This is a genomic window from Delftia sp. DS1230 (assembly GCF_040112715.1).
GTDB lineage: Bacteria > Pseudomonadota > Gammaproteobacteria > Burkholderiales > Burkholderiaceae_C > Comamonas > Comamonas tsuruhatensis.
Window position 1 is genome coordinate 911,368 of record NZ_CP157763.1, and the last position, 54,898, is coordinate 966,265.

The window sequence follows — 54,898 nt, forward strand, 5'->3', positions numbered from 1 at the left end:
GCTGCTGTCCACTGCACTGGTCATGCTGCTGAACGTTGCCGCCGCCGCCGCGCTCAATGAAAAAGGCATCAACACGCTGGCCGCGCCCGTGGTCATCGTGCTGTCGGGCAACCTGCTGCCGCTGGCGCTGATGCCCGACGCCTGGCAGACCGCGCTGCTGCTGCAGCCGCTGGCGGGCGTGATGGACATCCCTGCGCGCATCTATTTCGGCCAGATGGCCGGTGCGCAGATGCTGGCCTGCCTTGCGCTGCAGGTGTTGTGGATTGCCGTGATCGTGGCCCTGGGCCGCGCGGCCATGGCGCGCACCATGCGCCGGCTCGAAGTGCAGGGAGGGTGAAGGCCATGGCCAAGCACAAAGGATCGCTGTCCATGTTCCTGCGCCTGGCGCTGGCCTCGCTGGGCGGGCAGGCGCGCTACCCGGCCTCGGCGCTGATGCTGACCCTGGGCCAGTTCCTGGTCACGGGCATCGAGGTCATCGCCGTCTGGGCGCTGTTCCACCGGTTTGGCGAGGTGCAGGGCTGGCGCATCGGCGAAGTGGCCGTGTTCTATGGCCTGGTGAACTGCATGTTCGCCCTGGCCGATGCGCTGGGCCGGGGCTTCGACGTGCTGGGCACGCAGTTCCTGCGCACCGGCGCCTTCGACCGCCTGCTGCTGCGCCCGCGCCCCGTGTGGCTGCAGCTCATGGGCCATGACGTGCGCATCAGCCGCCTGGGCCGCCTGCTGCAGGGCCTGCTGGTGCTGGGCTTTGCCACGGCCCAGGGCGCCGTGGTGTGGACGCCCCAGGCCGTCGCCGTGGCGCTGTTCGCCGTGGCGGGCGGCGTGGCGCTGTTCCTGGGCATCCTGGTGCTGCAGGGTGCGCTCTCGTTCTGGACCGTGGAAAGCCTGGAAGCCGCCAATGTGCTGAGCTACGGCAGCGTCGAGGCCGCCCAGTACCCGCTGGCCCTGTACGCGCAGTGGTTCCGCCGCCTGCTGACCTTCGCCGTGCCGCTGGCCTGCGTGGCCTACTACCCGGCGCTGGCTGTGCTGGGCAAGCCCGACCCGCTGGGTGCACCAGCCTGGCTGGGCTGGGTCTCGCCGCTGGCCGGCTTTGCCTTCCTCTGGCTGGCCTCGGGCGCCTGGCGCATGGGGGTGAGGCATTACGCGTCCACGGGCAGTTGAAGCCGCCGCAGGCGCCGGTGCATAACACGCTCTAGACTGCGCGCTTGCCTTACTCCGGACACCAGACCATGACAGCAGATGAACGCTTCGCCCAGGCCGCCCTTGAGCTCGGCCACCGCTTCGATGGCGAGATCAAGATAGGCGGCAACTACAGCCCCGTCGTGCGCGACGGCCAGCAGCTGTTCGTCAGCGGGCAGATTCCCCGCGTGGGCGATGAAGTGCTCTACGTGGGGACGGTCGGCGCCGGGATCGACCTGGCATCGGCCAGAACGGCCGCCGCCATCTGTGCCATGCGGGCCCTGGCCTTCGTGCAGCGCGCGGCCGGCTCGCTCGATGCCGTGCGCGCCGTTGCACGCATCACCGTCTATGTGCGCTCGGCGCCCGATTTCACCCAGCAAAGCGAGGTGGCCGATGGCGCCTCCGACCTCATCGCCCGGGTGCTGGGCCCCGTGGGTGCCCACACGCGCACTTCGGTGGGCGTGCTGCAGCTGCCCAAGGGTGCGGCCGTGGAGCTGGACCTGATCGCCCGCGTGGACTGATCGCGCTACCCCTATCCCTATTCCTATCCCTGGCCCGCCGGCGTTTCGTTGCGCGCCTTCCAGGCCCGCAGCGCCTGGCGGTACTCGTCCATGGCCAGGTCATAGCTGTCGAAGATGCAGGGGTCGCAGCCATTGCCGCAGCAGGCGTCCAGGTCGGGCTGCTCGGGCGGCTGGGGCATGGGGTCGGCGGAGGCGGCGGGATCTGCGGAATCTGCGGAATCTGCGGAATCTGGGAGAGGCGCGGTGGTCATGGGGGTGATTGTCCAGCAGCTCCTGCCGTGACTGCTGCGCGCGGGCTAAAGGGCATGGGGCCGCCAGGGTGCAAGTTCAACTCAAACAGCGCGGCGCCGGGAAATCGATCACGCTGCGGATGATCTCGCGCATTTCCGTGATCAGCGGCCGGGCATCGTCGCGGCGCCATTGCACGGTGTAGGTCAGCGGGGCCAGCGCGCTGTGCTTTGCGGCCTCGGCGCTGCCGTCCAGCACGCGAAGGCGGCCGCGTTGCTGCAGGGCCAGGGCCCATTGCTCGGGCATGTAGGTGAAGCCCAGGCCGTCCACCACCATGCCCACCACGGCGCCCCAGCTGTTGCAGGAAAGGCGCCGCTCCACGGCCAGGCCGTGGCGGCCCAGCCAGTCGTCCAGCGTGCGCGTGGCGCCCGAGCCGGTGGGCAGGGCGATCAGCAGTTGCTCGCGCACCAGGCGCCGGGGCAGGCCGGTGCCGGCGCGGGCGATGAAGTCGTCGCTGGCGGCCCAGACGAAGCGCACCTGGGCGACCTGCTCGAAGGCCAGGCTGCTGCGCGACGATGGCCCGGCAATGACCACGCAGTCCAGCTCGCCATCGACGATGCGCTGCTCCAGCACCTGGCCGATGTCGGTGTGGGGCTCCAGCTGCAGGTCGGGGTGCAGCTCGGCCACCTTCTGCACCAGCCGGGGCAGCCAGGTCAGGCCGCTGAGTTCGCCAAAGCCGATGCGGCAGCGGCCCTGCAGGCCCACGCTGCGGCCCGCCGCCTCGCGCAGCTGGGCGGCGCCGTGCAGCAGCTCGCGGATGCGCGGCAGCAGCTGTTCGCCCTGGGGCGTGAGTTCGGCGGCGCGGCCGCTGCGGTCGAACAGCTGCACGCCCAGCGAAGCCTCCAGCTCCGCAATGCGCTTGGACAGCGATGAGACCGACAGGTGCACGCGGTCGGCCGCCACGCTGAAGTTCAGGCAGGTGGCGGCCCAGTAGAAGGCTTCGAGCTGTTTGAGGGTCATGGTGACATTCTTCCAAAATCGAAATATCGATTCCTATTTATTTCGCTTTTCTTTGCAGGTTGGCCCTTCTACATTGGCCGGCAATGCCTGCCAACACCGTCCCCTCCACCACCGCCACCGCTCCTGCAGCCGCTGCACCAGCCCCTGCCCGGCCGCCGCGCCGCCTGCGCCAGGTGCTGTCGCTCGATGATTTCGAGCGGCTGGCGCGGCGGCACCTGCCGCGCCCCATCCATGCCTACATCAGCGGGGCGGTGGAGGACAACGCCTCGCTGGCGGACAACCGCCGCGCCTTTGCCGAGCTGGCCTTCGTGCCGCGCGCGCTGGTGGGCGTGGCGCAGCGCGACCCCTCCTTCGAGCTGTTCGGGCGCCGCTACGGAGCGCCGTTCGGCGTGGCGCCCATGGGCATTGCCGCGCTGTCGGCCTACCGGGGCGACCTGGTGCTGGCCCAGGCCGCACAGCAGGCGGGCGTGCCGGCCATCATGAGCGGCTCCTCGCTGATCCGGCTGGAGGAGGTGATGGCGGCCGCGCCCCACACCTGGTTCCAGGCCTACCTGCCGGGCGACCAGGGCCAGATCGATGCGCTGCTGGACCGCGTGGCCGCCGCCGGCGTGCAGACCCTGGTGATCACCGTGGACACGCCCGTGGCCGCCAACCGAGAGAACAATGTGCGCGCCGGTTTCTCCACGCCGCTGCGGCCCGGGCCGGGCCTGGCCTGGCAGGGCATCAGCCATCCGCGCTGGCTGTTCGGCAGCTTTCTCAAGACCCTGTGGCGCCACGGCATGCCGCATTTCGAGAACAACTATGCGCACCGGGGCGCGCCCATCCTGTCGGCCAGCGTGATGCGCGATTTCTCGGACCGCTCCCATCTGGCCTGGCCGCATCTGGCCGCCATCCGCCAGCGCTGGCAGGGGCAACTGGTGGTCAAGGGCATTCTTTCGGCCGCAGACGCCGTGCTGGCGCGCGACCACGGCGCCGACGGCCTCATCGTCTCCAACCACGGCGGGCGCCAGCTCGACGGCGCCGTGGCACCGCTGCGCGTGCTGCCCGGCATCGTGCGCGCCGTGCCCGGCCTGCCGGTGATGCTGGACAGCGGCGTGCGCCGGGGCACCGATGTGCTCAAGGCCCTGGCCCTGGGCGCGCGCTGCGTGTTCGTGGGCCGGCCCTTCAACTACGCGGCCTCGGTGGCCGGGCCGGCGGGCGTGGCCCATGCCATGGCCCTGCTGCGCGAGGAGGTGCTGCGCGACATGGCCATGCTGGGCGCCACGCGCCTGGACCAGGTCACGCCGGCCTGCGTGCGCCACGCGCAGGCCTGGGATGCGTTCTGAGCGGCAAGACAGCGGTATCGACACGGACAACAGACACAGACACGGACACAGACGGAGACACAGCAGTGAGCAAGATTCCCGGATTCCATATCCACGCCCGGCCCGAGGCCGCCCTTGGCGATGCGCTGCTGCAGCGCTATCGCGGCTTTCCGGTCGCCAATGTCAGCGACGCCATGAGCCGCACCACGGGCACCTCGGCGCTGCGGCCCTTCCATCGCCGCCAGGGGCCGCTGGTGGGCCGTGCGCTGACCGTGCGCACGCGGCCCGGCGACAACCTCATGGTGCACCAGGCCATCGACATCTGCGGCCCCGGCGACGTGATCGTGGTGGACGCGGGCGGCGCCGGGCCCAACGCCATCATTGGCGAGATCATGCTGGCGCTGATGATGGCGCGCGGCGCGGCCGGCATCGTCATCGACGGGCTGATCCGCGACAGCGACACCATCGGCCAGCATGAGCTGCCCGTGTATGCGCGCGGCGTCTCGCACCGCGGCCCCTACAAGGACGGCCCCGGCGAGCTGCATGTGCCCGTCAGCATCGACGGCATGGTCGTCCACCCGGGCGACCTGGTGCTGGGCGACGGCGACGGCCTGCTGGCCGTGCCCGCCGCCGAGGCCGCCGCCATTGCCGACCGCGTGGAAGCCATACAGCGGGACGAGGCCGATGTGCTCGCCGCCATTGCCGCAGGCCGCGCCGACCGCTCCTGGGTGGCGCGCACGCTGGCCGCCAAGGGGGTGCTGTGATGGACCGCCGCGTTGTCCGTTTCGACTACTGGCTGGACGCGGCCTTTGACCGCATCGTCTCGGCCGCGCCTGGCGTGCAGCTGGTCACCTGCCGGCGCGAGGGCGACGATGCCGCCGCCTGGCAGGCCCTGGCGGGCGCCCAGGTCTACCAGATCACGGCCGCCAAGGACGAGCTGCCGCGCCACTGGTTCGCCACGGCGGACCTGCTGGCGCGCTGCCCCGATCTGCTGGCCGTGTCCTCCAGCGGCTCGGGCTGCGACACCATCGACATCGAGGCCTGCACGCGCGCCGGCGTGGCCGTGATGAACCAGTCGGGCGGCAATGCGGACTCGGTGGCCGAGATGGCCATCGGGCTGATGCTGTCCGTGCTGCGCCGCATCAACGAATCCGACCGCCTGCTGCGCGCCCCCGCCAGGGGCTTCAGCCGGGAGGACGTGATGGGCCACGAGCTGCGCGGCCGCACCCTGGGCCTGGTGGGCGTGGGCGAGGCCGGCAGCCGCGTCGCGGCCCTGGGCCGGGCCTTCGGCATGCAGGTGATCGGCTGCGACCCGGCCTACGACGCAGCCGGCCTGGCGGCGCGCGGGGCCGAGGCCGTCGGCTTCGACGAACTGCTGCAGCGCGCGGACATCGTCTCCCTGCACTGCCCGCGCGATGCCTCCACGCTGGGGCTCATGAACGCCGCTGCCTTTGCGGCCATGAAGCCGGGCGCCGTTTTCGTGAGCACGGCGCGCGGCGGTATCCATGACGAGGCTGCCCTGCACGCCGCCCTGGCCAGCGGCCACCTGGCCGGCGCCGGGCTCGATGTCTGGGACCAGGAGCCGCCGCCCGCCTCCCATCCGCTGCTGGCCCTGCCCCAGGTGGTGGCCACCTTCCACACCGCCGGTGTCACGCACGAGGCCCGGCGCAACAACGCCGAGCTGGCTGCCACCCAGATCGTGCAGTTGCTGGCCGACGGCCAGCGGCCCGCGCGCCTGGTCAATCCCGAGGTCTGGCCGCATGCGCGCGAGCGCATCGCCCGGGCCTTGGACCCTTCCCGTTCCCCGTCCTTTTCCCCGTCTTTTTCCCCGTCCCGTTAGCCGCTTCCTTCACCATGACTACAAAGCCTCTCAGACCACTGCAAGAGGCGACCCAGGAGACAAAGATGACACAGCAAGCAAGGCGCGCATTGTGCGCAGGCCTGGCCGCCGCCTGCATGGCGCTGCCGGCCCTGGCCCAGGCCCAGGCGCAGAGCGAGGCTCCCTATCCCTCGCGCAACATCGAGATGATCGTGGCCTACGGGCCCGGCGGCGGCACCGACCTGGTGGCGCGGCTGCTGGCCCGCCATCTGGAAAAGAAGCTGGGCGGCAGCGTGGTCGTGCTCAACCGCCCCGGCGCGGGCGGCGGCATCGGCTTTGGCGAACTGGCGCGGGCCAAGCCGGACGGCTACACCATCGGTTTCATCAACACGCCCAACGTGCTGACCATCCCCATCGAGCGCAAGAGCAGCTTCCACTGGAGCCAGTACGACCTGCTGGGCAACCTGGTGGACGACCCGGGCGGCTTTGCCATCCACAACAGCAACGCCATCACCACGCTGGCCGGCCTGGCCGCCTACGCCCGGGCCAACCCCGGCGCCGTGACCGTGGGCACCACGGGCACGGGCTCGGACGACCACCTGGCCATGCTGCTGTTCGCCAAGGCCACGGGCACGCAGCTCACCCATGTGCCCTACAAGGGCGCGGGCGAGGTGCGCGCCGCCGCCACGGGCCAGCAGATCACCATCGGCGCCATCAACGTGGGCGAGGTGCTGGCCTACCAGAAGGGCGGCACTCCCATCCGCCTGCTGGGCCAGATGTCGGCCGCGCGCAGCTCGCTGGCGCCCCAGGTGCCTACGTTCAAGGAGCAGGGCATCGATATCGAGCTGGCCTCCCTGCGCGGCCTGGCCGCGCCCAAGGGCTTGCCCGAAGGCGTGCGCAAAAAACTGGTCGATGCCGTGGCCACCATCGCGGCCGACCCGCAGTTCAGGCAGCAGGCCGAGGCCATGTACGCGCCGCTGCGCTATCTGGCGCCACCGGCCTACGCGGCCGAGCTGGAGCGCACCGAGGCCGGCTTTCGCAAGCTCTGGACCGAAATGCCCTGGCAGGACGGCAAGCCCTGAAGGCCATGCCCATGCCAACCTTTGAATGGACAAGGACAACTGCCATGACCCCTCTGTCGCGCCGCAGCCTGGCTGCGCTGGCCCTGTGCGCCCTGGCCCTGCCGGCCCTGGCGCAAGGCCCCATCACCCTCATCGTGGGCTGGCCCGCAGGCGGCCCTTCCGACAACGTGGCGCGGCTGGCGGCCACACGCATGAGCGAGGCCCTGGGCCAGCCCATCACCATCGACAACCGGGCCGGTGCAGGCGGCAACCTGGGCAGCGACGCGGCGGCCCGCGCAAGGCCCGATGGCAACACCATCATGCTGGCCACCGTGGCCTCGCACGGCCTGAACTCCGCGCTCTACACCAAGCTCAACCACGACCCGCTCAAGGACTTCGCACCCATCGGCATGATCACCACCTCGCCCAGCGTGCTGCTGGTGCCCGTGGCCTCGCCGCTGCGCTCGGTCAACGATCTGCTGGAGGCGGCGCGCGCCAGGCCGGGCCAGCTCAACTACGGCTCGGGCGGCGTGGGCTCCAGCCAGCACCTGGCGGGCGCCAGCTTCAAGCAGCTCACGGGCGTGGATGTCACCCACATCCCCTACAAGGGCACGGCCCCGGCCATGACCGACCTGATGGCGGGCCGCGTGGACTTCGTGCTCACCACGGGCGCCATCCCCTTCATCCGCTCGGGCAAGCTGCGCGCCCTGGCCGTGGCCTCACGCCAGCGCCTGCCGGCCCTGCCCGATGTGCCAACGTTCGAGGAAGCAGGCGTCAAGGGCTTCTACACCGACTCCTGGTACGGCCTGGTTGCCCCGGCCGGCACGCCGCGCGCGGCGCTGGAGCGCCTGAACGGCGCACTGGCCACGGCGCTGCGCAATCCCGAGGTGCAAAAGCAGTTCATCGACCAAGGCTCGCTGCCCGTCAAGCCCATGGGCGTGGACGCGTTCTGGCGCTTCGTGCGCGAGCAGATGCCCGTGGCGGCCGAGCAGGTGCGTGTGTCGGGGGCCAGGGCCGAGTGAGCGCAGCCGGGTGCGGCAGCGCAGGATCGGCACGAGCGCCTGCACAGCCGCAATGCAGCCAGCGTGTCACTGGCAGGTCACTGGTAGTTGAGCGTGAAGGTAGCCCGTCCGTTGGCCAGGCCCGTGGTGACGGAGGACTGGGTCTGGACATAGCGCGCCGTCAATGGAATCACGTGGTTGCTGGTGTCTGGGGTGATGGTGCCCGCCTGCCACTGGTTGGGATTGCCGAAGTTGGCGGAGTCCTCGCCGTAGCTGATGACCTTGTCGCTGCTGCGGATCTGGATGCCGATGCCGGCAGCCCCTCCGGTCACCGTCAGCACATCGGAGCGGTTGGCGGCATCGTTGGCATCCGTGAGCGTGACGAACGGGCGCAGGGTGGAATTGGCTTCGCCCCCGGTGCAGATCAGTTCCAGATCGAATGGCTGGGGCGCGGAGGTAGCGCCTATCCCGTTGAACAGTGACCTGTTGATTCGCTGCAGGTTCACGGCGATGTTGCTCGTCTTCACCCGGCAACTGGCGCCTGTGCGCACCACGGTGCTGCCGGTCGCCTTCACGAGCCAGTTATTGCAAAGGCTATTGCAGTCAAACTGGGCGGATGAATAGCTGCTGACGCTGAAAGTGCCCGATTGAACGGCGCCTGTCTTGATGAGTTGCATCCATATGGTTTGCTCATGTACATCATCCTTTTGCCATCCCGTGGCTCCTGCATTGTTGGACGTAGTGGTGATGGACATGGTTTTGCCATTGGGGAAATTCCTGGCTTTCCATGTGGCACGCCAACGGACTCCTATTCCGCGCAAAGATGTGGAGTAGATATCGCCGTCCAGCGTAGTGGGGTTCATGATTTTGGGCCATATTTCTGAAGATGGCCCTGAAAGCACACTGTAGGAAATTGTGTCGAGGGTGGATTTGACCATGGGCGATTCCCATAGCACTGATCCATTCATGATATTTCCTGCGGGAACGTTGATGATTTCCGGTAATTGGATGGTGGACGACACCGGGGTAAATATGCCTCCATAAATGGAGCTTACAGAAAAGCAAAGCGTTGCCGTAATGAGAAAATATCTGATTTTTTTCATATGAATGAAACCGGAAACGATGCAGGAGAGTTTGATGGGCGCGCTCCAAAGTCTATTCCTATGATTGATGGAAATCCATAGGATCATTCTGATATTGGCAATGCTTTTTCATGACTCCAATGCCGTGTTCCGTCCGCTGCCGTGGTGCGGCATGGCCACCGGGTCCGGCCTGCGGCACACCTGGCGCAAGCGGCGCCAACGACGTGGGCGGCCGCCTGGGCACGGCCGCCTGGGCATGGCCGCCTGGGCACGGCCACCACGGGCGACGCCTTTGCAAGACGCCTGGGCTGAGCCCGTGGCTCAACCCCGCCTGCGCGCCGCCAGCCCCTGCACCACGGCCGCCAGCCGGTCGATTTCCTCGGTGGTGTTGTAGAAGGCCAGCGAGGGCCGCACGGTGGTCTCCACGCCGAAGCGCCGCAGGATGGGCTGGGCGCAGTGGTGGCCGGTGCGCACGGCGATGCCTTCGGCGTTGAGCGCCTCGCCCACCTCGGCCGTGGTCCAGCCCTTGAGCACGAAGGACAGTACGCTGGCCTTGTCGGCCGCCGTGCCGATCAGGCGCAGGCCGGGGATGGGCGCCAGCGCCTGCGTGCCGTACTGCAGCAGATCGTGCTCGTAGCGCGCGATGCGCTCCATGCCCAGGGCCTGCACGTAGTCGATGGCGGCGCCCAGGCCCACGGCGTCGGCAATGTTGCCGGTGCCGGCCTCGAAGGTGTTGGGCAGGGGCTGGTAGACGGTTTTCTCGAAGGTCACGTCGGCGATCATGTTGCCGCCGCCCTGCCAGGGCGGCATGTCCTCCAGCACCTCGCGCCGTCCCCAGACCACGCCGATGCCCGTGGGCCCGAAGACCTTGTGGCCCGAGAACACGAAGAAGTCCGCACCGATGGCCTGCACGTCCACGGCCATGTGCGAGACCGACTGCGCGCCATCGACCAGGGCCCGGGCGCCCGCCTGGTGGGCCAGCTCCACGATCTGCTGCACGGGCACGACCGTGCCCAGCGCGTTGGAGACCTGGGTGACGGAGACGATCTTGGTGCGCGGGTTCAGCAGCCTGCGGTATTCATCGATGAGCACCTGGCCCGAGTCGTCCACCGGGATCACGCGGATCTTCGCGCCCTTGGCGGCCGCCAGCTGCTGCCAGGGCACGATGTTGGCGTGGTGCTCCAGGTGGGAGACGATGATCTCGTCGCCCTCGCCCACATGCTGCCAGCCCCAGCTCTTGGCCACCAGGTTGATGGCCTCGGTGGTGCCGCGCACGAAGATGACCTCGTTCACGTCGGGCGCGTTGATGAAGCGGCGCACGCTCTCGCGCGCGCCCTCGTAGGCGTCGGTGGCGCGCGCGGCCAATTCATGGGCTGCGCGGTGGATGTTGGAGTTCTCGTGCTCGTAGAAATGGCGGATGCGCTCTATCACCGCGCGCGGCTTGTGCGTGGTGGCCGCGTTGTCCAGCCAGGCCAGGGGCCGGCCGTTGACGTGCTCGGACAGGATGGGAAAGTCCCGGCGCACGGCATGCACGTCGAAGGGCGCCTGCACGCTGGCCGCTCCATGCCTTGCCCCGTGCGAAGCCTGCTGGCGCTGCAGCGGATGGGCCGGCGTGGTGTAGCCGGAGGGCAGCACCACGGGATCGACAAAGTAAAAGCGCGGCTCGGCCGAAGGCACGGTGGACGCAATGCCGGGCCCTTCTGTGGGCACGCCGATGCGCGGCACGGCGGGTGCCGCAGGTGCAGCAGGTGCCGCAGGTGCAGCAGGTGCCGTGAACGGGAGCGCGGCCAGCGCATCCAGCGGATCGCCCTGGCGCTGGGGCACGCCCAGCACCTGCGATCCCAGGCGCGGCTCGTAGGCGGGCAGGGCGCTCACGACATGGTCGGGCACGCCGTTGCCGGCCTGGGCATGGGGCAGCAGCGCGGGCGCGCGGTGGGCCAGCGAGGCCAGCGGCGCGGGCGAGGCCGGCAGCAGGTTGCTGCCCGGCGCCAGGCCCTGTGGGATGGGCGTGCCCGGCACGCCGGGGCCCAGGCCCGCGGGGCTGGCCAGCGGCGAGCCGGGCGGCGCCACGTTCACGGGGGCCTGCACGCCAGCAGGCAGGCCGGGAAGACCCGGAAGACCAGGCAGGGCAGGAGCCGATCCCGGTGCGGCGGAGAACAGGGCGTTGGCCATGCGCGCCAGCGCCTCGGGGTCGAAGGGCGCCTGGGGCGCCACGGAGGTGATTGCAGACACGGTCAACGCCCGGCCTCTTTACTTGTAGGTGTCGGGATAGTCGTGGTACTTGCCGATCTCGACATCGTCGAGCACGGCCAGCGCATCGGGCGTGAGCACGGCCAGCGAGCAGTACAGCGAGATCAGGTAGGACGCGATGGCATGGTTGTTGATGCCCATGAAGCGCACCGACAGGCCCGGGCTCTGCTCGCCCGGCAGGCCGGGCTGGTACAGGCCGACCACGCCCTGGCGCTTGTCGCCCACGCGCAGCAGCAGGATCTTGCTCTTGCCATCGGCCACGGGCACCTTGTCCGAGGGGATCAGCGGAATGCCGCGCCAGGTGATGAACTGCGAGCCGAACAGGCTGACCGTGGGCGGCGGCGTGCCGCGGCGCGTGGCCTCGCGGCCGAAGGCGGCAATGGCCAGCGGATGGGTCAGGAAGAAGGCGGGCTCCTTCCAGACCTTGGTCAGCAGCTCGTCCAGGTCGTCGGGCGTGGGCGCGCCGGTCAGCGGGAAGATGCGCTGCTCGTCCGTGACCTGGGCCAGCAGGCCGTAGTCGGGGTTGTTGATGAGCTCGCTTTCCTGGTTCTCCTTGATGGTCTCGATGGTCAGGCGCAGCTGTTCCTTGATCTGGTCATGCGGGCTGCTGTAGAGGTCGGAGATGCGCGTGTGCACATCCAGGATGGTGGAGACGGCGTTGAGGAAGTACTCGCGCGGCTGCTCCTCGTAGTCCACATAGGTGCGCGGCAGCTGGTTGTCTTCCTGCTTGGCCGTGCAGGTGACCTTGATGGCCTCCGGGTTCTTGACGCGGTTGAGGCGGTAGATGCCCGCCTCCACCGGCGACCATTGCAGCAGGTGCGTCAGCCAGCGCGGGCTGATGGTCGAAAGCTGGGGAACGGTTTTGGTTGCGTTGGCCAGTTGCCGCGCGGCGTTGTCGCCTAGCGCGGTCGTGCCGCCCACTGTTGCCGACATGTGCAGACTCCGTGATCAGTTCAGGAAAAAGGGAAGGGGAAGGAGGGGAAACAGGCCCAGTGTCCCGGCCCGCGCACATGTCTTCAACATGCTATAGCCGCCAAGCGCAGGCCGCGCACCAGCTGGTCGTGGGCCACGGTCTCGCCGCGCATGACCAGGGCCGAGGGCTGCACGCCCAGCGAGACGGCCAGCTTCTCCACGGTCAGCAGCGAGGCGATGACGCGGCCGCGCTCTATCTCGCCCACGTAGGAGCGGTTCAGGTCCGAGTGCTCGGCCAGCCGCTCCTGCGACCAGCCATGGGCCTCGCGCGCCTGGCGCACGGCAATGCCGAAGCTGGTGACAAGACGGGTGCTCATAGGGCCACCTCCCGGGGCTGCTGCGCGTGCTCGCGCGCATGGGCCTGGGTGACATGGGCGCCGGGCGGCACGTCCTCGGTCACCCAGACATTGCCGCCGATGACGGCGCCGCGCCCCAGCGTGACGCGGCCCAGGATGGTGGCGCCCGCGTAGATGACCACGTCGTCCTCCACCACCGGATGGCGCGCCAGGCCCTTGCGCAGGTGGCCGTGCTCATCGGTGGGAAAGCGCTTGGCGCCCAGGGTGACGGCCTGGTACAGCCGCACGCGTTCGCCGATCACGGCGGTCTCGCCGATCACCACGCCCGTGCCGTGGTCCATGAAAAAGCCCCGGCCGATCTTCGCGCCCGGGTGGATGTCGATGCCCGTCTGCGCATGCGACAGCTCGGCCACGATGCGCGCCAGCAGAGGCTGCTCCAGCAGGTACAGCTGATGGGCCAGGCGGTGGTGGATCATGGCCAGCACGCCCGGATAGCACAGCAGCACCTCGTCCACGCTGCGCGCGGCGGGATCGCCCTGGAAGGCGGCCAGCACATCGCTGTCGAGCAGGCGGCGGATCTGGGGCAGGGACTCGGCAAAGGCGCGGGCGATGTCCAGCGCCATGGCATCGGCGCCCGCTGCCGTGTGGGGCGCGGACAGCCGCAGCTCCAGCCGTATCTGGCCCAGCAGCGCATGCAGGGCCGAGTCCAGCTGGTGCGCCACGAAGATGTCCTCGCTTTCCTGGCGCAGGTCGTGCGGGCCCAGGCGCATGGGAAACAGGGCTGCCTTGAGCTGGTCGATGAGGGTGGAAAGCGCGTCGCGCGAGGGAAACTCGCGCGCCCCGGGCTCCTGGGTGCGGCCGTGCGCCTCGCGCCATTCGCGGCGCGCCGCATGCAGGTTCTGGGTGAGTCCGGCAATGTCGAAACTGGCCATCTGCGTGCTCCTTCAGTCTTGAATCCAGGGCAGGCCGTGGAAGCGCCAGCCGTCGTTTTTGCCGCGCTGCTGACGCGCGTCGATCTCGCCCTCGAAGCCTTCGAGCACGTTGAACACATGGGCGAATCCGGCCTGGGCGGCCACCTGGGCCGCCAGCACCGAGCGCTTGCCGCTGCGGCACAGCAGCAGGGCCACGGCCTCCTTGCCGCCGTGCGGTGCCAGGCGCGCTTCCAGCTCGCGGGCAAAGCGCGGGTTGCGCGTCAGCGCCGTGCCCGTGGCCCAGGGCACGTGCAGGGTGCCCTGCACCTGGCCGACGAACTTGCGTTCCTCGGCCGTGCGCACATCGACCAGCACGGCCTGGCCGGCCTGCACCAGCGCCCAGGCCACGGGCGGGTGCACGCCGCCTGCGTGGCCCAGCCCCTGTGCGCGGGCGTGTTCCTGCGCCTCTTCCAGAGCCTGGGGCAAGGCGGTTTCCAAAGTGAGGGCTGTCATGTCGTCGTCCTTGCGGAGAATTCGCGGGTTGGTGGCTATGGGCACCAATCTAAGAACTTCGCGGCAAGCCACCAACGAACAAGAGCGGCGTTTGATAGAAGCAAAACGTCTATGAAGGCGCCGCGCGGCGCCATGCCCGGTTCGGGCGATCAGGCCGTCAGCACCCGCTGCAGCATCCACAGGTTCAGCGACACCACCAGGGCCGCGCAGCCCCACAGCACTGCCGACATCCTTGGGCCAAAGGCCAGCTCCCCCAGCGTCTTGCGCCGCGTGGTGAACAGCAGCAGCGGCACGATGGCAAACGGCAATTGCAGGCTCAGCACCACCTGGCTGAATACCAGCAGGGCGCTGGCGCCGGTGCTGCCGAACCAGGCGGTGGCCACCACGGCGGGCACGATGGCGATGCAGCGCGTCAGCAGGGCGCGCAGCGCGGGCGACAGGCGGATCTGCAAGAAGCCTTCCATCACGATCTGCCCGGCCAGCGTGCCCGTGACCGAGGAACTCAGCCCCGAGGCCAGCAGCGCCACGCCGAACACCGCGCTGGCGATGCCCACGCCCAGCAGCGGCGACAGCAGGTGGTAGGCGTCCGACAGCTCGGTCACCGGCGCCTGGCCGGGCCGGTTGAACGCGCCGGCCGCCACCACCAGGATGGCGGCGTTCACGAACAGCGCCAGCCCCAGCGCCACCGTGGAGTCCAGCGTGGCCAGGCGGATGGCCTGGCGCGTACCCTGGAGCGTGGTGTCATGCCGGCGTGTCTGCACGATGGACGAATGCAGGTAGAGGTTGTGCGGCATCACCGTGGCCCCCACGATGCCCACGGCCAGGTACAGCATCTGCGGATTGGCCACGATCTCCATGCCCGGCAGCAGGCCGCGCAGCACGGCCGCCACGGGCGGCTGCAGCCACACCAGCTGGGCGGCAAAGCACAGGCCGATCAATGCCACCAGGGCGATCACCACCGACTCCAGGCAGCGAAAGCCCCGGCTTTGCAGCGCCAGGATCAGCATCACATCCACCACCGTGATGCACACGCCGGCCAGCAGCGGCAGGCCGAACAGCAGGTTCAGGCCGATGGCCATGCCCAGCACCTCGGCCAGGTTGCAGGCCACGATGGCGATCTCGCAGAAGAACCACAGCACCAGGTTGATGCGCGGGGAAAACTGCGCGCGGCAGGCCTGGGCCAGGTCCCGCCCGCTGGCCAGGCCCAGGCGCACGGCCGCCGCCTGGAACAGCATGGCCATCAGGTTGGAGGCAAAGATCACCGCCAGCAGCGAGTAGCCGAACTGCGAGCCGCCCGCGATGGAGGTGGCCCAGTTGCCCGGGTCCATGTAGCCCACGGCCACCATGTAGCCGGGCCCGGCAAACGCCAGCACGCGGCGCGCGTTGTCCGAGCGGCTGTCGCCGCGCGGCACGGCAATGCTGCGATGCACCTGCGGCAGGCTGGGCGTGCCCGCGTGGCCGTGGTCCGGTTCGATGGCGCCGAAGCGGCCCTGTTCAGCCGCAAGCACGGTGTCGTTCATGGGGGCCTTTCCGCCGGCGGGGGCACGCGGTTGCAGGGGGGATGCCTATCGGGCCGTCGGCACCAGGCTGCTGGCGGGTGCAATGGCTGCGGCGGCGGGTGCGGCATCGGTGCCTGCGCCGCGCCACAGCGCCACGAGATCTGCGGTCACGATGACCGCGCCGGCCAGCAGAATCAGGCTGCCCACGCAGCGGCGCGCCACGGTGGCAGGTTTCAGGCGCCGTGGCGTGCTGGCCGGCGTGCGGGGGGCGGATGAGGAAGGCAGAAGGGACATCATGGCAACTCCTTGGCAGGGGAACGCTTGTCTCGGGCCAGCCCCGGGGAAGCCCGCCTGCCCCGGCCGGTGCGGGGCAGGCGGGCGGTCCGCGTCAGGCGTAGGCGCTGCTCATCACCAGCGAGCCGTTCACGCCGGACGGGAAGAACCCGCCCTTGGTCGCCGTGTCCTTGGTCAGGTACACGATGTTCAGCACGTCGCCCGGCGAGCGGCTGTATGCGATGCCGTTGGCATCCAGCGGCACGATGTTGGACGTGGTGGCATCCCCCGTGATGCCCTGGTCCACGTCGGTGGAGCCGTCCAGGCTGTCGCGCGCATCCGAGATGGCGCCGGCCGCCGTGCGCAGCGCGGGCGTGGCCAGGCCCTTGGCGTACAGCACCGTGCGCACCAGACCTGCGTGGTAGGCCTCGGCGGCCAGGATGCCGGCGGCTGCCTCCAGATAGGTCTTGTTGGTGATCAGCGGCGATGCGCCCTTGTAGGCGGTGACGCCCACGTCCTCGAAGATGAAGGCCCCCAGCAGGAAGTTCTCGTCACTCGCATAGGGATCGAAGGCCGTGCCCGCGCCCACCAGCCCGGCCGCTCGCGCGGCCACCGAGAAGGCGCCGTTCGGGTCGGTTCCGCCGATGTCGATCTGCGGCTGCGCCACTGCGGCCGAACCCAGCGCCGCGCGCAGGAAGGCCACGTGGGCGATCTCGTCCTGGGCGATCTCCTTGGCGTACTGCGCCACCACGGGGTCCTTGAAGGCCACGGCACGGCCACCCGTGATGGCGCCCTGCGTGCCCACGCCCGACTGCAGGTTGGCGGGCAGGCCGGTGCCGAACACCGCGTAGTGATAGAACTGCGACTCCAGATACTCCAGGTTGAGGGCGAAGTTCAGGATCTCCGCATCCGTGGGTCCGTTGGCCTGCGCATTCGCATCGCCCCCGCCACCGCCGCAGGCGGACAGGATCACCCCGCCCGCCATGCCCACGGCCACGCCGCTGGTCTTGCGGAAGAACTGGCGCCTGTCCTCCAGCTTCTTGGCACGTTTTTGCAAAACCCCGATCAACACTGATTCGTCAGACATGATGGTTCCTCTCGGTTCGCGGCAGGCGCGAACGGTCAACGTGAAGAATGCGCCTCCGGCCGAAAGCACACGGGTGTGGCGAAAGCGCGTTCCACTGAAGAGGTGGCCACCTGCTCCAGGGGAATGGGATGCGTCCCCGCTATCCGGCAGTACGCAGGCCGCGCAGGTCTGGATGTGCCGCAATTGAAAGTGGTTGTAACTTTTTGTGTTTGACGTCGATCGCCGTTTTTTTGAATCCAGACCCCGCTGCGCTGCGTATCCAGATCAGCCGGAATCGTTCGGCTTGTCATCAACCCGCTAGGAGCATTCCATGGTCTCGATTCAAAACACCCGCAAGCTGGCCTCGTTCGGCCTGGCCATCGTGATGTCGGCTGCCTCCGTGGCCGCCATGGCCGATGTGATGGTGGGCGGCGCACCCATGCTGCCGTCCAAGGACATCATCGACAACGCCGTCAACTCCAAGGACCACACCACCCTGGTCGCAGCCGTCAAGGCGGCGGGCCTGGTCGATACGCTCAAGGGCCCGGGTCCGTTCACCGTGTTCGCGCCCACCAATGCCGCCTTCGAGGCCCTGCCCGCAGGCACGGTGGACACCCTGCTCAAGCCCGAGAACAAGGGCACGCTGACCACCGTGCTGACCTACCACGTGGTGGCCGGCAAGTGGGATGCGGCGGCGCTGTCCAAGATGATCAAGGACGGCAAGGGCATGGCCAGCATCAAGACCGTCAGCGGCGGCACGCTGGTGGCCAAGTCCAGCGGCTCCAAGATCATGCTGACCGATGAAAAGGGCGGCACGGCCACGGTGACCATCCCCGACGTCTACCAGTCCAACGGCGTGATCCACGTGATCGACAAGGTGCTGCTGCCCAAGTGAGCGGCACAGGCAGCGAGCGGGCCGGCCACTGACCGCCGTGGTCAGTGGCCGGAGCCTTGTGCCTTCGCCATGCGCCTTGCGGGCGCAACGCCGCAAGCCGCTGCCGGCGTCCCGGCCTGCGCGGCTAGCTTGGACAGCCGCCAGCGCGTCAGGTCGTCCGCGCCGGGGCCGGCCTCCACGCGCAGCTCGGAAAAAGGCACGCTGCGGCCCGATTCCTCCTCCACCAGCGCCAGCCGCAGGGGCGTGCCCGACTGCGCACGCACAAAGCGCATGGGCGGCTGCGCTTCTTGCTGCAGGCGCCACCGGTCGCCGACCTGGGCCAGCGCCTGGATCACCAGGGACAGGTCGCGGCCCTTGGGCGTGAGCAGGTACTCGTAGCGGTCCGGGCCGCTTTGGTAGAGGCGGCGCTCGACCAGGCCGGACTGCTCCAGCTGGCGCAGGCGGTCGGTCAGCGTGGCGTTGGTGATGTCCGTGGACTTTCTCAGGTCGTCATAGCGGCTCAGGCCCAGCATCAGGTCGCGCAGCACCAGCATGGCCCAGCGGTCGCCTACGGCCTCCAGCGTGGTGGCGATCGAGCAGGCCATGCCCTCGAAGCTCTTGGATCGCATGGAATTCCTCGTTGTCTGTTCGCGTTGTCGCAGGCCTGGAGTGTCTCAGCAAAACGCAAGCCCGGCCCGCAAAGGTGGATTGCGTGCTTGTAGCTCTAATGATTGAAGTTTATAGTTGAAGCCACTTTCAACCACCGCTTGATCCAAGCAAGGACTTCTCCCATGAGCACGCATCAAGGCACCGCCGTCGTCACTGGCGCCTCCTCCGGCATCGGCGCCGTCTATGCCGATCGCCTGGCCGCACGCGGCCATGACCTGATCCTGGTCGCGCGCCGCCTGGACCGGCTGCAGGCGCTGGCACAGCGCCTGCGCGACGACCATGGCCGCCAGGTCGAGGTGGTGGCGGCCGACCTGGCCGACGCCGCCGGCCTGCAGCGCGTGGAGGCCCTGTTCGATGGGCAGCGCGACATAGCCATGCTGGTCAACTGCGCCGGCCTGGGCGCCCTGGGTCCGGCGGCCCAGGTGGATGCGCGCGAAGTCGACCGCCTGGTCATGGTCAACATCCATGCGCTGACGCGGCTGTCGCTGGCGGCAGCGCGGCTGTTCGCCACGCGCGGCCGGGGCACGCTGATCAACATCGGCTCCATCCTGGCCCTGATGCCCTTGCCGGGCGCCTCCAGCTACAGCGCCTCCAAGGCCTATGTGCTGAGCTTCACGCGCTCGCTGCAGGCCGAGCTGGCACCCAGCGGCGTCACCGTGCAGGCCGTGATGCCCAGCCTGGTGCGCTCGGAGTTCTTCGGGGGCAAGCCTTCTCCTTTTCCCGAGCACCTGTTCATGTCGCCCGAGACCCTGGTGGACACGGCCCTGGCGGCGCTGGACCAGGGCGAGGCCATCTGCTTTCCCACGCTGGGCAGCACGACCGCCTGGCTGGACTTTGACCAATCGCGCGCCAATCTCGTCAAGGCGCTGACGCTCAGCGGCGTGCCGGCGGCGCGCTACCAGGCTGCGGATGCAGGCCAGCCGGCCTGACGGCCGCGCTGCGTCGCCACCCCGGATTCCCGTACTCCTCTTTTTGCCCCCGGAGAAAGCCATGCCCCTGTGGAAGATCTACCACCCCGAAAACGCCTTCAGCGATGAAGACAAACAGGCCATCGCCCAGCGCATCACGGCCGTCTACGGCGACCTGCCGCGCTTTTACGTGGGCGTGGTGTTCGAGGCCGTCGCGCGCACTTCGTTCTTCATCGGCGGCGAGCCTGCGGATGATTTCGTGCGCATCTCCGTGGACCATATCGCGCGGCAGATCCGCGACGAGGAGACCAAGACACGGTTCCTCGAAGGCGTGCGGCGGCAGCTGTCCCCCTTCATTGCCGACCGGGGCCTGCGCTGGGAGATGCATGTGGACGAGACGCCCTTCAGCCTGTGGAGCATCCAGGGACTGCGCCCGCCCGTGCCGGGCACGCCCGAGGGAGAGAAGTGGCGCCTGGACAATCGGCCCTCTCCCCTCTGAGGTCCTGCCTGCACCTCAGCGCAGCGACAGCCCCGCCGACTGGATCGCGCGGGCGTAGCGCGGGCGCTCGCTTTGCAGGCTCTGGCCCAGGTCGGCCGGGGAGCCGCCCGCCACCTTGAAGCCCATGTGCTCCAGCTGCGCGCGCACATCGGGCGCCTGCAGCACGGTCTGCAGGTCGCGGTTGATCTTGGCGACGATGGGCGCAGGCGTGCCCGCCGGCGCGAAGTAGCCCTGCCAGCTCTCCACCGAGAAGCCGGGCACGCCGGCCTCGGCCATGGTGGGGACCTGGGGCAGGGCGTCGGAGCGGTAGGGCGTGGTCACGGCCAGGGCGCGCAGCTTGCCGGCGCGCACGTACTCGGTCACGGCGGCCAGCGTGATCAGCGTGGCGTCGGTGTGGCCGCCCAGCACGTCCAGCGCGGCCGGGCCACCGCCCGGGTAGGGGATGTAGTTGACCTTGGCGCCCGTCTCCTGCGTGAGGATTTCATGCGCCACATGGGCAATGCCGCCATTGCCGGGCAGGCCCAGGCTGATGCTTTGTGGCTTGGCCTTGGCGCGGGCCAGGTAGTCGCCCAGCGTGTTCAGGCCCGTGGCGGGGTTGACCACCAGCACCTGCGGATTGACCACGGCCTTGATGATGGGCGTGAAGGCCTTTTGCGTGTCGTAGGGCAACTGGGCAAACAGCAGGCCGTTGAGCGTGAGGCCTTCGCCCTGCTGCAGCAGGGTGTAGCCGTCGGGCGCGGCCTTGGCCACCTTGGCCGCGCCGATGGTGCCGCTGGCCCCGGCCACGTTCTCCACCACCACCGACTGGCCCCACAGCGCGGCCAGCTTGTCGGCCAGCGTGCGCGTGAGCTTGTCGGCGCTGCCCCCGGGCGCCACGGGCACGATGATGCGCACCGGCTTGTTCGGAAAGCTGTCGGCCGAGGCCAGGGCCGCCGGCGCGTGCAGGGCCAGGGCGGAGAACAGGGGGAGCAGCAGCGCGCGCAGCGCAGACGGGGTGCGGATCATGGGAGTGCCGGAGTGCAGAGAGTCGATGCCCGCAGTCTGGGAGGCTCCTGGCGCGGCGTGAACTAAGCATTGCGGCTATGCATATGCGGCTGCCGCACAACGTGCGTCACGCTTGCGCCACGCATGCGCGCGCAGTGCCCAAAGCTCATATCCATATCCGCAATGCGTCGTTGGCGCCAGGGCGGGAGAGGCCTAACTTCGTGTCCTCCCGCGAACGTCCCCCAGGCACTCCCATGACACAGACCCATCTCTCCATCGACTTCAGCGGCAGCGACGTGGCCAGCCGCCGCGCAGCCGCCATCACCGGCTTCATCGCCACGGCCCGGCGCCTGCTCCCCGATCCCGAGCGGGCCACGCCCGAGCAACTGCAGGCCGTGGCCCGCGAGCTGGAGGCGCTGGGCCTGCAGCGCGAACTGTTCCCGCACGCGCACTTCCCCGTCTCGGCCAGCAACCCGGCCCAGGTCTACCGCCTCAGCGAAGACCTGGGCGGGCGCTATGCGCTGTACCTGTCCACCGGCCTGCCGGGCAAGTCCCAGCCGCCGCATGACCACACCACCTGGGCCATCATCGCGGGCGTCGAAGGCGTGGAGCGCAACGTGTTCTTCACGCGCGGCAAGACCGACGACCCGCTGCGCGACACCCTGGCGCTGGGCCGCAGCGTCGATGTGGGCAGCGGAACCTCGGTGGTGCTCACGCCCACCGACGTGCACACCATCGAGCTGATCGGCGAGGAACCCGGCCTGCACCTGCATTTCTACGGGCGCGGCCTGGAGCGCATGCCCGATCGCGTGGTCTTCGAGAGCCTGGAAGGCGGCAGCTTCCGCACCTTCGGCCCGCCCAAGTCGATTCGCCATGCGCTAGTCACGCCCGCCGCGCTCCGGCAGGCCCTGGCCGATGGCGAGGAAATCGCCGTGCTCGACGTGCGCGAGGCCGGTGTCTTCGCGCACCGCCACATCCTGTTCGCGGCGCCCGCCCCGGCCTGGCGGCTGGAGCAGCTCATCGACCGCCTGGTGCCGCGTCGGGGCACGCGCATCGTGCTGGTGGACGCAGACGGCTCCCTGGCCCATGAGGCTGCGGCCAAGCTCGTGCGCCTGGGCTGGCCCAACGTCTCCGTGCTCGAAGGCGGCACCGAAGGCTGGGCGGCCGAGGGGCTGGAAATCTTCAGCGGCACGAACGTGCCCAGCAAGGCCTTCGGCGAAGTCATCGAGCATGAAAAGCACACGCCCTGGATCACCTCGGACGAGCTGGGCGCGCGCGTGCAGCGCGGCGACAACATCGTCGTCGTCGACAGCCGCACGCCCGAGGAATTCGCGGCCTTCAGCCTGCCCTTTGCGCTCAGCGTGCCGGGGGCCGAACTGGTCTACCGCATCGGCGAAATCGCCCCGGACCCGCAAACCCTGGTCGTCGTCAACTGCGCGGGCCGCACGCGCTCCATCGTGGGCGCACAGACCCTGATCGACGCCGGCATCCCCAACCCGGTCGTCTCGCTGCGCAACGGCACCATGGACTGGCTGCTCACCGGCCGCAGGCTGGCCCATGGCCGCCGCACCCCGCTGCCCGAGCCCGGCGCCGTCGCCCTGGCCACCGCACGCGAACGCGCAGCCAGCGTGGCACAGCGCGCTGGCGTGCAATCCATTGATGCGGCCGAACTGGCCCGCTTCGAGTCCGAAGCCACCGAACGCACGCTCTACCGCTTCGACGTGCGCACCCGCGAGGAATACCAGGCCGGGCACCTGCCTGGCTGGCGCTGGGCGCCGGGCGGCCAGCTCGTGCAGGCCACCGACGAATACGCGGCCACGCGCGGCGCACGCATCGTGCTGGCCGACTGGGACGGCGTGCGCGCCCTCACCACCGGCGCCTGGCTGGCCCAGCTGGGCTGGGAAGTCTTCACCTGCGTTCCGCCCACGCTGGCCACCCTGGAGGTCGGCGCCGAACCCGTGCGCGTGCTCGCCTCCCACGCGCCTGCGCCCCAGCTGTCCGTGCAGCAGGCGCAGGAACTGCTGGGCGAAGGCCGGGCCATCGTCTTCGACGTGGACAGCCGGCCCGCCTTCGAGAAGCAGCACATCGCCGGTGCGCGCTTTGCCGTGCCTGATCGTCTGCCCTCCTTCGTGCAGGCCCTGCCGCCGGCCCAAGTGGTGGTGCTCACCTCGCCGGACGGCGTGCTGGCGCGCAGCGTGGCGGCCGAACTGGCGGCGCGCACGGGGCGCGATGTGCGCTCCGTCGTTGGCGGCACTTCTGCCTGGGCTGCTGCCGGGCTGCCGCTGGGGCAGGGGGATGCGGATGTGCTGACGGGGGATGATGACCAGTGGTACAGCCCTTATGCGCATCGGGATCTGGGGTTGAGGGATGCGGGGTTTCGGGCTTATCTGGATTGGGAGTTGGGGTTGGTTGAGCAGTTGGAGCGGGATGGTTCTGCTGGGATTCGGCTGCTGGCTGCTGTTTGAGTCTGGCTGTTGGTCTGCTTTTGGCCCCTGCCGGGTGGTTGTTTTTCGAGGCCGGGTTTCGGCCCGGCGGCCGACCTACTTTCTTATCGCGCGATAAGAAAGTAGGCAAAGAAGCGCGCCCCAAACTGCCCACGACCCCTGCGCTGCGCTCCGGGGCGACCTGCGTTGGGCGGGATGCGGGGTGCGCCGTGAAACTCGTTACGCGCTGCGCGCTTCACTCAAACATCACGGCGAGCTAGACAACGAAGCAGCCCTGTCCTTCGGCAGGGCTGCCACCCCGCATCCCGCCCAACGCAGGCGTGGGCAGAAGGGGGGAGATTGGGGAACAGCCAACAGCCAACAGCCGGAAATGCAAAACAGCCGACGCGCCATTGTGGCGCTCGGCTGTTTTCGTGGGCTGAGGCTACTGCTTCAGACCTCGGGTTTGGCGGTGTTGCGCAGAAGATAGATCTCGTCTTCCACGTAGGTGGCCAGCCGCTCTGCACTGTGCTGAATGGTGCGCAAGGCGTTGGTCACCACGTCGGTATCGCGCAGGCCTTCGGGCGATAGCAGCCACGCCTGGGCAAGCTGGGAGATGGAAGAGACCTCGTTGCAGCCCATCTGGACCATTCGGTTCACCTCGGTGATGGAGAAGTTCAGCTGCGTGGTTCTTGCGCTGGTGGATCGTGTTTCCTGCTTCATGGCCTGACCCTCCGTGTGATGGTGAGGGTTGCGAGGCTTATGGACGCTGTATGCATGGTTGCGTGCTCCGTTGCGAGTCTTCAGTCACCAACGCATGTTCTTACGCATGAGCAGGTGGACGGGATGTTAAGAACACGTGCAACGCCGTGCGGACATCCTTGCGGGTAGCCCCATCCCGTCCAAAACTGATGGACGTGGGAATGCCCCACGATCCGAAGTATTCAGACGCGACAAGGCCTCTCTGATGGGGAGGCCAGCACCAGCTGCGATCGGTGTTCTTACGCACCAGCCCCTGAACAGGGGGCCGGTCGAAATGATAGAGGCTTTGGACGACAAGCGCGCTCAAAAAAAGGCCGAGCGAAGCGATGGCCCGAGCCAACTCCCCGTATGTCAGCGCCTGCGGCGTGGCGGTTGCGGGGTTGCAGTCCTGCCGAAGGACAGGACTGCTTCGTGATCTGACTCGCCGTGATGTTTGAACGTAGCGCGCAGCGCGAAGAGAGTTTCACGGCGAACCCCGCAACCGCCACGACGCAGGTTGCCCGCAGCGAAGCGGAGGGTCGCGGACATCCGGGTCGCCTTTGCTTTGCCTACTTTCCTTTGGCGAAACAAAGGAAAGTAGGTCGGCCGCCGGGCCGAGACCCGGCCTCGAAAAGAAACCCCCCGGCAGGGCCAGAACCAGCAAGCGCAGCAACACGCAGCAAACGCAGCAGAGCCCAAAAAATCTCAGGCAGCCAGCCTGAACCGCTCCACCACCCCCCCAAACCCCCTCTCCAGATCCGCAATCAGATCCAAAGGATCCTCCAGCCCCACATGCAACCGCACCACAGGCGCAGTCCCCGTCCACACACTGTGCTCCCGCAACCGCTCAGGCTGCGCCACCAGCGCCAGGCTCTCGTACCCGCCCCAGGAAGCCCCCTGCGCAAACTGCCGCAACGAGTCAACGAACACGGCGCCGGCACCGGCGTCCACCCCTTCGGCAAACGCAAACGAGACCAGCCCGCTGGCCCCGCTGAAGTCCCGCTTCCACAGCGCATGGCCGGGATCGGAGGGCAGGGCCGGGTAGAAGACGCGGCCGACCTGGGGCTGATGCTCCAGCCATTGCGCGATTTCGGTGGCGTGGCGCTGGTGCTGGGCCAGGCGCACAGGCAGGGTGCGAAGGCCGCGCAGGGCGAGGTAGGCGTCGTCGGCGCCTATGGTCAGGCCCAGGGCCTCGTAGGCGGTGGATATCTTTTTGGACAGCGCGGGGCCGTCGGTGATGACGATGCCCTGCATCACGTCGGAGTGGCCGGCGATGTACTTGGTCGCGGCCTGGATGGAGAGGTTGGCGCCGTGCTCCAGGGGCTGGTAGAACCAGCCGCCGCTCCAGGTGTTGTCGGTGGCCACGGCAATGCCTTGCTGGCGTGCCACGGCTGCCAGGGCGGGCAGGTCCAGCACTTCGTAGAGCAGGGAGCTGGGCGATTCCAGGTAGACCAGGCGGGTGTTGGGGCGGATCTTGCCGGCCAGATCGTCGCGCGAGGGCGAGAAGTACTCCAGCGTGATGCCCAGGCGCTGCAGCAAGGTGGCATCCACGCGGCGCACGGGCGAGTAGACGCTGTCGGCCACCAGGGCATGGTCGCCGGGCGATAGCAGGGCGATGAGCACCAGGGTGATGGCGGACAGGCCCGAGGGCGTGAGAAAGGCGCGGTGCCCGCCCTCCAGCGCGACCACGGCGTCTTCCAGCGCGCGGTGCGTGTCCAGGCCGTGGCGGCCGTAGGAGGCCACGCGCTCGCCGGCCTCGCGGCGGTGGTGCAGGTCGGCGTAGGCGGCGCTGTCGGCAAAGCGCACGGTGCTGGTGCGCACCACGGGCACGTTGACGGGGCCGGAGCCGCCCTGCAGCGGCGGCGTGCCTGCGTGCAGCAGGCGGGTCGACGGGCGCAGGGCCGCAGTCTGAGGGTGTCGGCGCGGGGCGGCGGGATGCGTGTCGGGGCGGATGTCTGCGGTCATGGAGGGGTGCTCCGGGTGGTGGGGATCAAAGGGCAAAGCGCAGGCTGTTGAAGGGCAGCGGCGTTGTGGCCGGGGCGGCTGGCGCAGGCCTGGACCGTGCACCATCGCCCAGGGCGCGCTGCAGGAATTCGCGCGTGCGCTCGCTGCGCGGGCTGCCGAAGATCTGGGCGGCCGGGCCGTGCTCGACGATGCGGCCGGCCTCGGTGAAATACACCTGGTCGCTGACCTCTTCGGCAAAGCGCATTTCGTGCGTGACCAGCACGCAGGTCATGCCGTCCCTGACCAGGTCGCGGATCACGGTCAGCACCTCGCCCACGGTCTCGGGGTCCAGGGCCGAGGTCACTTCGTCGAACAGGATCAGCTCGGGCCGCATGGCCAGGGCGCGCGCAATGGCCACGCGCTGCTGCTGGCCGCCGGACAGCTCGCCGGGGTAGGCGGATTCCTTGTGGTCCAGGCGCACCTTCTGCAGCAGGGCGCGGGCCTCGCGCTCGGCCGTGGCGCGGTCGCGGCCGACCACGCGCGTGGGGGCGATGACCAGGTTCTCCAGCACCGACAGATGGGGGAACAGGTTGTACTGCTGGAAGACGAAGCCCACGCGCTTGCGCAGGGCGATCAGCTCGGCCTCGGTGCGCAGCTGGTCCACGCGCGTGCCCGCCACCGAGATGGCGCCGCGCTGGGGCCGCAGCAGGCCGGTGATGCAGCGCAGGATGGTGGACTTGCCCGAGCCCGAGGGCCCGATGATGGTCACCGCCTCGCCGCGCCGCACCTGCACGTCGATGCCCTTGAGCACCTGGTTGTCGCCAAAGGACAGGTGCACATCCTGCAGGTGGACCAGTGCGGGCGCCGTGCCTGCGGGGGCATCGGCCGTGGCGAGTTGGGAGAGAAAGGAGTCAGTGGCGTTCATGGCGTCGCTCCAGGGCGCGGGTGGCGCGGGCAATCGGATAGCAATAGGCGAAAAACAGCGCGAGCAGCGTGAAATACACAAGGATGGTGAAGTCCGTGCGTGCCACGGTGTTGCTGGCGATCTGGGCGGTGTCCACCACATCGTGCACGCCCACCAGCGAGGCCAGCGAGGTGCTCATGGTGATGCTGGCGTAGAGGTTCATCCACGGCGGCAGCATGCGGCGCACGCACTGCGGCAGCACGATGAGGCGGAAGATCTCGCTGCGGCGAAAGGCCAGCGACTGGGCCGCCTCCCACTGCGCGCTGGGAATGGACTGGATGGCGCCCCGGAAGATCTCGGCCACGTTGGCGCTGGTGGGCAGGGCCAGGCCCAGCACCACCTTGACCCAGTCGGGGAACGGAAAGGTCCAGCCCACCAGCTTCAGCTCGAACGGGAACACATAGGTGGTGAAGTAGATGAGCACCAGGATGGGCGCATTGCGAAACAGCTGCACATACCAGCGCACGCCCGTGCGCACGGCCGGCGTGGGCGACAGCGACAGGGCGCCCAGCACCAGGCCGGCCACGGTGCCGATGGCCACGGCCAGTACGCTGATCTCGATGTTGACCAGGAGGCCTCGCAGCAGCGCAGGCAGCCATTTCCACAGGTGCACGAAGGCGGGCGGGGCGCTGTCCGTGGCGGCCCAGCAGGCGCACAGGGCCAGCAGTGCGGCGCCTGCGATCAGCCAGGGGCTGCGCGCCGCGCGCAGCAGGGCGGCAGGCAGCGGGCGGGGCGCGGCGCCGGTGTTCAGGGTGGCTTCATTGGCCATAGCCGGGCATCCTCAGGTGTTGTTCCAGCCAGCGGCCCGCCAGGCTGACCAGCCAGGTCAGCAGGCCGAACCACAGCAGGATGAGCAGCAGCAGCTCCAGCACGTTGTCGCGCTGCGACCAGATCATGATGGACTCGTAGGTCACGTCGCCCACAGCAATGGCCGAGGCCACGGCCGTCATCTTCACCAGGTCCACCAGGTTGTTGGTCAGCGAGGGCAGGGCAAAGCGCACGGCCAGCGGCAGCTGCACGCGCACCAGCAGCTGGCGCTGCGAAAAGCCCAGCGAGCGCGCCGCCTCCAGCGTTGTGGCGGGCACGGCCTCGATGCCGGCGCGCAGCGCCTCGGCATGGAACACGCCCTTGTGCAGCGAGACCACGATCACCACCCAGACAAAGGGCGTGAGCGGGTTGTTGCCCGCGCCCCAGTCGCGCAACTGCTGGGTGATCAGCATGTTGAGCACCAGGAAGGCGCAGTACAGCTGCACCAGCGTGGGCGTGTTGCGCGTGACCTCCACAAAGGCGCGCGCAGGCCGTGCCAGCCAGGCGCGGCCCGAGGTCAGGGCCGCCGCCAGCGCCACTCCGGCCGCCAGGCTGCCGGCAATGGTCAGCAGGGCCAGCTGCACGGTCACGAACATGCCGCGCACAAAGGCCTGGCGCTCGGACACGTCCAGCACGAAGGCGTAGTTCAGGCCCAGGCCCTTGAGCGCTTGCACGCCCTGGGCAAGCAGGCTGTCGTTCATGGCACGGCCTCCAGGGCGGCCGGCTGTGCATGCGCTTGCGCTTGTGCAGCGGGGTCTTTCAGCGCGGCCACGGCGCGTGCGATGCGGGCCGTGGCCTCGGCCAGCACCTCGTCGCTGGCGGCCGTGGAGATGCGGAAATACGGCGACAGGCCGTAGGCCCCGCCATCCACGGCAGCCACGCCTTCGGACTCCAGCAGCCATTCGGTCAGGTCGGTGTCGCTGGCGATGGGCTGGCCGTCCGGGCGCAGGTGGCCTATCAGCGCGCCGCAGTTCACAAAGGCAAAGAACGATCCGCCCGGTGGCAGCAGGGCCAGGCCCGGCACCTGGTCCAGCGCCTGGGTGACCCGTTGCGCGCGCCGCGCATAGGCGTTGCGGGCCTGCTGCACAAAGCTCTGGTCGGGCGACTGCAGCGCCGCCGCGGCTGCGGCCTGGGCCACGGAATTGGGGCCCGACGAGGCCTGCGACTGGATCACCACCATGGCCTGCACCAGCGCGGCCGGGCCTGCGCCCCAGCCGATGCGCCAGCCGGTCATGGCATAGGTCTTGGAGACGCCGTTGACCAGCAGCGTGCGCTCGCGCAGGTCGGGGGCCACGGCCAGCCAGTGCGCGGGGGCCTGGGGCGTGAACCAGATGTGCTCGTACAGCTCGTCGAGCAGCACCAGCACCTGCGGATGAAGGCGCAGCACCTGGGCCAGGGCGGCCAGTTCCTCGCGGCTGTAGACGGCGCCCGAGGGGTTGCCCGGCGTGTTCAGCACCAGCCAGCGCGTGCGCGGCGTGATGGCGGCCTGCAGCGCGGCCGGCGTGAGCTTGAAGCCCTGCTCAATGCCGCAATCCACGATGACCGGCGTGCCGTCGTTCACGCGCACGATGTCGGGAAACGAAGGCCAGTACGGCGCCGGCACGATGACCTCGTCACCCGCGTCCAGCGTGGCCGCCAGCGCGTTGTAGATCACCTGCTTGCCGCCGTTGCTGACGATGATCTGCCCGGCGTCGAAGTCCAGACCGTTCTCGCGCCGGTACTTGGCGCTGATGGCCTGGCGCAGCGCGGCCGTGCCGGGCGTGGGCGCGTACTTGGTTTCGCCACGGGCCAGGGCCGCGATGGCAGCCTGCTTGATGGGCTCGGGCGTGTCGAAATCGGGCTCGCCCGTGGTCAGCGCAATGATGTCGCGGCCCTGGCGGGCCAGGGCCGTGGCCCGCGCGCTGGCCGCGGCATTGGGCGAGAGCCTGACGCGCTGCACGCGCTGCGAAAGGGGAAAGGGCGTGGTCATGGCGTGGGGCCTTCCTGGAATGCGGCGGCTGGCGGTGGAGAAACCTGCGGCAAGTCGTGCGGCAAGTCATGCGGCAAATCGTCCGGCAGGGCTTGCAGCACCTTGCCGGGATTGAGCAGGCCCAGCGGGTCGAAGGCCTGCTTGAGACGCCGCATGAGCTGCAGCTCCACGGCGCTCTTGTAGCGGGGCAGCAGGTCGCGCTTGGTCTGGCCCACGCCGTGCTCGGCGCTGATGGAGCCGCCGTGGGCGTGCACGCTGTCGTGCACCACCTCGTGGATGGCGTCTTCCTGGGCAAACAGCTGCGCGGGCGTGCTGTCCGGCGCGTGCGACACGTTGTAGTGCAGGTTGCCGTCGCCCAGGTGCCCGAAGGCCACGGGCCGCACGGCGCCAAAGCGCGCCTGCAGCAGCGCGGCCGTGGCCGCAAGAAATTCGGGGATGCGCGAGATGGGCACCGACACGTCGTGCTTGATGTTGCGGCCGTCGCGCCGCTGGGCCTCGCCCAGGGCCTGGTCGCGCAGCCGCCACAGGGCCTGGCTTTGCTGCAGGCTCTCGGCAATGGCGGCATCGGTGACCAGGCCGTCCTCGAAGGCCTGGCCCACCACGCACTCGAAGCGCTGGCGCGCATGGTCCTCGCCCTCGCTGTCGGACAGCTCGATCAGCGCAAACCAGGGCGCGTTGAGCGCCAGCGGTATCGGCTGCTCGGGCACATGGCGGGCTATCAGGCCCAGGGCCGTGTCCGACATCAGCTCGAACGCCGTCAGGCTGGCGCCGAAGCCCGCCCGCGCCTGGCTGAGGAAGGCCACCGCATCGCGTATGCAGCCAAAGGCCAGCAGGGCCGTGTGCTGGGCGCGGGGCAGCGGATGCAGGCGCAGCGTGGCCGCCGTGATGATGCCCAGCGTGCCTTCGCTGCCCACGTACAGGTCGCGCAGCGCATAGCCGGTGTTGTCCTTGCGCAGCCCGCGCAGGCCGTCCCAGATGTCGCCCTCGGCCGTCACCACTTCCAGGCCCAGCACCAGTTCGCGCGCGTTGCCGTAGCGCAGCACCTGGGTGCCGCCCGCGTTGGTGGACAGGTTGCCGCCAATGGTGCAGCTGCCCTCGGAGCCCAGGCTGAGGGGGAACAGCCGGTCCGCATCGCGCGCTGCCTGCTGCACATGGGCCAGCACGGCGCCGGCTTCCACGGTCAGGGTGTCGTTGTCGGTGTCGATGGCGCGCACGCGGTTCAGGCGCGCCAGCGACAGCAGCACGGCGTGGCCCGAGGCGTCGGGCGTGGCGCCGCCCATCAGCCCGGTGTTGCCGCCCTGGGCCACGATGGGCGTTCGGTGGGCGCGGCACAGGCGCACCAACTGCGCCACCTGGGCCGTGTCGGCGGGCCGTGCCACGGCCAGGGCCTGGCCCGTGAGGCGGCCATGCTGGTCGGTCAGGTAGCCGGCCGCATCGGCACCCGTGAGCACATGGGCATCGCCCAGGGCGTGGCGCAGCGCGGTGACCAGGTCGGCGGGGCCGGTGATGTGGCCGCTGGTGCTGGTGCTGGTGTGGGTGCTCATGCGGGCGCCTTCCTGAACTTGTCGTGCAGCTGGTGCAGCAGCGGCGTGGGCGTCATGCCGTTGCGCTGCTCCACCTCGATCAGCCAGCCCGTGCGGTGCCAGTCCTGCACGATGCGGTCGATGGCCGCCTGCGTGTCGGACTCGCCCTTGCGCAGCCAGATCACCGAGGGCGAGGGAATGATGTCGGCGGGCGAGACGATCTCGTAGTCCTTCCAGTCCGCATTGCTGGCCACGAGTTCGCGCAGCGTGGGGCTGACATGCACGGCGGCCGCGCAGTTGCCGCCCTTGAGGGCCAGCAGCGACTCGGGCTGGCCCCGGAAGGCCTTGATCTGGGCGCCGTATTGATCGGCCAGCGGCTTGGTGAAATTGCTGCCCTGCGAAACGCACACGGGCTTGCCGCGCAGGTCGTCCCACTGGCGCACGCCGCTGCCCTTCTTGGCGATGGCGGCGCCGCCGACTTCCTCGAACGGCGTGGGCACGAAGGACAGGATCTCGCTGCGCTCCTGCGTCCACTGCATGTTGGCGATCAGGATGTCCACCTTGCCCTGCTGCAGGAACTGCACGCGGTTGGACGGCTGGACCTGCACGGTCTCCACCCCCACGCCCAGGCCCTTGGCCACGCCTTCGGACAGCTGCACGTTGTAGCCCACGTGCCTTTGCGTGACGGGGTCGATGGTGCCGAACGGCGGCCCCGAAAGCATCACCCCCACCACGATCTTGCCGCGCTGCTTGATGCGGTCCAGCGTGGCGTCGGCATGGGCTGCCAGGGCCGTGAGGGCGAGCAGGGCCGCCAGTGCGGTGCGAGTCGGCTTCATGGCTTGGCTCCCTTGGCGGCGGCCTGGGTTGCCTGCGTCGCCTGCACTTGTGCCTGCGCTGCCGCATACACCGCGAAGTCGTAGGGCGCGCGGTCGAACTGGCCCTTCAGCGCGCGTTCGTGGCGCTCGGCGATCCAGGTGTCGGGCACGCCGCTGGCGCGGGCCACCTTGAGCAGAAAGCCCGTGCGGTGCCAGTCCTGGATGGCCTTGTCCACGAAGGCCTGGGTGTCGGCCTCGCCGCGGCGCGTCCACACCACGGTGGGCGAGGGAATCAACTGGTCCTGCGTGCCCAGCTCGAAGTCCTTCCACTCGGCCGCATTCGGGCCGGTGAGCTTTTCATAAAGGGCGGGCTGGATATGGACCGAAGCCGCGCAGGTGCCGCCCTTGAGCGCCAGCAGCGACTCGGGAATGCCGCGCAGGCCCTTGACCACGGCGCCATAGCTCTCGGCCAGGGGCTTGGCGAAGTTGCTGCCCTGCGACACGCAGGCCACCTTGCCGCGCAGGTCTTCCCAGCGCTTGATGCCGCTGGCCTTGGCCACCAGGGCGCCGCCGCCGATCAGGTCATAGGGCGTGGGCGCGAACGAGAGGATCTCGCTGCGCTCCTGCGTCCACTGGATGTTGGCGATCAACAGGTCCACCTTGCCGCTTTGCAGGAACTGCACGCGCGTGGAGGCCGTCACGGGAACCGTCTCCAGCGGCACGCCCAGGCGGCGCGCGATGTCGGCGGCCAGCTCGGTCTGGTAGCCGCCGGTCTTGCCGGTGGCGGGGTCCAGCACGCCGAACGGCGGGCTGGCGCCATCAATGCCCACGGACAGCTTGCCGCGTTGCTTGATCTTGTCCAGCGTGGCATCGGCGTGGGCGGCACCGGCGCCCAGCAGCAGGGCCAGGGCGGCGGCAAGGGGGGGAAGAAGGCGGGGCATGCGTGAATCCATCAGGGAACGGAAGGCCCGGCCCCGTCCTGCGGGGCCTGGGCCTGGGTGGTCGGAAAAAAAGCAGGGGTGGACCGCCGTGGCGGTCGGCGGTCAGCTGGCGGACTTGAACTTGGCCTGCAGCTCGGGCAGCAGCGGGTTGGCCGGCTCGATGCCCACGCGCTTTTCGGCGGCGATCAGCCAGCCCGTGCGGTGCCAGTCCTGCACCACCTTGTCCACTGCGGCGATGGTGTCGGCCTCGCCCTTGCGGGTCCAGACCACGGAAGGCGCGGGCAGCACCTCGCTGGCGATGGGGGCCGAGTACTGCGCCCATTCGGGGTTGCTGCGCAGCAGCGGGTAGATCAGCGTGCTGTCATGCACGGCGGCCACACAGTTGCCGCCCTTGAGCGCCAGCAGCGAGTCCGACGAGCTCTTGTAGCCATGCACCTGGGCGCCGTACTCGCTGGCCAGCGGCTTGGCAAAGCTGCTGCCCTGGGACACGCACACGGGCTTGCCGCGCAGGTCTTCCCACTTGGCGATGCCGCTGCCCTTGCGCACGGCGGCAATGCCGCCCACGCGGTAGAAGGGCGTGGGCGCGTAGCCCAGGGTCTCGGCACGGTCGGGGTTCAGCTCCATGGAGGCGATCAGCAGATCCACCTTGCCGGCCTGCAGAAACTGCACGCGCGTGGCGGTCTGCACCTGGACCAGCTCGGCCTCCACGCCCAGGCCCTTGGCCAGGGCGCGTGCCAGCTCGGGGTTCCAGCCCACCAGCTGCTGGGTGGACGGGTCGATGGAGCCGAAGGGCCCGCCATTGACCAGCACGCCAATGGTGACCTTGCCGCGCTGCTTGATCTTGTCCAGCGTGGCATCGGCCCGGGCCTGGGTGCAGGCCAGGGCCAGCGCGGCGGCGATGAAGGTCAGGGATGCGGAAAGGGTGGCGCGGGGCTGGCGGCGCAGGGTGGGGCTTGTGTGCATGGCGGGAGCGGGGCGGTCGGGACGAACGAAAGATGCGTACGCCCGCATCTTCTGGCCGCCCTTGACCCACGGCAACAAAGCTTTGGGAGCATGTTTATGCACTTTGCGTCGCTGCATCAGGGTGATCACCAGGGAAATGTGGGCCCGAAGCAGGGCGGGTCGATGGTGTAATCGCGACGGCCGGGGTGCTGCGCCCACCGGCACCTCCCAGCGAGCCCTCTTCCATGCACCAAGCCCTAGCGTCCCTACTCGCCCCTCTCGCCTGCGCCGCCCTGCTGTGTGCCAGCCCCGTGGCCCGGGCCGCCAATCCCACCAGCTCGGGCAATTGCGAGGAAAGCTCCACCAACATGTCCGAGGTGCGCGCCTGCCTGCACGAGCAGAACGTGGCCATGGTCAAGGCCGCCTACGTCTCGCTGTCGCTCAAGCTCAAGGCCCGCATGCCCCAGGCGTCGGAAGAGCTGGAAGTGGCGCAGAGGAACTGGGTGCAGTACGCGCGCAGTGCCTGCGAGTTCCTCTCTGAATTCAATTCCGCCAGCTTTGCCAAGGACGATGCGCGCGCCAACTGCTGGAGCGACTTCGCCCGCGCCCGCGCCAAGCAGCTCAAGTCCTGGGAAATGCAGCTGGACAAGAAGCCCTGAGGGCGGGGACGCTGCTCACTGGTAGTTCAGCGTGAAGGTGGCCCTGCCGTTGGCCTGCCCCGTCGTGACTGCCGCAGCGGTCTGCACGTATTTGGCAGTCAGCGGGATCTTGAACTGGGCAACGCCCTGGACGATGGTTCCCGCACTCCATTGGTTGGTGTTGCCAGGCACGTTGGAATCCGGGCCGTAGCCGAGAGCGGTGCCATCCTTCAGTATCTGTATGCCTATTCCGGTGGCAACCGGCTTGCCGTCTGGCGCGGTCTGGCTCAAGGTCAGGACGGTGCTCTGATTGCTGGTGTCGTTGGCATCGGTGAGCGTGATGTGGGGGCGCAGAACGCTTTCGGGCGCGCCGCCCTTGCATTCCAGCGTGATGTCGAAGTGCTGGGGGATGGAGGTGGATTGGAGGCCCGTGAATCGCAGGATGGGCACAGCGCCCATGGGTACGGAGATGGTCGAGGCGGCCACCGAGCAGGAGGGACCGACCACCACCCTGGTGCGGCCGGACAGGTTGACGTTTCCTGCGGTGCAGCTGGGGCACTGGAATCGCATCTCGACGTTCATCCCGGAGCCCGTTAGCACGCCAGCGGAAACGCTCCCGGTTTTCACCAGCTCGATCCAGACATCCTGGGGGTGTGAACTGACATTCCAAAAATAACCCAGTGCGCCCGAATTATTTTCTGATTCGGTGGTAATGGGCATGGTTCTGCCACTGGGAGCGCTGGGGCCGCGCCATGTTGCCCACCAGCGGATTCCAATGCCGGGAATATTGGTGCTGTAGACATTATTGTATCCGGGCGTCTTGTTTCCGGATTGAACATTGGCGGCTACAACAGCTTTGGAAACATCGTACTCGAATGCCGTGTTCAGCACTGCTCGAAGATTAAATACGGTTGCCGTAGACTTCCATAGCGTCGATCCGTTGGCGTAATTTCCGGGTACTGTTATTTCCTCGGGCAGTGAAATGCTGGAACTGGTGGGGGAGAATACGCCCCCGGCAAAGGCATTGGTGTTCATCGTTGCCGCTGAAAAGGCGATGAGAAATGGAAGGGCGATCAATGCAAGGCGGCGTACTTGCGAGAAAAATGAGGGAATGAAAGAAAAATGCATGATACTGATTCGGTCCATTGCTGAAGTATGTTTCTCGAAAATATCACGCAATAGTTTTATCGAACTTTTGAGTGAATAATGAGGGGCTGGAAATGAAAGCATCGAATCATTCGATGTGTGGCCTCTTAGGTATTTCACACTCTACGCCGAAGATATGAGTTGATGCAATCAGATTGTTCTGAAAATGGAGCGTGGCTCAGTCAAAAGCCGCCCATGCACGCCATTCGTAAAGAGCAAGGCCCGCGTGTCACGGAGCCCGGGTGCGTGGGAGGTCGTGCAGACAAGCCAGGTTCAGTCCGCTCGCGGCCCCGGCGACTGTCGTGAGCGCGCCAGGCCGCTCAGGTACTGAGAGGTGCGGTCGAAGAAGCGTCCCTGGCACCTCTGGCGGCTTGCCAGAGCGCATCGGCCAGGGCTGTGATCTCAGGGGCCAGGTGCAGGCGTTCCAGCCAGCGGTCCGCAATGCCGCTGGCGCCGTGGAGGGCTCCTGCCAACTGGCCCGTGATGGCTGCCGTGGTGTCGGCGTCATCGCCCAGGTTGGCGGCCTGCAGTACCGCGCCTTCAAAGCTGTCATGCCTCGCAAAGCACCACAGGGCCGCCTCCAGGCTGTCCACCACGTAGCCGCTGCCGCGTATCTGTGCGGCCGGCTTGTCGCGATAGTCGCCACGGGCAATCTCCCGCAGGCGCGGGCTGGCGCCGTCTTGCAGAACGCCGCCCAGGTCCAGAACCTGCGACCGGGGCAGTCCCTGCAGTGCCCGGCTCAGCGACACGGCGAACAGGCGGCAGGCCTGCAGGCATTCAGGTGCCGCGTGGGTGGTGCGTGAGCTGAGTTCAGCCATGCGCTGCACCAGGTCCTCGTCGGGGCCGAAGAACATGGGCACGGGCGCCAGCCGCATCAGGGAGCCGTTGCCGGCCTGGTCCGGGTCGGGCGACCCGGCCAGCGGATCGCCGGTGGCCAGGAAGCGCTGGATGGCCGCCCTGGTGGCCATGCCGATGTCAAAGCAGTTGCCGGTGGAACTCCAGTACCCCCATTCGTACCAGTTGGCATAGCGCGTCATCTGGTCCTGCGGGTCGCAGCCGCCGTGCTGGAGCAGGCTTTCGGCCAGGCACAGGGCCATGGAGGTGTCGTCGGTCCACTTGCCTGCGGGCAGCGAGAACGGGCCGCCGCCGACCATGTCGGTCAGCGGCGCAAAGCTGCCGCGCGGCTGGAATTCCAGCGTCGTTCCCACGGCGTCGCCGCAGGCCAGGCCCAGCAGGGCACCACGGTATCGGTCCAGCGTGTCCATGGCCACGCCTGTGCTCTTGATCATGGTCGGTCAGGGAGCGGTGCTGCGCAGCCGCGCCCGCACCTGCATGAGGGCAAAGCCCAGCAGGTTCAGGCCCTGCCAGCGCGCGGGGTCGGTGACGCGCACATCGTCGGCAGCCAGGCCGATGCCCCAGATGGCGTCCACGGGGCTGGCCTCCACCAGAACCCGGTCGCCCGTGTTCAGCAGATAGCGGGCCAGGGCGGGGTTCTGGGAGAACTTGGCCTGGTTGGCGTGCACCACGATGCCCATGCGCGCGGCCACCCAGGCCGCTTCATCAAAGCCCTGGATGCCACGCCCCAGCTTCTTGGCCTCGCCCGGCGTGCGGCAGCGCACGATGGCCGCGTGCGCCGCCTCGTCGCCAAACAGCCGCGCCTTGCCCGCCATCATGAAATGCTCGGCCGTGGGGTAGTGCTGGCCATCGACCTCGAAGCCCGCCTCGAACCACTGGCTCATGCAGGTCCTGCCGATGGAGCCATCGGCCGCAGGCTGGTGGCCCCAGAACGGCAGGAAGCGCGGGGTGAGACCCTGGGCCATGGCGTGCTGGAGGTCTTGCAGGGAGGCGATGTGGGCTGTGGTGGTCATACGGAGTTCTCAGGTGCGCAATTCTTCCTGTCGAGCCGCACGTAGACGCGCTCCACGGGAGTCAAGAGCATCGGATTTCCATCCTGGGCATGGGCCCGCTGCTCGATGACGAAGGATGTCATGTCGATGACCTCCAGCAGTTCCTCCGTGGCGAAACGGCGTAGCAGCTTGCCACGCAAGCCCAGCTGGATGGCACGCAACGGCAGCTTGGCGCCGCTGGGGGCATGGTCCGGATCCCATTGCTGGCGCACCTCGGAGGTGGCCACCGCTTGCTGCCACTCGGGCAGGCCAGCGTAGAGCCGGGGGTTGAAGGTGGAAGGTACGGCGGCATCCAGCAGGCTCTCGAAGAAAGTCCGGCGTATGCGCAGGCCGAGGATGACTTCCTGGCCGGCCTTGGTCGCCCAGCCGCAGCGATACATCATCCAGAGGAAATTGGGCTTGATCCAGCTCATGCGCGTGAAGCTGAAGTCCGGGCCGCCGAACTGGCCATGCTCCAGTGCATGAAGGCCGATGGCCGGGCGATAGGCCTGGTAGACCACCACGGTGGAGTCGTCGTAGTGGGCGAGGATGTGCTCTCCCTCGGAAGGCCAGGTGGCAGATTGCTGCAGGTAGGGTGCTGTTGCGAGATTCATGGTCTGTTCGTTGTCGTTGTCGTTGTCGTTGTCGTTGTTGTTGTAGGTGTTCTGAGGGCGCTGCACCACGCTGCAGGGCCGGTCCTTCACACCACCAGGCAGCCCTGCCGCTCCGACAGGCCGATGGTGGCCTGCATGCCCGCCGTGAACTGCAGGTAGTCGGCCTCCATGCCGTCCGAGAAGATGACGCCATGGTCGGGCATGCGCGAGCGCAGGGTCAGCGGCTGGCCGGCGGTGACCTGGCCGTAGACCAGCTCGGCCGTGGAGGAGCGGCTGGGAAAGGGCTCGCGCACGGCGAAGTCCAGGCGTGGCGCATCCCAGGCGAAGGGCTGGTAGTCGAAGTCGGTGGACGCGCCGCGCACGGCGTGGGCAATGCCCATCGATCCCGTGACGATGCTCTTGATCCAGGCCGACGAGCCCAGCCCCGTGGCGACGATGAGGCCGGAGGACGACTGGGACTCCTGCCGCTCGCCCAGCGCGATGTCGTACAGGGCGGAGGTGTGGCTGCGCGGGCCGATGAACAGGTCGTTGGCGGCGCGCAGCACCTGGCCGTCGCTCAGGCGCGCTTCGGCCAGGGTGACGGCGCGCGTGGGGCGGCGGTTGGCGGCCACGTCGCCCAGCAGGGCGGCCAGGTCGGCGGGGGCGAAGGGCAGCAGCAGGCCGTCCCAGCGCGCGGGCTCGGGGTTGACGCCGATGAGCGGCTGGCCGTCCAGGTATTTCATGGTGTTGGCCACCATGCCGTCCTGGCCCAGCGCCACCACGATGTCGTCGGCGCCGAAGACGAAGTTGGGCACCAGGGCGCGGTCCACGATCTGGTAGCGGCCGCGCGCCTCCAGCGCCTGCACCACGGCCTGCAGGGCGGCGGCGTAGGCGGCGCTTTCGCGCAGGTAGTCGCCGAAGTCGGCGCCCAGGTGCTCGATGTAGAAGCGCGCCTGGGACAGCGTGTGGTACCTGGCCACCAGCTCATCGAGCCGCGTGCGCCGCACCACCAGCACGGTCTTGCGTTCATTGGCGTTCACGGCGGCTCCTTGCGGGTTCGGGATCGGCCACGGCAGCTGCATGGCCTGCACCGGCGCCCATGAGCGACTGCAGCAGCTCGGGCGAGACGTTGAGCTGGCCGATGCGCTCGGCCTTCTCGGCAATGCCGCCAAAGGCCTGGGCGATGAGCTGGCCCGGCTGCATGCCCACGGCGGCCAGCGATTGCACGATGCGCGGATCGGCCTTTTCCAGGGCCTGCATGACGGCGCCCACGCGGTAGGCCTCGGCCTCGGCCAGGGTGCGGCTGTTGGCGGCCTGGCCTTCGACGAAGTCGCGGCGGCTGGCCTCCAGCGCCACGTCGGCAGACATCTGTTCGGCGCGCAGCTCGTTTTCCTTGCGCATCTGGGCGGCCTTGGCTTCCAGCTGGGCCTCGCGGATCTGGCGCTTTTTCTTTTCCACGGCCACGTCGGTATCGAGCTCGTTCTGGCGGATGGCGCGCTCGTTTTCCACGGCAGCCATGCGGCGGGCATAGACGGCGTCGTCCGCGGCCTTGAGGTTGGACTCGCGCGCCTCGGCCTCGAGGGCGCGGGCGATGTCGGGCGTGGGTTTGACGGCCATGACCGAGACGCCCAGGATCTCCAGCCCCAGCGCCTCGATCTCGGGCTGGGCGGCCAGCTCCTGCTGGGCCGTGCGCGCAATGAGTGCCGAGGAGCGCAGCGCCTGCTTGAGCTCCAGCGCCTGCACGGCCTGCTGGATGATGACCTCGGCCTGCATGGTCACGCGGTCGCCCAGGCGCTGCGGGTCTTCGGACAGGTATTTCTGGCCGTCGCGCGCCAGGGAGAAGTCCATCAGCGTGGCGGTCTGGCGCGGTGTGCTGATGCGGTAGGTGACCTGGCCCTGCACGGTGACGCTCTGGAAGTCGGCCGTCACCAGCTCCAGCATGAAGTGGCAGTCCTGGCTGCCCACGGGCACCGCGACCAGGGTGGTGGTAGGCGCGTAGTAGAAGAAGGACTGGCCCGCACCCTCGCGCACCACCTTGCCGGCGCGGAACTGCATGAGGTGGACCGTGGGTTGGGACTTGATGAAACGGATGCCGAACATGGTGCTTCTCCTTTTAAGTTGTTCTATACAACTCTTATGGGTTGCATAGTGCAACTTAAAATCCGGCACGTCAAGCACAATCCATCCCATGGCTGAAAAAAACTCCCCATCCCCGCAGGGCGCGCTGGATTTCCCGCGCCCGTTCACCACGGTGGACGTGGTCATCTTCACGGTGGCAGACGATGCCCTGCAGGTGCTGCTGGTGCAGCGCCCCACGGCGGGCAGCGAGCCCTTTCCGGGACTGTGGGCGCTGCCCGGCGGCTTTGTGGATGTGCGCCAGGACGCGGACCTGCTGGCCTGCGCGCGGCGCAAGCTGCTGGACAAGACGGGCGTGGACAGCCCCTACCTGGAGCAGCTGGGAAGCTGGGGCGGCGCGGCGCGCGACCCGCGTGGCTGGTCGGCCACGCATGTGTATTTCGCGCTGATCCCGGGCCATGACCTGATCCTGGCCAAGGGCGCGAATGCGGCCGATGTGTCGTGGTTTGCCGTCGATGAACTGCTGCGCGAGCCTGCGCTGGCCTTCGACCACGGCGAGATCCTGCGCGCAGCGGTGGAGCGGCTGCGGGGCAAGGTGGAGTACACCTCGCTGCCGGCCTTTCTGCTGCCCGAGCCTTTCACGCTGCCGCAGCTGCAGCAGGCCTACGAAGTGGTGCTGGGCCGCCCCGTGGACAAGAGCGGTTTTCGCACGCGCATGATGGCGGCCGGCTTTCTGGTGGAGGCCGGCCAGGTGGAGGGCACGTCACGCCGCCCCGCCATGGGCTACCGCCTGGCCGACCGCAGCGCGCCCGTGGTGTTTCCGCGCACCTTCAGCCCGCGCGGGTGAGGGCGGCCTTCGATCAGGGCCAGGATCAGGATCAGGATCAGGCGCCCAGCAGGCTGCAAAAGCGCTGCATGTCCACGTTGCCGCCGCTGAGGATGATGCCCACGCGCCGGCCGCGCAGCTCCTCGCCTTTCTGGCGCGCGGCGGCCAGGCCCAGGCAGCCGGTGGGCTCGACCACGAGCTTCATGCGCGTGGCCAGGAAGCCCATGGCATCGACCAGCTCGGCATCGCTGGCGGTGAGGATGTCGGTCACGTCGCGCTGGATGATGGGGAAGGTGATGCCGCCCAGGTGCTGGGTCTGGGCGCCGTCGGCAATGGTCTTGGGGGTGTCTATGTGGACGATGCGGCCTGCGCGCAGCGACTGCTGGCCGTCGTTGCCGGCCTCGGGCTCCACGCCGTAGAGCGCGCACTCGGGGCTGAGCGCACGCGTGGACAGGGCGCTGCCCGACAGCAGGCCGCCGCCGCCCAGCGGCACGAAGAGGGCGTCCAGCGGGCCGGTTTCCTCCAACAGTTCCTTGGCGGCCGTGCCCTGGCCGGCCAGCACGTCGGCATGGTCGTAGGGCGGGATCAGGGTCAGGCCGTGGCGCTCGGCCAGGTCGCGGCCGATCTGCTCGCGGTCTTCGGTATAGCGGTCGTAGACCACCACCTGGCCGCCATAGCCCTTGGTGGCCGCCACCTTGGCGGCGGGCGCGTCATGCGGCATGACGATGGTGGCGGGAATCTCCAGCAGCCTGGCAGCCAGTGCAATGGCCTGGGCGTGGTTGCCCGAGGAAAACGCCACCACGCCGGCCTTGCGCTGCGCGGCGCTGAAGCGAGACAGGGCGTTGAACGCGCCGCGGAACTTGAAGGCGCCCATGCGCTGCAGGTTCTCGCACTTCAGGAAGACGCGGGCGCCCAGCGCCTCGTCCAGCGTGCGCGAGGTGAGCACGGGCGTGCGGTGGGCATGGCCCTGGATGCGTTGGGCCGCTGCGGCCACGTCGTCATAGGTGGGAAGGCTTGTCATCGGTACGGGAGAGAAGGAGTTGCAGATCGGCGGGGTGCCGGGACCTACTTGGCGTAGCTGTAGACCGTGGCGCGCGACACGCCCAGGTGGGCGGCAATGGTCTCCATGGAGCGGCGAAGGTCCAGCAGGCCGTCGCCCTTGAGTTCACGGACCAGGGCGCGCCGCTCCTCGGGCTTGAGGGCGCGCGGCGTGGTCGCCAGGCGCGCCGCGAACTGGTCGATGCGGGCGCGCACCGTGTCGGCACCGGCCCCGGCGCCCATGGGCGCCAGCATTTCGCGGGCCGGCGTGTCGCCGCTGACGGCGGCAAAGCGGTTGAGCATGCTCTGGAAGCCCTGGAACATCGTCAGGTCCACATTCATGCACAGGGCGGCGATGTAGCGGCCCTCGGAGTCGCGGATGCCGATGGACGTGCTCTTGGCCTGGCGGCCATCGGCGAACTGGTTGGGGTAGTTGGCGATGACCTGCTCGTAGCCGGGGTCCTGGATGCGGGCCAGGCCCAGCTCGGTCGCGCCCTGGCCGACCTCGCGGCCCGAGAGATTGTTGTGGATGGCCAGCACCGCATGGGACGGGTCGAGCAGGTCATGCACCACCACCTCGCAGAACGGGGCAAGGGTCTGGCCCAGGCCTTCGGCGATCTTGGCCACCTGTTCCAGCAGTTGGCGCTGCTCGGGAGTGCGTTGTGTCATATTGGACATTTTGTTTTGAATTGGACAAAATGTCAAAACCCAGGCGACCTGCCTTCTTGTCCGTTTCTTGTGCTCCCTGCCATGTTCGACACCCTTGTTCACCTGCTGCAATCCCAGGACGCGCGCTTTCGCGTGATCGAGCACCCTGCCGAGGGCCGCTCCGACCTCGTCGCCGAAATCCGGGGCACGGCACCCGGCCAGGGTGCCAAGGCCATGCTCTGCAAGAGCCGCGATGCGTCCGGTGCGGGCGATCCCCAGCTGTTCCTGGCCGTGCTGCCCGGCGACCGCAAGCTGGACTTCAAGCGCCTGGCCCAGGCCGTGGGCGTGCGCAAGGCCACGCTGGCCTCGCCCGAGGAGGCCCAGGCCGCCACCGGCTGCGTGATGGGATCGGTGCCGCCGTTCTCCTTCAACCCGCAGGTGCGCCTGGTGGTGGACCCGGCACTGGTGGAGCGCTTTGCCGAGATCGCCTTCAATGCGGGCCGGCTGGACCGCTCCATCGTGCTGGACTCGGCCGACTATGTGCGCATTGCCCGGCCCGCGCTGCACAGCCTGAGCGGGGATGGCGCCGATTGACCCGGGGGCCGGGCGGTGCCCACAATCGCAGCAACGCCCGCACATCCTCTCCTGACCATGACCACCCCTGCCAGGCAGTTCCCCGACCGGCCCGATGCGGCCGGCTTTGTGCGTGCGGCGCTGGCTGCCGCACTGGCCCAGGTGCAGTCGCATATGGATGCCGTGGATGCCGTGGACGCCGGCAGCGGCGAGGCCGAACGCATCCACCAGCTGCGCGTGGCCCTGCGGCGCCTGCGCACCCTGCTGCGCGAATGCGCAGGGCTGGCGCCCGGCATGCGCGCCGAATGGGATGCCCCGCTGGCCCTGGCCTTTGCGCGCCTGGGCACGCTGCGCGATGCCTGCACCCTGGCCGACGTGGTGCGGCCGCTGCTGCAGGACGCCGATGCGCCCTTGTGCGATTGGGTCGTGCCGGATGCCGGGCAGGCCGACGCGGACGCGGCCGCTGCGGTGCGCGAGCCGCAGTTTCTGCAAACGCTGGCCGAGATCCATGCGCTGGCGCAGGCGCCTGCAGGCAAGCGGCAGCCCGGCCTGGTCAGCCTGTCCGCCGCAGGCACGCGCAAGTACCTGGCACGGCGGCTGGCGCGCCTGCACCGCCAGGTGCTGCGCGACGGCCGGCACTTCGACCGCCTGCCGCTGGCGCAGCAGCACCGCGTGCGCAAGCGGCTCAAGCGCCTGCGCTACCTGGCGGACTTTGCGCGGGAATTCGCGCCCGGAATGTGGCCCGGCAAAAAGGGCCGGCGCTTTGCCGAGGCGCTGGTGCCCGCCCAGGACGCGCTGGGCCTGCACAACGACATGGCCGTGGCGGCGGAGCATTTCCATGCCGAGGCCGCGCGCGACCCGCGCGCCTGGTTCGCGGCCGGCTACCTGCAGGCCCGCCTGGCCACCAGCGCGCGCAGCAGCCGCCGCGCACTGCGGGCGCTGGCCCGGGTGCAGGGCTTCTGGCTCTAGACCGCATCAGCGATAATCCGCCGCTGGCGCACCGCCGCAGCCCCTGGGCCGTGGCGGTGCGCTGTTGCTGAAGGTGCCCCATGCCGTTCACCGGCCAGGGGTTCAACGGGAAGCAGGTGCGCGATGCCATCGAGGTGGCCGCTCGCAATGCCTGCGCTGCCCCCGCAACGGTCAGCGGAATACAACTCCCCACGCTGGCGTGCTATCCACAGGTCGCGCGCCGCAAGCCACTGTGTCCTTCTCGGGCATGGGAAGGCGGGGATGCCTGCCGCAGCGCGCCCACCCTGCGCGCCGCAGCGTTCCGCAAGCCCGGATACCGGCCTTCTGCATTGCTTTCGGACGCCGCGGGAGTGCGCCTGTCCGGTCCGGCCCCAGCCTGCGCTGCCGTGGCCGGCTCCGGCGTGCGCGCTGTGCGGCGTGGTTCAGACGATAGGCCCCGCGGGTGAGTGGGGCAGTTGGGTCAACGCATGCGCTTCGCTTCTTCGGCCGCCGATTCCTCCGGCCTTCTCTCTGTTCTCCCTCTTGTCTCCAGCCTGCGGCCCGTAGCGGCCGCCGTCCTGCTGGCCAGTTGCGCTGCAGCGGCCGGCGCCGCGCAGGAGCCGGCTTCGGGCCGATCCACGGACTCCGCCGACGATGCGCTGGACGCCGTCTTCGTGACCGCCACCGCGCGGCCCGAGGCGCGCAGCCGCATCGCGGGCACCACGCAGACCATCGACCGCGAGGCCATAGAGCGCTCCAGCGCGCGCTCGGTCACCGACCTGCTGGCCGAGAACGCCGTGGGCTTTCTCAGCGAATGGACGGCGGCCCAGACCTCGATGAACCTGCGAGGCGCCTCCACCGACGGCCAGGGGCGCGACTTCCGCAGCCAGGTGCTGGTGCTGGTCAACGGCCGGCGCGCGGGCACGGCCAATCTGTCCAAGCTCAGCCCCTCGGATGTGGAGCGCATCGAGATCGTGCGCGGCCCGTCCTCGGTGATCTACGGCAGCCAGGCCATGGGCGGGGTGGTCAACATCATCATGAAGACGGGGGCGACCGCACCCGGCACGCGCGCCCAGGTCCAGGCCGGCTCGTGGGACCTGTGGCGCACCGATGCGCAGACGGCCGGCGCCAATGACCGCTTCGACTGGTACTTCGGCGTGAGCGCAGGCGGGCGCGGCGACTACGAGTCGGGCGATGGCGGCACGCGCATGGAGAACACGGGCTGGAAGCGGCGCGGCGCCAGCGGCGCCCTGGGCTGGCAGCTGCACGAGCTGCACCGCGTGGAGCTGCAGCTGCGCACGGACGGCATCTACAACGCGGGCTTTCGCGGATCGGGCGCCAACATCTACAGCCGAGACAACCGCAGCAACCGCTCGCTGGACCTGACCTACGAGGGTGCACTGCCGGGCCAGCGCCTGAGCTGGACGACCCACCTCTACAGCCTGGTCGATACCGATGAGTTCAACTGGGCATCGCCCGTGATCCGCTCGGGCAACAGCGCCGTGCCCGGCACGGCGCGCGACTACAACCACCGCCAGCTGGACGCCACGGGCCTGCGCTTTCAGCCGCGCCTGCGTGTCAGCCAGACCAATGACCTGCTGATGGGCTTTGACTGGGAGCGCAGCAAGCTGCGCTCCGACCGCCTGCGCGTGGCCATGCCGGGCGGCCCGGCGGGCCAGGTCGCGCCCTACGACAACAACCAGACCGAGCAGGTGCACGCGCTGTACTTCGAGGACGCGCAGACCCTGCTTGACGACCGCCTGACCCTGCGTGCCGGCCTGCGCAAGACCTGGGGCACGACGCGTTTCGACGATACGCCCAACCTGGCCCTGGCCCAGGCCAGCACGCGCGACTACGACAACCACACCTGGTCGGCCGGCGCCACCTGGAAGGCCACGGACCGGCTCACGCTGCGCGCTGCGGCCTCCACGGGGTTCCGCGCGCCCACGGCCACGGAGCTGGCCTCGGACTTCACGGCCGTCGGCGGTGGCCGCACCTTCGGCAACCCCAACCTCAAGCCCGAGACCAGCCGCCAGATCGAGGTCGGCGCCGCGCTGCAGCAGCCCGGCTGGCGCGTGGATGCGGCCCTGTTCCAGAACACCATCAGCGACCGCATCATCACCGTCTCGCGCGGGGCCACGACCAATACCTCGGACTACGCCAACAACGCGGCCGACATCGTGGCGCGCGGCCTGGAAATGCAGGCCGACATGGACCTGGCGCGGGCGCTGAACCTGACGGGCCACCAGCTCAAGGCCTGGGCTGGCGGCTACTACCACTTCAGCATGCGGGACAAGGGCTCGGCCGCCTCGGCCAATACCGACAAGGTGCAGCGCATGTACCGCTACGAGGCCTCGGCCGGCGTGCGCTACGGGCGCGGCAGCGGGCGCCTGCAGGGCGACTGGAGCCTGCAGCTGTCCACGCTGCTGCGCGGTCCCATGTGGTACGACACGGAAGAGGCGCTGCTCATCCCGCAGGGCGAGCCCCGCAGCACCTTCATCCACCGCAAGGGCGCCTTCACCATCTGGAACCTGCGTGCCGACTACCGCGTGTCGCCGGGCGTCAAGCTGTTCGCGGCCGTGAACAACCTGTTCGACCTGAACCGCCATCCCATCTTCATCGCACTGGACCGCGCGCCCTGCATCGCCAACCCGGCGTACCAGAACGGCGGCTGCGGAACGTCGATGGCCGGGCGCGAACTCATGGTCGGCCTGCAAGCAGAGTTTTGATGAAGCACCCCCTGAGTCGCTTCGCGCCTTCCCCCGTGTGCACGGCGCCCTCTCTCGCTACGCGGGAGGGGGACGACACCCTCGGGGCGGGGCGGCGCGGCCGGCATAGGCCCTTCCTCGGTGTCCCTCGCTTTGGACTGCGCCGGTTTCATAGGTCATGTACGGCGCCTTGCGTCATGGAACACTGAGATGAAGGCTGTCTGCACACCACGCCGCCAGTTGCTGCGCCAGGGCGCGGCAGCGGCCCTGGGCTGCGGCCTGCCCGCGGCCTGGGCCGACACCGTCGCTTCAGGCGGTCCGGTGGTGCTGCAGGATGCGCTGGGCCGGCGCGTGGAGATTGCCGCGCCGCCGCAGCGCATCGTCTCCATCTTTGCCTCCAACACCGAACTGGTGGCCGCGCTGGGCCTGCTGGACCGCGTGGTGGGCGTGGAGGATTTCACGCGCTTTCCATCGGGCGTGGAGCGCATTCCCAAGGTGGGCGGGCGGCTGGGGTTTTCGGTGGACGCCGTGGTGGCGCGCCAGCCGGACCTGGTCATCGTCACGCCCGCGCGCCAGGCAGCGCACCAGCTGGTCGATCCCATGGAGCGCATCGGCGTGCCGGTGATGGTGCTGCTCAGCCGCTCGCTGGCCGAGGTGATGGACAACCTGCGCCTGGTGGCCCGCGCCACGGGCGTGCAGGCGCGCGGCCAGGCGCTGGCCCTGGCGCAGGAGGCGCGGCTGCTGCGCGTGGACCGGCAGGTGGCCGGCCAGCCCCGGCCGCGTGCCCTCATGGTCACGGGCCGGCTGGGCAACGGCATGCTGCTGGCGGCCCGGCCGGGCACCTATACCGGCGAGGCCATGGTGCGCGCGGGCGCTTCGTTCGCGCTGGACGGCCTGGGCACGGTGCCCCAGGTCTCGCCCGAGGCCGTGCTGGCCGCCGACCCCGATGTGCTGCTGTTCGCAGGCACGCAGGAGGCCATGCAGGACCTGATCGGCCAGCGCGGCTGGCGCGACCTGCGTGCCGTACGCGGCGGCCGGGCCACCACGGTGGCGCGTGCCGAGTTCCTGATTCCCGGGCCGCGCACCTTCGGCGGCGTGGAAAAGCTCTCGCGCTGGCTGCACCCTGTGGCCTGGGCCGGGGAGGCCGCATGAATTCCCTTTCACATCCACCTGCGTGGCGCCCCTGGGCCGGTGCGGTCCTGCTGCTGCTGGCCAGCCTGCTGATCGCCGCCTGCGCGGGCCACCAGTGGGCCAGCCCGGCCGACCTGCTGGCCGCGCTGGGCGGCGAAGACAGCCTGCGCAGCCGGCTGCTGCTGCAGTGGCGCCTGCCGCGCGTGCTGGCAGCCGCCCTGGTGGGCGCGCTGCTGGGCCTGTCGGGCGCCATCTTCCAGGGTGTGTTCCGCAATCCGCTGGCCGAGCCCTATCTGCTGGGCGCCTCGGGCGGCGCGGCGCTGGGGGCGACTGTCGCCCTGCTGGTTCCCATGCATCTATTGTTCGGCCTGCCCCAGGCATGGACGCTGCCCGTGCTGGCCTTTGCGGGCGCCTGGGGCTCGACCGTGCTGGTGCTGGCCGTCTCGCGCGTAGCCGGTGCCACCGATGCGGCCGGCATGCTGCTGGCCGGCGTGGCGCTGGCGGCCGTGCTGGGCGCGCTGCGCTCGTTCCTGATGCTGGCGCTGTCCGATGAGACGGTGAGCCTGCAGGTGGTGCTCAGCTGGGTGCTGGGCGGCATACAGACGCCGTCGTGGAGCGGCCTGGGCCTGCTGGCCGGTGCCTCCCTGGCCTGCCTGGCCGGGGCCATGGCGCTGGCGCGCGGGCTGGACCTGCTGGGCCTGGGTGCCGATGCGGCCCAGGGCTTCGGCCTGGATGTGGCGCGCTTCACGCCGCTGGCCGTGCTGGCCGGCTCGCTGGTGGTGGCCGTGGCCGTGGCCTATGGCGGGCTGGTGGCCTTCGTGGGGCTGGCTGCGCCGCACATCGCGCGCTGGATGGCGGGACCGCTGCACCGCGCGGCCCTGCCGGCGTCGGCGCTCACGGGCGCCATCATCGTCACGCTGGCCGATGCCATTGCGCGCAGCGTGCTGCCGCCGGCCGAAATCCCGCTGGGCCTGGTCACGGCCGTGGCCGGCGGGCCCTTCTTCATCGTGCTGCTGGCGCGCAGGCTGAGGTCCGCATGAACGGTGCCATCCCTTGCGCCCCACCACGCCTGCAAGCCCGGTCCCTCACGCTGCGCCATCGTGGCCGCAGCGTGCTGGACGCCGTCTCGCTGCAGCTGCCCGCCTGCGGCGCCGTGGCCCTGGTGGGACCCAATGGCGCGGGCAAGTCCAGCCTGCTGTCCCTGCTGGCGGGGCTGCAGGCGCCTGCATCCGGCAGCGTGCTGCTGGACGGGCAAGACATTGCAACCCTGCCCGTGGCCGAGCGCGCACGCCGCGTGGGCTACATGCCCCAGCGCTTTGCGCCGCACTGGGACCTGACGCTGGCCGAGCTCATGCACATGCGGCTGGCGGGCCGGGGTGATGTCGAGGCGGCCATTGCAGGCGCCGGGCTGCAGGATTTCGCGCGCAGGCGCTGGTCCACGCTGTCGGGCGGCGAGCAGGCGCGTGCCCTGCTGGCCACCGTGCTGGCCACCGACCCGCCCGTGCTGCTGGCCGACGAGCCCGGCGCCGCGCTGGACGTGCGCCACCGCCTGGCCCTGGTGCAGGCGCTGGCGCAGCGCGGGCGCGAGCGGCTGGTGCTGGTGGTCATGCATGACCTGGACCTGGCGCTGGCGCACTTCGGGCGCGTCATCGTGCTGGACCAGGGGCGCATTGCGCTCGATGGGGCCCCTGCCGAGCTGCTGCATGCGCCGGGGCTGGATGCCGTGTTCGGCGTGGATTTCGAGCGCATCGACGCACCCCCGCAAACCTTGCTGCGCGCGCGGCTGAAACATGAGAACTGACCCCATGCGCATCGATCTGGCCGGCTGGACGCGCGACGCCACGCGCGGCGACCACCGTGAATTCCTGGCGCTGTTCGAGCGCGCCGAGCGCCTGGGTTTCGAGGGCGTGTGGTTCAACGAATTCCGCGTGCCCGATACCGCCTGGCCCTATCCCTCGCCCCTGCTGCTGGCCGCCGCCGTGCTGGCGCGCACCGAGCGGCTGCGCGTGGGCACCTCGGTGCTGGTGCTGCCGCTGCACCATCCGCTGATGCTGGCCGAGGAGATTGCCCAGCTGGACCTGCAAAGCGCCGGCCGCATCGACGTGGGCGTTGGCAGGGGCACGGAGCCGGCCGCGCTGCGCGCCCTGCAGATCGATACGGACAGCACGCGCGAGCGCTTCGAGCAGTCCTGCCGCATCCTGGTGGAGGCGCTGTCCGGCAAGCCCATCGCAGCGGGGCAGGGGCCGTGGAGCTTCGAGGACCGGCCCGCCCTGCCTTCGACCGTGCAGCGTCCGCATCCTCCCTTGTATGTGGCCGGCTCCACGGCAGAGACCCTGGGCTTTGCCTTCGATCAGAATCTGCCCCTGCTGCTGAGCCTGGAGCCGCCCGAAGGCATGCAGCTGGAGCGCCTGGAGGCCGCTGCCCGAGAGCGCGGGCGCGATGCCGCCGCGCTGCGCGCGCGCTCATCGCTGGCGCGCTATGTCTGCATCGGTGCCGATGAGGCCGCCGTGCAGGCCCAGCTGGCCACGCTGTGGCCGCAGCTCTACCAGCGGCGCGTGTACTTTGCGGGCAAGCGCGGCGTGCCGGCCGACCAGGTGCTGCCCATCGATGTGCCGCGCGTGCTGGCCGAGCAATTCATCCATGGCACGCCCGAGCAGTGCCATGCGCAGATCGCCGCCTTGCGCGAGCGCACGGGCATGGGCCAGCTGCGCTGCGTCTTCAACGCCAACGGCCTGTGGAGCGATGCCCAGGCCCTCGCCGGCATGGAACTGTTTGCGCAGGAGGTTCTTCCTTCATTGCGCAGCACCGTGCCTTTCGCCACCGTCTGACTTCCTCTTTTTTCTGGAGAACCTTCCATGCAAACCGCCAAGATTCCCGCCACCATCGTCACCGGCTTCCTGGGCAGCGGCAAGACCACGCTGCTGCGCCACATCCTGGACAACGCGGGCGGCCGGCGCATTGCCGTCATCGTCAACGAGTTCGGCGAGCTGGGCATCGACGGCGAGATCCTCAAGGGCTGCGGCATCGGCTGCGACGACGAGGGCAACGAGCGCGAAGGCGCGCTGTACGAGCTGGCCAACGGCTGCATGTGCTGCACGGTGCAGGAAGAGTTCTTCCCCGTGATGCGCGCGCTGGCCGAGCGCCGCGACCAGATCGACGCCGTGATCATCGAGACCTCGGGCCTGGCCCTGCCCAAGCCCCTGGTCCAGGCCTTCCAGTGGCCCGAGATCGCCAACGTGTTCACCGTGGACGCGGTGGTCACCGTGGTGGATACGCCGGCGGCCGCCAGCGGCCAGTTCGCCGCCAATCCCCAGGCCGTGGACGAGCTGCGCCGCGCCGACCCCAACCTGGACCACGAATCGCCGCTGCACGAACTCTTCGAGGACCAGCTGGGCGCGGCCGACCTGGTGGTGCTCAACAAGACCGACCTGGCCGATGCTGAGGCCCTGGCGCGCGTGACCGCCCTGGTGCGCGAGGAGCTGCCGCCCGAGGTCAAGATCGTGCAATCGTCCCAGGGCCGCCTGCCGCTGGACGTGGTGCTGGGCCTGGCCAAGGCGGCCGAGACCACCATCGACCAGCGCGTGAGCCACCACGACCACGACGAAGACCATGACCACGACGACTTCGACTCCTACGTGATCGACCTGCCCGCCGTGGACCGCGACCGCCTGCTGGCTGCGCTGGAGACGCTGGTGGAGCAGCACAGCATCCTGCGCGTCAAGGGCTTTGCCGACATTCCGGGCAAGCCCATGCGCTGGCTGCTGCAGGGCGTGGGCCGCCGCTTCGACCACCACTTCGACCGCGCCTGGCGCGAGGGCGAGGCACGCGGCACGCGCCTGGTGTTCATCGGGCAAGACCTTGACGAAGCAGCGCTGCGCAAGGGCCTGGAGAATGTGGCCGCCTGACCTTCCGATTCCGTACTGAAACCTGTTCCATGCACCTGCTGTCCACGCGCCCCGGCGGCTTCGTCGAGGACGAGAGCATCGTCACCCGCCTCGACCAGACGCCGGCCGACATCGTCATCCTGAGCTCGGCCGACACCACGCTGGCCCTGCTGTCCTCGGCCGTGGCCGCGCTGGCCGGGGCGTCGGCGGACTTTCCCTCGGTGCGGCTGGCCAATCTGCTGTACCTGCGCCAGCCGGCCTCGCTGGACCTGTATGTGGACGAGGTGCTGCGCCATGCGCGCGTGGTCATCGTGGACCACCTGGGCTCGGAATCGGCCTGGCCCTACGGCATCGAGCAGATCGGCTCGCTGGCGCGCCGCAAGGGGCAGCGCCTGGCCATGTTCTCGGGTGACCTGCAGGAAGACCCGCACCTGCTGGCGCGCAGCACGCTGCCGGCCGCCGCCTGCCGCCAGCTGTGGCAGTACCTGCGCTCGGGCGGCGCGGCCAATGCGCGCGAGTTCCTCAAGGCCACCGTCTACCACGGGCTGGACCGGGGCGATGCGCCGCTGCCGCCGCGCACCCTGCCGCAGGCGGCTGTCCACGTTCCCCCGGCGCTGTTCGCTGCCAGGAGCCATGCCCAGGTTCAGGCCCATGACGTGGCCGGCATCGACGACCTGCAGCGCGCCTGGACGCCGGGCGCGCCCACCGTGGCCCTGGTGTTCTACCGCTCCCACCTGCTGGCGGGCAATACGGCGGCCTTCGACGCCATGGCCCTGTCGCTGCAGCAGCGCGGCATGAACCCGCTGCCCGTGGCGCTGGACTCGCTCAAGGACCCGCTGTGCCTGGCCACGCTGCGCCAGCTCTGCGAAGACCATGCCGTGCAGCTGGTGCTCAACACCACGGCGTTCTCGGCGCTGGAATCGGGCACGGCCCTGGCCGGCGATGCGCCCGTGCTGCAAGTCATTGCCAGCGGCGGCAACCGCGAGGACTGGTGGGCCGACAGCCAGGGCCTGCGCCCGCGCGACATCGCCATGCAGGTGGTGCTGCCCGAGATGGATGGCCGCATCATCACGCGCGCCATCAGCTTCAAGGGCCTGTCCCACCGCTGCGCCTTCACCCAGGCCGACGTGGTGGCCTACCAGCCCGAGCCCGACCGCGTGGACTTCGTGGCCGACCTGGCCTGGCGCTGGTGCCGCCTGCGCAGCCTGCCCGCGCGCGACAAGCGCCTGGCCCTGGTGCTGGCCAACTATCCGGGCAGCGAAGGCCGCATCGGCAGCGGCGTGGGGCTGGATACGCCGGCCTCCGTGATCGCCATCCTGCAGCACCTGGCGGCCGAAGGCCATGAGCTGGGCGACCCCGCGCAGCTGCCCGCCGATGGCCAGGCGCTGATGCACACCCTGCAGCAGGGCATTGCCAACGACCCGGCCCAATGGCCGCTGCGCCCGGCCTGGCAAAGCTATGCGCTGGACGAATACCTGGCGCGCCTGGCCGCGCTGCCGGACGGCATGGCCGACGCCATTACTGCGCGCTGGGGCGCGCCCGAGGCCGACCCTCTGCTGCGCCAGGGCCGCTTCATGATCGCGGGCCTGCGCCTGGGCCATGTCTTTGTCGGCATACAGCCGGCGCGTGCATTGGTCGGTAAAGGCATGGGCGCGCAGGACTATGCGAGCTACCACGATGCCGAGCTGGTGCCGCCCCACGGCTACCTGGCCTTCTACTTCTGGCTGCGCGACCGCTTTGCCGTGGACGCCATGGTCCACGTGGGCAAGCATGGCAACCTCGAATGGCTGCCGGGCAAGAGCCTGGCGCTGTCGGGCGCGTGCTGGCCCGATGCCATCCTGGGCCCGCTGCCGCACCTGTACCCCTTCATCGTCAACGATCCCGGCGAAGGCGCCCAGGCCAAGCGCCGCAGCCAGGCCGTGATCATCGACCACCTGATGCCGCCGCTGACGCGCGCCGAAAACCACGGCCCGCTGCAGGACCTGGAGCGCCTGGTGGACGAGTACTACGACGCCCTGCTGGTCGATGCGCGGCGCGGCGCGCTGCTGCGCCGCCAGATCCTGGACATCGTGCGCCGCCAGCACCTGGACCAGGAGCTGGACCTGGCGCCCGGTGCCGCGCAGGACGACGATGCCGTGCTCGAACGCATAGACGCCTACCTGTGCGAGCTCAAGGAAACCCAGATCCGCGATGGCCTGCATGTCTTCGGCGCCTCGCCTCAAGGCCGCCAGCGCCGCGACACGCTGCTGGCGCTGGCGCGCTTCCCGTCGGACGAAGGCCAGGGCCTGATACAGGCGCTGGCCGCCGACCTGCTGGACAGCCCCGGGTTCGACCCGCTGCGCATGGAGCCTGCACGTCCCTGGACCGGCGCGCGCCCCGCCGCCCTGCAGGCCGTGAGCGACGAGCCCTGGCGCCATGAAGGCGACACGCGCGAGCGCCTGGAGCTGCTGGCGCAGCAACTGCTGGAAGGTGAGGCCCCGGCCGGTGACTGGCCGCAGACGCGCGCCGTGCTGGAACAGGTGCATGCCGTGCTGGCGCCCGCGCTGGATGCCTGCGGCGGCGAGGAACTGCGCCAGCTGCTGCGTGGGCTGCAGGGCCGCTTCGTGCCGCCCGGGCCCAGCGGATCGCCCTCGCGCGGGCGGCCCGACGTGCTGCCCACGGGGCGCAATTTCTACACGCTGGACACGCGCGCCATTCCCACCCAGGCCGCCTGGGAGCTGGGACAGCAGGCCACGCTCAGGCTGCTGGAGCGCTATCTGCAGGAGCATGGCGAGTACCCGCGCACCCTGGGCCTGTCGGTCTGGGGCA

The 54,898-nt window shown here is 69.3% G+C and carries 54 protein-coding genes and 1 riboswitch (2 of these 55 running past the window's edge); of the genes, 23 read left to right on the forward strand and 31 right to left on the reverse strand.

Annotated features, from left to right (window positions below; all coding sequences use genetic code 11):
* The 3 genes from AAN986_RS04110 to AAN986_RS04120 all read left to right on the forward strand — a co-directional run.
* A protein-coding gene (locus tag AAN986_RS04110) for an ABC transporter permease (protein WP_047219199.1) crosses the window boundary here: on the forward strand, positions 1-337 show its final stretch. The gene continues 503 nt to the left of window position 1, outside the view; only the last 337 of its 840 coding nucleotides appear in the window; the start codon falls outside the window, past its left edge; the stop codon is at positions 335-337.
* Between the two features lie 5 nt (positions 338-342).
* Positions 343-1,158, forward strand: coding sequence for an ABC-2 family transporter protein (locus AAN986_RS04115; protein ID WP_046986570.1), 816 nt, complete (start codon positions 343-345; stop codon positions 1,156-1,158).
* 68 nt (positions 1,159-1,226) lie between these two features.
* Complete coding sequence (locus tag AAN986_RS04120; RefSeq protein ID WP_012207603.1) at positions 1,227-1,697, forward strand: RidA family protein; 471 nt, start codon at positions 1,227-1,229, stop codon at positions 1,695-1,697.
* Between the two features lie 23 nt (positions 1,698-1,720).
* Here AAN986_RS04120 and AAN986_RS04125 read toward each other — a convergent pair whose 3' ends face one another.
* Both AAN986_RS04125 and AAN986_RS04130 read right to left on the reverse strand, forming a co-directional pair.
* Positions 1,721-1,948 carry an oxidoreductase-like domain-containing protein gene (locus AAN986_RS04125; protein ID WP_047219200.1) on the reverse strand — a complete coding sequence of 76 codons (228 nt, stop codon included), beginning with the start codon at positions 1,946-1,948 and terminating at the stop codon, positions 1,721-1,723.
* 76 nt (positions 1,949-2,024) lie between these two features.
* Positions 2,025-2,945, reverse strand: a complete 921-nt coding sequence (locus AAN986_RS04130; protein WP_016452669.1) for a LysR family transcriptional regulator — start codon at positions 2,943-2,945, stop codon at positions 2,025-2,027.
* Between the two features lie 83 nt (positions 2,946-3,028).
* Between AAN986_RS04130 and AAN986_RS04135 the strand changes: the two genes are divergently transcribed.
* From AAN986_RS04135 to AAN986_RS04155, 5 genes are all read left to right on the forward strand, one after another.
* On the forward strand, positions 3,029-4,270 hold the full coding sequence (locus tag AAN986_RS04135) for an alpha-hydroxy acid oxidase (protein WP_047219201.1): 1,242 nt from the start codon (positions 3,029-3,031) through the stop codon (positions 4,268-4,270).
* Between the two features lie 65 nt (positions 4,271-4,335).
* On the forward strand, positions 4,336-5,013 hold the full coding sequence (locus tag AAN986_RS04140) for an RraA family protein (protein WP_034400240.1): 678 nt from the start codon (positions 4,336-4,338) through the stop codon (positions 5,011-5,013).
* Positions 5,013-6,089: a hydroxyacid dehydrogenase gene (locus AAN986_RS04145; RefSeq protein WP_047219202.1), complete on the forward strand. Its 1,077-nt coding sequence runs from the start codon at positions 5,013-5,015 to the stop codon at positions 6,087-6,089. Before AAN986_RS04140 ends, AAN986_RS04145 begins: the two co-directional genes overlap by 1 nt.
* 65 nt (positions 6,090-6,154) lie before the next feature.
* Complete coding sequence (locus AAN986_RS04150; protein WP_047219203.1) at positions 6,155-7,150, forward strand: tripartite tricarboxylate transporter substrate binding protein; 996 nt, start codon at positions 6,155-6,157, stop codon at positions 7,148-7,150.
* Between the two features lie 44 nt (positions 7,151-7,194).
* Positions 7,195-8,151, forward strand: a complete 957-nt coding sequence (locus AAN986_RS04155) for a tripartite tricarboxylate transporter substrate binding protein (RefSeq protein ID WP_047219204.1) — start codon at positions 7,195-7,197, stop codon at positions 8,149-8,151.
* Between the two features lie 77 nt (positions 8,152-8,228).
* On the opposite strand, the gene AAN986_RS04160 is transcribed toward AAN986_RS04155, so the two are convergent.
* From AAN986_RS04160 to AAN986_RS04200, 9 genes are all read right to left on the reverse strand, one after another.
* On the reverse strand, positions 8,229-9,233 hold the full coding sequence (locus AAN986_RS04160; RefSeq protein WP_241150421.1) for a fimbrial protein: 1,005 nt from the start codon (positions 9,231-9,233) through the stop codon (positions 8,229-8,231).
* A 300-nt stretch (positions 9,234-9,533) separates the two neighbouring features.
* On the reverse strand, positions 9,534-11,450 hold the full coding sequence (locus tag AAN986_RS04165; RefSeq protein WP_047219206.1) for a family 2A encapsulin nanocompartment cargo protein cysteine desulfurase: 1,917 nt from the start codon (positions 11,448-11,450) through the stop codon (positions 9,534-9,536).
* Between the two features lie 12 nt (positions 11,451-11,462).
* Positions 11,463-12,395 (reverse strand): family 2A encapsulin nanocompartment shell protein, encoded by a 933-nt coding sequence (locus tag AAN986_RS04170; protein WP_013800566.1) that lies wholly within the window; start codon positions 12,393-12,395, stop codon positions 11,463-11,465.
* An 83-nt stretch (positions 12,396-12,478) separates the two neighbouring features.
* Positions 12,479-12,751, reverse strand: a complete 273-nt coding sequence (locus AAN986_RS04175; protein ID WP_012207587.1) for a helix-turn-helix transcriptional regulator — start codon at positions 12,749-12,751, stop codon at positions 12,479-12,481.
* On the reverse strand, positions 12,748-13,662 hold the full coding sequence (epsC, locus tag AAN986_RS04180; protein WP_013800567.1) for a serine O-acetyltransferase EpsC: 915 nt from the start codon (positions 13,660-13,662) through the stop codon (positions 12,748-12,750). Before epsC ends, AAN986_RS04175 begins: the two co-directional genes overlap by 4 nt.
* Positions 13,663-13,674: 12 nt before the next feature.
* Positions 13,675-14,154 (reverse strand): rhodanese-like domain-containing protein, encoded by a 480-nt coding sequence (locus tag AAN986_RS04185; RefSeq protein WP_047219207.1) that lies wholly within the window; start codon positions 14,152-14,154, stop codon positions 13,675-13,677.
* A gap of 149 nt (positions 14,155-14,303) precedes the next feature.
* Positions 14,304-15,674: an Nramp family divalent metal transporter gene (locus AAN986_RS04190; protein ID WP_016452659.1), complete on the reverse strand. Its 1,371-nt coding sequence runs from the start codon at positions 15,672-15,674 to the stop codon at positions 14,304-14,306.
* 45 nt (positions 15,675-15,719) lie between these two features.
* Positions 15,720-15,950, reverse strand: a complete 231-nt coding sequence (locus AAN986_RS04195; RefSeq protein ID WP_047219208.1) for a hypothetical protein — start codon at positions 15,948-15,950, stop codon at positions 15,720-15,722.
* A 91-nt stretch (positions 15,951-16,041) separates the two neighbouring features.
* Positions 16,042-17,013: a ferritin-like domain-containing protein gene (locus tag AAN986_RS04200; RefSeq protein ID WP_016450780.1), complete on the reverse strand. Its 972-nt coding sequence runs from the start codon at positions 17,011-17,013 to the stop codon at positions 16,042-16,044.
* Between the two features lie 310 nt (positions 17,014-17,323).
* On the opposite strand from AAN986_RS04200, the gene AAN986_RS04205 reads away from it, so the two are divergent.
* Positions 17,324-17,887, forward strand: coding sequence for a fasciclin domain-containing protein (locus AAN986_RS04205; protein ID WP_013800571.1), 564 nt, complete (start codon positions 17,324-17,326; stop codon positions 17,885-17,887).
* A 41-nt stretch (positions 17,888-17,928) separates the two neighbouring features.
* Here AAN986_RS04205 and AAN986_RS04210 read toward each other — a convergent pair whose 3' ends face one another.
* Complete coding sequence (locus AAN986_RS04210; protein WP_016452655.1) at positions 17,929-18,495, reverse strand: helix-turn-helix domain-containing protein; 567 nt, start codon at positions 18,493-18,495, stop codon at positions 17,929-17,931.
* A 162-nt stretch (positions 18,496-18,657) separates the two neighbouring features.
* Here AAN986_RS04210 and AAN986_RS04215 point away from each other — a divergent pair, with 162 nt between their 5' ends.
* Positions 18,658-19,464 (forward strand): SDR family NAD(P)-dependent oxidoreductase, encoded by an 807-nt coding sequence (locus tag AAN986_RS04215; protein ID WP_046241455.1) that lies wholly within the window; start codon positions 18,658-18,660, stop codon positions 19,462-19,464.
* Positions 19,465-19,525: 61 nt separating this feature from the next.
* Entirely contained in the window at positions 19,526-19,942 is a 417-nt protein-coding gene (locus tag AAN986_RS04220) for a tautomerase family protein (protein ID WP_013800576.1), read from the forward strand.
* Positions 19,943-19,957: 15 nt separating this feature from the next.
* Here AAN986_RS04220 and AAN986_RS04225 read toward each other — a convergent pair whose 3' ends face one another.
* Entirely contained in the window at positions 19,958-20,947 is a 990-nt protein-coding gene (locus AAN986_RS04225; protein WP_047219209.1) for a tripartite tricarboxylate transporter substrate binding protein, read from the reverse strand.
* A gap of 233 nt (positions 20,948-21,180) precedes the next feature.
* On the opposite strand from AAN986_RS04225, the gene AAN986_RS04230 reads away from it, so the two are divergent.
* The gene (locus tag AAN986_RS04230) at positions 21,181-23,391 is read left to right on the forward strand and encodes a rhodanese-like domain-containing protein (protein WP_047219210.1); all 2,211 of its coding nucleotides are present in this window, start codon (positions 21,181-21,183) and stop codon (positions 23,389-23,391) included.
* 411 nt (positions 23,392-23,802) lie between these two features.
* Here AAN986_RS04230 and AAN986_RS04235 read toward each other — a convergent pair whose 3' ends face one another.
* The 10 genes from AAN986_RS04235 to AAN986_RS04280 all read right to left on the reverse strand — a co-directional run bounded on the left by AAN986_RS04235 (position 23,803) and on the right by AAN986_RS04280 (position 34,016).
* Complete coding sequence (locus tag AAN986_RS04235; protein ID WP_016448810.1) at positions 23,803-24,072, reverse strand: hypothetical protein; 270 nt, start codon at positions 24,070-24,072, stop codon at positions 23,803-23,805.
* 723 nt (positions 24,073-24,795) lie between these two features.
* Positions 24,796-26,055: a cystathionine beta-lyase gene (metC, locus tag AAN986_RS04240; protein ID WP_241150453.1), complete on the reverse strand. Its 1,260-nt coding sequence runs from the start codon at positions 26,053-26,055 to the stop codon at positions 24,796-24,798.
* Positions 26,056-26,080: 25 nt separating this feature from the next.
* A complete protein-coding gene (locus AAN986_RS04245; RefSeq protein WP_013800581.1) occupies positions 26,081-26,959 on the reverse strand; it encodes an amino acid ABC transporter ATP-binding protein in 879 nt (292 codons plus the stop codon).
* Complete coding sequence (locus AAN986_RS04250) at positions 26,946-27,767, reverse strand: amino acid ABC transporter permease (protein WP_013800582.1); 822 nt, start codon at positions 27,765-27,767, stop codon at positions 26,946-26,948. Before AAN986_RS04250 ends, AAN986_RS04245 begins: the two co-directional genes overlap by 14 nt.
* Entirely contained in the window at positions 27,757-28,506 is a 750-nt protein-coding gene (locus tag AAN986_RS04255) for an amino acid ABC transporter permease (RefSeq protein WP_034397155.1), read from the reverse strand. The genes AAN986_RS04250 and AAN986_RS04255 overlap by 11 nt, the downstream gene beginning before the upstream one ends.
* Positions 28,503-29,774 (reverse strand): aminotransferase class I/II-fold pyridoxal phosphate-dependent enzyme, encoded by a 1,272-nt coding sequence (locus tag AAN986_RS04260; RefSeq protein ID WP_349335578.1) that lies wholly within the window; start codon positions 29,772-29,774, stop codon positions 28,503-28,505. The genes AAN986_RS04255 and AAN986_RS04260 overlap by 4 nt, the downstream gene beginning before the upstream one ends.
* The gene (locus tag AAN986_RS04265; protein WP_047219608.1) at positions 29,771-31,318 is read right to left on the reverse strand and encodes an FAD-binding oxidoreductase; all 1,548 of its coding nucleotides are present in this window, start codon (positions 31,316-31,318) and stop codon (positions 29,771-29,773) included. Before AAN986_RS04265 ends, AAN986_RS04260 begins: the two co-directional genes overlap by 4 nt.
* On the reverse strand, positions 31,315-32,133 hold the full coding sequence (locus AAN986_RS04270; RefSeq protein WP_016448804.1) for a transporter substrate-binding domain-containing protein: 819 nt from the start codon (positions 32,131-32,133) through the stop codon (positions 31,315-31,317). Before AAN986_RS04270 ends, AAN986_RS04265 begins: the two co-directional genes overlap by 4 nt.
* A complete protein-coding gene (locus AAN986_RS04275) occupies positions 32,130-33,053 on the reverse strand; it encodes a transporter substrate-binding domain-containing protein (RefSeq protein ID WP_047219607.1) in 924 nt (307 codons plus the stop codon). Before AAN986_RS04275 ends, AAN986_RS04270 begins: the two co-directional genes overlap by 4 nt.
* 102 nt (positions 33,054-33,155) lie before the next feature.
* The gene (locus AAN986_RS04280; protein ID WP_047219606.1) at positions 33,156-34,016 is read right to left on the reverse strand and encodes a transporter substrate-binding domain-containing protein; all 861 of its coding nucleotides are present in this window, start codon (positions 34,014-34,016) and stop codon (positions 33,156-33,158) included.
* A gap of 224 nt (positions 34,017-34,240) precedes the next feature.
* On the opposite strand from AAN986_RS04280, the gene AAN986_RS04285 reads away from it, so the two are divergent.
* Positions 34,241-34,654 carry a lysozyme inhibitor LprI family protein gene (locus AAN986_RS04285; protein ID WP_047219605.1) on the forward strand — a complete coding sequence of 138 codons (414 nt, stop codon included), beginning with the start codon at positions 34,241-34,243 and terminating at the stop codon, positions 34,652-34,654.
* A 15-nt stretch (positions 34,655-34,669) separates the two neighbouring features.
* On the opposite strand, the gene AAN986_RS04290 is transcribed toward AAN986_RS04285, so the two are convergent.
* The 6 genes from AAN986_RS04290 to AAN986_RS04315 all read right to left on the reverse strand — a co-directional run bounded on the left by AAN986_RS04290 (position 34,670) and on the right by AAN986_RS04315 (position 40,358).
* The gene (locus AAN986_RS04290; RefSeq protein WP_241150452.1) at positions 34,670-35,761 is read right to left on the reverse strand and encodes a fimbrial protein; all 1,092 of its coding nucleotides are present in this window, start codon (positions 35,759-35,761) and stop codon (positions 34,670-34,672) included.
* A 338-nt stretch (positions 35,762-36,099) separates the two neighbouring features.
* Positions 36,100-37,068: an ADP-ribosylglycohydrolase family protein gene (locus AAN986_RS04295; protein ID WP_241150451.1), complete on the reverse strand. Its 969-nt coding sequence runs from the start codon at positions 37,066-37,068 to the stop codon at positions 36,100-36,102.
* Between the two features lie 6 nt (positions 37,069-37,074).
* Positions 37,075-37,647: an NADAR family protein gene (locus AAN986_RS04300; protein WP_047219604.1), complete on the reverse strand. Its 573-nt coding sequence runs from the start codon at positions 37,645-37,647 to the stop codon at positions 37,075-37,077.
* Entirely contained in the window at positions 37,644-38,348 is a 705-nt protein-coding gene (locus tag AAN986_RS04305) for a DUF4291 domain-containing protein (RefSeq protein ID WP_241150450.1), read from the reverse strand. Before AAN986_RS04305 ends, AAN986_RS04300 begins: the two co-directional genes overlap by 4 nt.
* 17 nt (positions 38,349-38,365) lie before the next feature.
* Positions 38,366-39,298 (reverse strand): sugar kinase, encoded by a 933-nt coding sequence (locus tag AAN986_RS04310; protein ID WP_047219603.1) that lies wholly within the window; start codon positions 39,296-39,298, stop codon positions 38,366-38,368.
* Positions 39,285-40,358: an SPFH domain-containing protein gene (locus AAN986_RS04315; RefSeq protein ID WP_047219602.1), complete on the reverse strand. Its 1,074-nt coding sequence runs from the start codon at positions 40,356-40,358 to the stop codon at positions 39,285-39,287. Before AAN986_RS04315 ends, AAN986_RS04310 begins: the two co-directional genes overlap by 14 nt.
* An 88-nt stretch (positions 40,359-40,446) precedes the next feature.
* On the opposite strand from AAN986_RS04315, the gene AAN986_RS04320 reads away from it, so the two are divergent.
* Positions 40,447-41,181 carry an NUDIX domain-containing protein gene (locus tag AAN986_RS04320; RefSeq protein ID WP_012207554.1) on the forward strand — a complete coding sequence of 245 codons (735 nt, stop codon included), beginning with the start codon at positions 40,447-40,449 and terminating at the stop codon, positions 41,179-41,181.
* A gap of 37 nt (positions 41,182-41,218) precedes the next feature.
* Here the strand turns inward: AAN986_RS04320 and AAN986_RS04325 are convergent, their stop codons facing one another.
* Positions 41,219-42,181, reverse strand: coding sequence for a threo-3-hydroxy-L-aspartate ammonia-lyase (locus AAN986_RS04325; RefSeq protein WP_047219601.1), 963 nt, complete (start codon positions 42,179-42,181; stop codon positions 41,219-41,221).
* 44 nt (positions 42,182-42,225) lie between these two features.
* Entirely contained in the window at positions 42,226-42,867 is a 642-nt protein-coding gene (locus AAN986_RS04330; RefSeq protein WP_016448792.1) for a PAS domain-containing protein, read from the reverse strand.
* A gap of 81 nt (positions 42,868-42,948) precedes the next feature.
* Between AAN986_RS04330 and AAN986_RS04335 the strand changes: the two genes are divergently transcribed.
* The 9 genes from AAN986_RS04335 to cobN form a co-directional block, all read left to right on the forward strand.
* Positions 42,949-43,440 carry a YbaK/prolyl-tRNA synthetase associated domain-containing protein gene (locus AAN986_RS04335; RefSeq protein ID WP_016454410.1) on the forward strand — a complete coding sequence of 164 codons (492 nt, stop codon included), beginning with the start codon at positions 42,949-42,951 and terminating at the stop codon, positions 43,438-43,440.
* A gap of 57 nt (positions 43,441-43,497) precedes the next feature.
* A complete protein-coding gene (locus AAN986_RS04340) occupies positions 43,498-44,388 on the forward strand; it encodes a CHAD domain-containing protein (protein WP_349335579.1) in 891 nt (296 codons plus the stop codon).
* 54 nt (positions 44,389-44,442) lie between these two features.
* Positions 44,443-44,728: riboswitch (cobalamin riboswitch) on the forward strand.
* A gap of 127 nt (positions 44,729-44,855) precedes the next feature.
* Entirely contained in the window at positions 44,856-47,096 is a 2,241-nt protein-coding gene (locus AAN986_RS04345; RefSeq protein WP_047219599.1) for a TonB-dependent receptor, read from the forward strand.
* Positions 47,097-47,285: 189 nt separating this feature from the next.
* Positions 47,286-48,227: an ABC transporter substrate-binding protein gene (locus AAN986_RS04350; protein ID WP_047219598.1), complete on the forward strand. Its 942-nt coding sequence runs from the start codon at positions 47,286-47,288 to the stop codon at positions 48,225-48,227.
* The gene (locus AAN986_RS04355) at positions 48,224-49,246 is read left to right on the forward strand and encodes an iron ABC transporter permease (protein WP_047219597.1); all 1,023 of its coding nucleotides are present in this window, start codon (positions 48,224-48,226) and stop codon (positions 49,244-49,246) included. Before AAN986_RS04350 ends, AAN986_RS04355 begins: the two co-directional genes overlap by 4 nt.
* A complete protein-coding gene (locus tag AAN986_RS04360; RefSeq protein WP_047219596.1) occupies positions 49,243-50,007 on the forward strand; it encodes an ABC transporter ATP-binding protein in 765 nt (254 codons plus the stop codon). Before AAN986_RS04355 ends, AAN986_RS04360 begins: the two co-directional genes overlap by 4 nt.
* 4 nt (positions 50,008-50,011) lie before the next feature.
* Complete coding sequence (locus tag AAN986_RS04365; RefSeq protein WP_047219595.1) at positions 50,012-51,034, forward strand: LLM class flavin-dependent oxidoreductase; 1,023 nt, start codon at positions 50,012-50,014, stop codon at positions 51,032-51,034.
* Positions 51,035-51,061: 27 nt separating this feature from the next.
* Positions 51,062-52,111 carry a cobalamin biosynthesis protein CobW gene (gene cobW, locus AAN986_RS04370; protein ID WP_047219594.1) on the forward strand — a complete coding sequence of 350 codons (1,050 nt, stop codon included), beginning with the start codon at positions 51,062-51,064 and terminating at the stop codon, positions 52,109-52,111.
* A gap of 29 nt (positions 52,112-52,140) precedes the next feature.
* Positions 52,141-54,898 carry the 5' portion of a cobaltochelatase subunit CobN gene (cobN, locus tag AAN986_RS04375; RefSeq protein WP_047219593.1) on the forward strand. Its footprint extends 1,061 nt past the window's final position, so the window shows 2,758 of its 3,819 coding nt (coding positions 1-2,758); it begins with the start codon at positions 52,141-52,143; its stop codon lies off the right edge, out of view.

What these genes read in the sequence shown, in the direction of transcription:
- AAN986_RS04115 (WP_046986570.1), top strand. Translation starts at nt 343, where the DNA reads ATGGCCAAGCACAAAGGATCGCTGTCCATGTTCCTGCGCCTGGCGCTG.
- AAN986_RS04120 (WP_012207603.1), top strand. Translation starts at nt 1,227, where the DNA reads ATGACAGCAGATGAACGCTTCGCCCAGGCCGCCCTTGAGCTCGGCCAC.
- AAN986_RS04125 (WP_047219200.1), bottom strand. Translation starts at nt 1,948, where the DNA reads ATGACCACCGCGCCTCTCCCAGATTCCGCAGATTCCGCAGATTCCGCA.
- AAN986_RS04130 (WP_016452669.1), bottom strand. Translation starts at nt 2,945, where the DNA reads ATGACCCTCAAACAGCTCGAAGCCTTCTACTGGGCCGCCACCTGCCTG.
- AAN986_RS04135 (WP_047219201.1), top strand. Translation starts at nt 3,029, where the DNA reads ATGCCTGCCAACACCGTCCCCTCCACCACCGCCACCGCTCCTGCAGCC.
- AAN986_RS04145 (WP_047219202.1), top strand. Translation starts at nt 5,013, where the DNA reads ATGGACCGCCGCGTTGTCCGTTTCGACTACTGGCTGGACGCGGCCTTT.
- AAN986_RS04150 (WP_047219203.1), top strand. Translation starts at nt 6,155, where the DNA reads ATGACACAGCAAGCAAGGCGCGCATTGTGCGCAGGCCTGGCCGCCGCC.
- AAN986_RS04155 (WP_047219204.1), top strand. Translation starts at nt 7,195, where the DNA reads ATGACCCCTCTGTCGCGCCGCAGCCTGGCTGCGCTGGCCCTGTGCGCC.
- AAN986_RS04160 (WP_241150421.1), bottom strand. Translation starts at nt 9,233, where the DNA reads ATGAAAAAAATCAGATATTTTCTCATTACGGCAACGCTTTGCTTTTCT.
- AAN986_RS04170 (WP_013800566.1), bottom strand. Translation starts at nt 12,395, where the DNA reads ATGTCGGCAACAGTGGGCGGCACGACCGCGCTAGGCGACAACGCCGCG.
- AAN986_RS04175 (WP_012207587.1), bottom strand. Translation starts at nt 12,751, where the DNA reads ATGAGCACCCGTCTTGTCACCAGCTTCGGCATTGCCGTGCGCCAGGCG.
- epsC (WP_013800567.1), bottom strand. Translation starts at nt 13,662, where the DNA reads ATGGCCAGTTTCGACATTGCCGGACTCACCCAGAACCTGCATGCGGCG.
- AAN986_RS04185 (WP_047219207.1), bottom strand. Translation starts at nt 14,154, where the DNA reads ATGACAGCCCTCACTTTGGAAACCGCCTTGCCCCAGGCTCTGGAAGAG.
- AAN986_RS04190 (WP_016452659.1), bottom strand. Translation starts at nt 15,674, where the DNA reads ATGAACGACACCGTGCTTGCGGCTGAACAGGGCCGCTTCGGCGCCATC.
- AAN986_RS04195 (WP_047219208.1), bottom strand. Translation starts at nt 15,950, where the DNA reads ATGATGTCCCTTCTGCCTTCCTCATCCGCCCCCCGCACGCCGGCCAGC.
- AAN986_RS04200 (WP_016450780.1), bottom strand. Translation starts at nt 17,013, where the DNA reads ATGTCTGACGAATCAGTGTTGATCGGGGTTTTGCAAAAACGTGCCAAG.
- AAN986_RS04205 (WP_013800571.1), top strand. Translation starts at nt 17,324, where the DNA reads ATGGTCTCGATTCAAAACACCCGCAAGCTGGCCTCGTTCGGCCTGGCC.
- AAN986_RS04210 (WP_016452655.1), bottom strand. Translation starts at nt 18,495, where the DNA reads ATGCGATCCAAGAGCTTCGAGGGCATGGCCTGCTCGATCGCCACCACG.
- AAN986_RS04215 (WP_046241455.1), top strand. Translation starts at nt 18,658, where the DNA reads ATGAGCACGCATCAAGGCACCGCCGTCGTCACTGGCGCCTCCTCCGGC.
- AAN986_RS04220 (WP_013800576.1), top strand. Translation starts at nt 19,526, where the DNA reads ATGCCCCTGTGGAAGATCTACCACCCCGAAAACGCCTTCAGCGATGAA.
- AAN986_RS04225 (WP_047219209.1), bottom strand. Translation starts at nt 20,947, where the DNA reads ATGATCCGCACCCCGTCTGCGCTGCGCGCGCTGCTGCTCCCCCTGTTC.
- AAN986_RS04230 (WP_047219210.1), top strand. Translation starts at nt 21,181, where the DNA reads ATGACACAGACCCATCTCTCCATCGACTTCAGCGGCAGCGACGTGGCC.
- AAN986_RS04235 (WP_016448810.1), bottom strand. Translation starts at nt 24,072, where the DNA reads ATGAAGCAGGAAACACGATCCACCAGCGCAAGAACCACGCAGCTGAAC.
- metC (WP_241150453.1), bottom strand. Translation starts at nt 26,055, where the DNA reads ATGACCGCAGACATCCGCCCCGACACGCATCCCGCCGCCCCGCGCCGA.
- AAN986_RS04245 (WP_013800581.1), bottom strand. Translation starts at nt 26,959, where the DNA reads ATGAACGCCACTGACTCCTTTCTCTCCCAACTCGCCACGGCCGATGCC.
- AAN986_RS04250 (WP_013800582.1), bottom strand. Translation starts at nt 27,767, where the DNA reads ATGGCCAATGAAGCCACCCTGAACACCGGCGCCGCGCCCCGCCCGCTG.
- AAN986_RS04255 (WP_034397155.1), bottom strand. Translation starts at nt 28,506, where the DNA reads ATGAACGACAGCCTGCTTGCCCAGGGCGTGCAAGCGCTCAAGGGCCTG.
- AAN986_RS04260 (WP_349335578.1), bottom strand. Translation starts at nt 29,774, where the DNA reads ATGACCACGCCCTTTCCCCTTTCGCAGCGCGTGCAGCGCGTCAGGCTC.
- AAN986_RS04265 (WP_047219608.1), bottom strand. Translation starts at nt 31,318, where the DNA reads ATGAGCACCCACACCAGCACCAGCACCAGCGGCCACATCACCGGCCCC.
- AAN986_RS04270 (WP_016448804.1), bottom strand. Translation starts at nt 32,133, where the DNA reads ATGAAGCCGACTCGCACCGCACTGGCGGCCCTGCTCGCCCTCACGGCC.
- AAN986_RS04275 (WP_047219607.1), bottom strand. Translation starts at nt 33,053, where the DNA reads ATGCCCCGCCTTCTTCCCCCCCTTGCCGCCGCCCTGGCCCTGCTGCTG.
- AAN986_RS04280 (WP_047219606.1), bottom strand. Translation starts at nt 34,016, where the DNA reads ATGCACACAAGCCCCACCCTGCGCCGCCAGCCCCGCGCCACCCTTTCC.
- AAN986_RS04285 (WP_047219605.1), top strand. Translation starts at nt 34,241, where the DNA reads ATGCACCAAGCCCTAGCGTCCCTACTCGCCCCTCTCGCCTGCGCCGCC.
- AAN986_RS04290 (WP_241150452.1), bottom strand. Translation starts at nt 35,761, where the DNA reads ATGCATTTTTCTTTCATTCCCTCATTTTTCTCGCAAGTACGCCGCCTT.
- AAN986_RS04295 (WP_241150451.1), bottom strand. Translation starts at nt 37,068, where the DNA reads ATGATCAAGAGCACAGGCGTGGCCATGGACACGCTGGACCGATACCGT.
- AAN986_RS04300 (WP_047219604.1), bottom strand. Translation starts at nt 37,647, where the DNA reads ATGACCACCACAGCCCACATCGCCTCCCTGCAAGACCTCCAGCACGCC.
- AAN986_RS04315 (WP_047219602.1), bottom strand. Translation starts at nt 40,358, where the DNA reads ATGTTCGGCATCCGTTTCATCAAGTCCCAACCCACGGTCCACCTCATG.
- AAN986_RS04320 (WP_012207554.1), top strand. Translation starts at nt 40,447, where the DNA reads ATGGCTGAAAAAAACTCCCCATCCCCGCAGGGCGCGCTGGATTTCCCG.
- AAN986_RS04325 (WP_047219601.1), bottom strand. Translation starts at nt 42,181, where the DNA reads ATGACAAGCCTTCCCACCTATGACGACGTGGCCGCAGCGGCCCAACGC.
- AAN986_RS04330 (WP_016448792.1), bottom strand. Translation starts at nt 42,867, where the DNA reads ATGACACAACGCACTCCCGAGCAGCGCCAACTGCTGGAACAGGTGGCC.
- AAN986_RS04335 (WP_016454410.1), top strand. Translation starts at nt 42,949, where the DNA reads ATGTTCGACACCCTTGTTCACCTGCTGCAATCCCAGGACGCGCGCTTT.
- AAN986_RS04340 (WP_349335579.1), top strand. Translation starts at nt 43,498, where the DNA reads ATGACCACCCCTGCCAGGCAGTTCCCCGACCGGCCCGATGCGGCCGGC.
- AAN986_RS04345 (WP_047219599.1), top strand. Translation starts at nt 44,856, where the DNA reads ATGCGCTTCGCTTCTTCGGCCGCCGATTCCTCCGGCCTTCTCTCTGTT.
- AAN986_RS04350 (WP_047219598.1), top strand. Translation starts at nt 47,286, where the DNA reads ATGAAGGCTGTCTGCACACCACGCCGCCAGTTGCTGCGCCAGGGCGCG.
- AAN986_RS04355 (WP_047219597.1), top strand. Translation starts at nt 48,224, where the DNA reads ATGAATTCCCTTTCACATCCACCTGCGTGGCGCCCCTGGGCCGGTGCG.
- AAN986_RS04360 (WP_047219596.1), top strand. Translation starts at nt 49,243, where the DNA reads ATGAACGGTGCCATCCCTTGCGCCCCACCACGCCTGCAAGCCCGGTCC.
- AAN986_RS04365 (WP_047219595.1), top strand. Translation starts at nt 50,012, where the DNA reads ATGCGCATCGATCTGGCCGGCTGGACGCGCGACGCCACGCGCGGCGAC.
- cobW (WP_047219594.1), top strand. Translation starts at nt 51,062, where the DNA reads ATGCAAACCGCCAAGATTCCCGCCACCATCGTCACCGGCTTCCTGGGC.